The organism is Mesorhizobium sp. M0208 (assembly GCF_040322015.1).
Taxonomy (GTDB): domain Bacteria; phylum Pseudomonadota; class Alphaproteobacteria; order Rhizobiales; family Rhizobiaceae; genus Mesorhizobium.
In genome coordinates, this window is the sequence record NZ_JAMYSP010000038.1 from 1 (window position 1) to 56,591 (window position 56,591).

The following is a 56,591-nucleotide window of genomic DNA, read 5'->3' on the forward strand; positions in this document are numbered from 1 at the left end:
GATACGACCGATGTGCTCACACCTTCCTGTCGGCGATCGCCTTCGCTGCAGCCTTCATCTTCTGGATCAATGAGTCCTGACCCTAGCTGGACTATTGCTCGACCGGAAGCGGCTCGTGCTGGGACTCAGCGTGGTGGAAGACCTGTCCAAGATCGCGCGCGTCGAACGTTTGGCCGCAGACTGGGCAGTAGACCAAGTGCTTCGACTCGTCCTCTACCGGCCCGTCATGCGGCCTGCCCTCATAGCCCGTCGCGATGTTGTCGGTTCTAATCCGGGGCAACGACAAGTGCCTTTCGTCGGTTTGGCGGCCTATATTCTCCACCAACCGGACCTTGTCACGGTCGACCGTGACCAGCGGCCCGAGTTCGATCGTCACGGTGTCCTCGTCGATGCGCGTGACCTCGCCTTTCAGGTCGATTTGCTGGCCTCGGTTCACCTTGGTGTGTTCGATGATGGAATGTGGGAAGTCGTAACCTGGGAAAGAGACGGTTACGCGGTCCTCTATTATCCGCCTTCGAACCGTGGCAGTAATCGCCACCTGGTCACCAATGCCTATTCCCCGAGCCATGCCATGGATTCTGGTGCGGGCAGCGTCTTCTTCAAGAGGCTTCTAATATACGCCGGCCATCCTAAGGCTGACCTACGACCAGAGTTACAAAAGTTGAACTTCATCGGGGAACACTCCTTCTGTCTGCCTGTTCAATTTCCCAGGCGCATCCGGCGCATTCAGACAGGAGAAAGAAGATGAAACGCATCCTTTTGGCTTCGGCCGTGCTGGCGGTGTCGGCCGGGCTTTCCTTTGCCCAGACGACCAGCGGAACTTCGAGCGGAACCTCGACGAGCGGAACCTCGACCACGACAACCATGCCCAGTACGACGGATCAGGGCACCGGCACGACGAGCAGCGGGACCAACATGTCCGGCGATCAGGGCACCGACACGACCACCACCAGCGGCACCACAAATCCGAACTCGGCCAGAGACTGCGCGCCCGGCCAGCAGACTGGCAGCGCCCAGCAGGCTGCGCCAGGTCAGCAGGACACGACAGCCAACACCGCCGCGCCAGGCCAGGTGAAAAAGACCGACGAAGGTTGCTGATTGGCACATCGGCACAGGTTGGAATCACCAGCGTGTGGCTGGCCAGTCTCCCCCGACCATCGCCTGAACTCAACTCGGCTGGCGAGCAAGTTCCCGCCAGCTCAACGCTCTGATGCTGAAAATACTGGACCAGATCTATGCGGTCTCACCGTTAGCGCCAGCGAAGCGATGACACCGGGGCGGGACAGGCGAGGCCGCTACAGCTCCAGGCTTGCGCACGGCGTCGACGACTTCGCGCATCGAGTCGAGGACGAGCTGCCGACGATCCGCATGCGGATCAGCAACTCAGGGTCGATCGAGGGACGGCCGATCGGGCAGGCCGCACCATAATACCCAAGCGGAAAGGCCACGCCCACGCCTGGACACTGCCAGTGTATATCGGCGGGCTGCTTGCCAATGAGCTCTAGTGATGTCGAGCGCCCGCTGCGCCGATATGAGCGTGGAGGCCATGAACAGGCGTATCAAAGGCGGGGGTCCGTCGCCTCTCCTTGCTGACGGCGGGCTCCGCAAAGCGCGGTGTTGGTCGGAGACAATAGAACCTTATACCGCAATCCAACTTAGCTAGTTGTAATGTCCCCTCCTCTTTTGCAGCAGCCAGGAATGCCCTGCAGGCCTCCTCCGGCTCCATCTGACGCTGCCCCCAGTTTCTATCCATTTTTGAGTTCCTCAGCCCTCCAGGAATGCCAGAAGCGCCGCATTCACCGCGTTGCTCTCTTCGCGTTGAACCCAATGCGTCCCTTTCTCGAAAGTCTGCACGCGGCCATCGTCGCAAAGGGCGAGACTGCGCTTGGCCAGCCCGGATTCCAGAGCCTGGTCCTGCATCCCCCACATAACAAGAGTGGGCGTCGTGATCCGCTCCTTCAAGCTCGGGCGAAAGGGCAAGGCGCGATACCAGTTGAGCATGTTGGTCAGCGCCCCCGGCCGCTCCCAAGCCTGCCGATATTCTGCAATCTCCTCTTCTTCGAAGGCGCCTTCCCGGCTGGATGTCCTAAGTGCTCGTGCGAGCAAGGCGGAGCGCCGCGCACCCAAAACGGCTTCGGGCAGCAATGGGATCTGGAAGAAAACCACGTAACTGCTCCGCAGAAACTGCGTCGGAGATCGCAGGGCATGGGTCAACAGCACCTCGGGATGGGGCGCATTCAGGATGACGAGCTTGTCCAGGCGATGAGGCAACTTTGCCCCGGCGGCCCAAGCGACGATGCCGCCCCAGTCATGTCCGACGAGGTGAAACCTTCCGATGCCGAGCGCGTCGGCCAGGGCGAATACATCGCCGAGCAGCTTGGGGAGCGTGTACTCGCTGATACCCTCTGGCTTGTCGCTGGTGTTGTAGCCCCTCTGGTCGGGAACGATGACCCGATATCCGGCGGAAGCGAGCGTACCGATCTGCCGTCTCCAGCCGATCCAGAAGTCCGGGAAGCCGTGCAGGAGCATGACCGGCTTACCCAGAGCAGGCCCGGCCTGAACGACGTGAAGCCGAATGCTTCCGGCGTTGACGAACTGATGTTCAGGCGCCAGCGAGATCATGGCTGGTAACGTGGGTGTCGTTAAAGTGATCCAGCGCAATGAGGATTTAGATCAGGCTGCGTCGTCCCGACAAGATGCACGCTCAGCCGTCGCATCCCCCGCCAGATGAGCATGGGAGCCGAAGGGCCAAGTGGGGATGGCGCAGGTGTTGCTGCAGGCGGCGGATGTTTATTTGTAAGCGCAGGTCTGCACCTGCATCCTTTGGCGCTATTATACGTTTGCCCCGCGAAGAAGATGCTCCGGACCGGCGGCCATGTCGAAGAAAACAACCGAGGACGCTTACGAAGGTCAAGTGCAACTTGAGCGGCGGGCCGAACGGGAGAGCCGCGGACGCAATGCCGAATGGCCGTCAGAGATTCCCAGCCGCGGCTGGAAGGACGTGCTGTGGCGGGTCTTTGCTGAGGTAACCGAGGACCGTGTTATGCTGATCGCGGCGGGGGCTGCATTCTATCTGCTTCTTGCCCTCTTTCCAGCGCTTGCCGCGTTCGTGTCCATCTATGGTTTCGTCGCCGATCCTCAGACCATCGCTGAGCACATTGCGTTCCTTGGCGGCGTACTGCCTTCGGGAGGTCTGGATATTATCAGATCTCAGCTTGCGTCCTTGGCCGCTCAGAAGGCTGGCGCGCTCAGCTTCGGCTTCATCTTCGGCCTTGCCGTCGCACTGTGGAGCGCCAGTAACGGCATAAAGACGCTATTCGAAGCCATGAACATCGCCTACGAGGAGAGTGAAAAGCGCGGCTTCATCCACCTGAATCTCCTGGCCTTGGGCTTCACACTTGGCGCCATCCTCATTGGTATCGGCTTTATCATCTCGGTGGGGATTGTGCCGGCCGTGCTTGCGCTGCTGAACCTCGGCGGCTGGACCGAAGCCCTTGTGCGGATCTTTCGGTGGCCGATGATGCTGATCATGGTGGGCGTCGGGATCACGCTGATTTACCGCTACGGACCCAGCCGGGAAAGGGCAAAGTGGCAATGGGCGACATGGGGCGCCTTCCTCGCCGCTGTGGTCTGGATCGCAGTCTCGATAGGCTTCTCCTATTATCTTGAAAACTTCGCCAACTACAACGCCACGTATGGAGCTCTTGGGGCAGTCATCGGCTTGATGATGTGGACTTGGATTTCTGTGATTATCCTGGTTGTAGGTGCGGAGCTGAATTCCGAGATGGAGCATCAGACAGCGATGGACACCACCACAGGTGCGCAGCAGCCGATGGGTGCGCGAGGTGCCACGGTTGCCGACACGCTGGGCGGATCGGCCGATGCCGCCGACCAGCAGTCGCGTTTTGACGAGCGCAACGAGTAGCGCGCAGATCACTTTGGACGCCATGGTCAAGCGGCTGTAACCAACGCCGCGGCGCGTAGCCCAGAACGGCTCAAGGCGCTGGTCGCCCGGCTTGCCCAAGTGACTGGCGATCTCACCATCCAGAAGCAACGCAAAAGCGCCGTCGCCGATGCCGAACCCCTCGCCAGCCTCGACGAGGTCATGTTCTGCTCAAGCGTCAGAGCCGCCGACTTGAAGGTCGAGATCGCCTCGCTAGCGACGACGACCCGCTGTGGGCCTGTCTCGATTAGGTCTTCCGTTCGGTCAACGGTGTCGCCCGCGTACTCCTGATGGCCGAGTTGCCCGAGATTGGCACCCTTTCCAATAAGGCCATCGCCAAACTCGTAGGGTTGGCGCCGATCGCCAGTGACAGCGGCAGGCGCAGCGGTCGAAGACCGGTGCGCGGCGGCCGTGAAGGTCCGCGCTCCAGCCTCTCCTCGTCGCGCTCACCGTCGCCAGATATGATCCCCTCGCGCCTTCAGACAGGAAAGGAAAAGATGACCATTCGCATTGCGCCCGCCCGCAAGCTACCCATCATTCCCAATGCAAAAGCACGCGATGCGCGCCTCGAGTTCGCAAACGCAACTTGAAACCCCAGATAGTCACTCATTGGGAACCAACGGGCCTTACCTCCGTTTGCTCCTCGAATGGAGGAAACCATGAACAACCGCGAATTCTGAACGGCGTCCCCCGACTGCGGTAAGAGTTGGTGACGGTACCTCGGAAGACATAGGAGCGACCGTAAGCGGCACGTTATCCAAAGCGTCCGACATAGCGCAAGGGGCAGCGGAAACCGCCAAACGGGCGGCCGTTGGTGGCGCGTCCACCGTGACCAATCAGGTGAAGGAGATGTTGGACCGTCAGGTCGGCAGCGGCGCCGAGGTGATGGGCCAACTGGCGAGTTCGACCAAGCGTGCGGCCGAGGACCTCGACGCAAACGCACCGATAGTCGCTGGGGTCGTGCGCACCTTCGCGAATAGGCTTGATGGATACGCAGACGACCTGCGAGACAGGTCCGTCGATCAGCTGGTTCTTGCAGCGTCCGATTTCGCGAGGCGCAAGCCGGGTTTGGTGTTTGGGCTGGCCGCCGTAGCGGGCTTTTTGACGTTCCGCACACTGAAGAGCGCGCCTCCCGCACCAGAGTCCATCAAGGGAAGGCGGCAGGGAGCGAACTGATCTGATGGCACCGGAACAACTGAAGAATTCGCCTCTCCCTCAAGCACTGTCGGCAGTGTTGGCGGACGTCGCGGACCTCTTTCAAAAAGAGTTGCGCCTGGCGCATGCGGAGCTGTCCGCCAACGTCTCAACGAAGCTCCAAGCAGGTGTGTGGATGTCTGCTGCTGGCGTGCTGGGAGTGGTCGCCGCTCTGCTTCTAGTGCAAGCCCTCGTACTTGGAATAGCCAGCTTAGGGATGGCCCTGCACTGGTCGTGTCTGATCGTCGCGGCCGCAACGGCCCTCGCCGCTGCTTTCGCCTACTATCGGGGCCGCGCTGATGCGCAAAAAGAACTTCTGCCGACACACTCCATAAGCCAAATAAAGCAGGATGTTGCGACAACCAAGGAGCAATTAACATGAGCCGCAATTCACAGGTCCAGGATTTTGGAACGAAAGAATGGCTTCTCAGCTCCGCTAGGAACAATCCCGAAGGCCTTCTGCTCGTCGCAGCAGGGTGCGCGCTGCTAATGCGCAGCCGCAGTTCAAGTGCCGGGCATCGCGAGCAATCCGGTGCAACCGACGGGCGCCAAAATGCTCCGCACGTACGCACCGCCAGCGGCGGGGCGTCCAAAGCGCAGGAAGAGGCTAGCGAGACAGCAGAGGCCATGCGCGACAATTTAGCCGGCATTGGGGAGAAGGTGAGTGAAACCGCAAGTCAGTACGCATCATCCGCCGCGTTATACGCAGAACGGGCCGGTCGCTCCGTATCCGAGAAGTCAGGGCGCGTGGTGCAGCAAGCCCAATCATCGTTCCAAGACACGATTGGCCGCATGGTGGAAGAACAGCCATTGGCTTTTGTCCTGGCCGGCTTCGCAGCCGGTGCCGCTATAGCTGCTGCTTTGCCGGCCAGCGATGTCGAGAGGCGCACGCTCGGCCCAGCAGGAGAGCGATTGACGGATGCTGCTGAAAAAGCTGGGGACCGCTTGAAGTCCTCGACAGCAAAGGCGGGCGAACGGCTCAAAAGCGCCGCCGAGGAACATGGGCTGAATTCGGACGGACTCAAGGAGGTCGCAAGGGACGTTGCGGGCGCCTTTGGAAGCGCCTTGTCAAAAGAGCAATCAAGTGAACCCGTGCAGCCGCCTTCGCCAAGCCCAAGTGGATCGAGCGGTTCATCCACTCCGGCCGCCAAGCTGCAACCGGGCAGCGCCACCCCTTCGGAAGGAATAACGGCCAAATCGCAGCGGTCGGGCAACGCTCGGTCGAGCAAACCTGCCCGCCCCGGTGGCAAGAGAGATTTATGATGGCCGATCCGCAACTTGAGCATCTTGAATACGAAGTTGAGGCTGCCCGGGCTAAGCTCGCCGAGGACTTGTCGACACTTCGGTCGCCAAACACGCTCTCCGAATTTACCGATGATTTGAAACACGAAGCGCTTGAGGCAAAGGATGCCCTGGTGGAGAAAGCAAGAGCCTCAATGCAATCGGTGGCTCAGGCGATTATTGACGATCTCAAGGCCAAGGCGGCTGCCAATCCGAGCGCTGCTTTGGCGATTGGGGCCGGTTTGGGGTGGCGTTTCCTCCGCCATCCGCCGATCGCAACCGCACTCGTCGGAGCGGGATTGATCAGCTTGTTGCGGACCAATTCAGCCCGGCCACCCGGCGAGCAGCAGGTTGATCACCTATCGTACGCCAAGGAGCGCCTGAAGGAGCAATCTAGCGATTTGGCGGAAAGCGTCAGTGATTTCGCTCTTGAAACGGCTGGCAAAATAAAACGGGAAGCTGCCGAGTTGACCGGCGTGGCCAAGGAAACTGTTAAAGAGAAGACAGAACGTCTGGCTGCGGGTATCCGCCATAGCGGCGTTGGGCCGCACCAGGGCGAGACTGTCGCAAAAGCATCCGCACCCTTCGATGAAGCTTCGTTAGCTGTTCAAGACGCATCGGGCAATGAGCATACCGAGGACAAACTCCTTCTGGCGGCGGCGGGTTTGGCAGTCGCCGCGGCTGTCGGCTTTGCCTATCAACGACGTCTGAATGAGCAGATGGACACCGACCGAACTGGATGAGCGTAGACAGAGGTCATTGCAGAGAAACAGTCGTCCTGAAGGCAAAGTATGATGCCGCGCTGACATTTATCGAGTCCCGACGAGTTCAGCCACCGGATTGCATATTCTGGAACCACGGACGGCGCGATGACGATGCGCACGGCGGAGAAGATCGGACAAAGCGGTCAACCCCTTCGAGCATGATCGGTCACGGCCTTCAGCGAAACCGCCAGCGACCGGCTGAAGCAGAATTCACCCCGAAAACCGTGCAAGTGCTGCCGACCCCATAACGTGAGCGCAACGGCGCGCTCTGTCCGCTGTCAGGACGAACTTTCTCCGATCCGGCTTGGCGCTGCCGGTGCCCGCGCACGCAACTGCTCAGTCATCTGGGGCGTTCTCGGGCATTCCGCTATCGCGACCTCGTTTCGAACGTTTTAACACGCCCACTCGATCTCGCCGAGCGCTGCGCTAGCCCTTCCGATCTGGCTATTGCCAATGCGTATTTGACCAGGCTTGCGCAGGCGAACGCTTCGACTCGACCAGGCTTGCGCAGGCGAACGCTCTGACTCTCTAAGTGACGACGCCGCAATATTAGCATCACTCGTCGTAGCAATTTCTCGAAATGCGCAACTCGACGACCGCCTGCTAGGCGTGTTCGTTGCCCAGCGTTCACAAAGGGGGACGCGCTAGCGGACGAATCCCGATCACCCAGTTCACGGTTACTGCGTTCCTACCCGATCACCGCTTGGCGCTGTCGCTGTCCGCTTCGGCCCGCGCAAGGAACTGCTCGGTCGTGGAGGGAAGACGGGATTTCAGCCAATCCGCCATCGCGACTTCCTCTTGCAGATTCTCTTCGCAAGCCCGAAGAACCTCGGTTTCGCCGAGCGATCGAGCGGCGGCAATCAGGATCGTGTAGGAGGCGATTTCCATGTGCTCGAACGTGTAGCTCGCGAGCGATCCTTTCATCACCTCGTCTCCAGCGAAGACGCCGCTCAGCGATTGCGCCATCGCCGTCAGCTTACCGCCAGCATCCTTCATCATGGATGAACCCTCGTCCATCTGATCGAGACAAGTCTTCAGCCGGGCAGCCTGCTGCTTGGTCTCGTCGAGGTGCTGTCGGATCCGGTCGCTCAGTTCGGGATAATTCTCGATACGGCTCAACTGCCCGTTCAACATCGTTTCTGCCTGCTCTTCCATGGCATGAGCGTCTCTAAGCCATTGGACAAACCATTCCCGGCTTTCTGACATTTCGAATCTCCTTTGCTATCTAAGGAAACTTTCAGAAGAGGACATTGTTCCGGAGTAGAGCCCGCCGAACGGGCCTTGACCGTCGCCGAGGACCAGTGTCGTGGCGGGTCTCAATTCACCTCGCGAAAAATCCTGCAGCGATGCGTGGAAAAGGCCAAGATCGCGGAAGACCGGCGCAAGGAAAACGGCCCGTGGACGCTCGCCGCTGCGCCGCTCCATCACAAAGTCCAACTGGCACTGGCCGCTTCCTGGCCATCCGACGCGGCGACATACGGCGACATATTGAAGGTCCCGCATGGCATACTGCGACCGCTGCATGTCGTTCCTGGCAAGTAAGAACGGCAAGCAGATGAAGCTACCAGCGCTCGGCGAAGCTGAAGTGGATTCTCGACGAGGCGCTGATCGCGGCCGCTGGCGCTCCGCATTGAGCCTTGTGCCTCACCGCGCCACCGCAGTCACAAGGAACGCGACGGCCTCTCCGCTCGTTGATTGCTTTTCGACTCGAGCCGCCGTCAAGAGGTTTCTAATATACGCCGGCCATCCTAAGGCTGACCTACGGCCAGAGTTACAAAAGTTGAACTTCATCGGGGAACACTCCTTCTGTCTGCCTGTTCAATTTGCCAGGCGCATCCCGCGCATTCAGACAGGAGAAAGAAGATGAAACGCATCCTTTTGGCTTCGGCCGTGCTGGCGGTGTCGGCCGGGCTTTCCTTTGCCCAGGCGACCAGCGGAACTTCGAGCGGAACTTCGAGCGGAACCTCGACGAGCGGAACCTCGACCACGACAACCATGCCCAGCACGACGGATCAGGGCACCGGCACGACGAGCAGCGGCACCAACATGTCCGGCGATCAGGGCACCGACACGACCACCACCAGCGGCACCACGAATCCGAACTCGGCCAGGGACTGTGCGCCCGGCCAGCAGACTGGCAGCGCTCAGCAGGCGGCGCCTGGTCAGCAGGACACGACAGCCAACACCGCCGCGCCGGGCCAGGTGAAAAAGACCGACGAAGGTTGCTGATTGGCACCTCGGCTCAGGTTGGAATCACCAGCGTGTGGCTGGCTGATCTCCCCCGACCACCGCCTGAACTCAACTCGGCTGGCGAGCAAGTTCCCGCCAGCCGAGCATCAGTTCAGGAACCTTTGCGCTTGCTTGTGCTTTCAGTGGGGCACGCGTGGTTTCTTTTGCTTTCATCTAAACCGAAGAGGACACCAAAAACCACGAAAGCCTAGCAGTCACTTGCACCACACGGGAGCTTGCATTCAACCCCACGGTGCTCAAGATCCAAGTAGGCTCTGCAGCTCTCTAGGCTCACAACCTCGTGCACCCAAGTTTGATCCTGCTGCAGCAATCAGGACTACCCCAGAACGAATATGGCCAGCAGGGCAACAAAGAGAACAAGGGCGATCGCGGCGCCCCAGATGAGGACCTTTCCGGTGCCGCGTTGCTCTTCCTCGCGAGAAACGTCTTTCGCCATTCCATGCATCCTTTGCGAAGGTCCAAACTGAGCAACGTGCCGTGCAAGGCTGTTCCCAACGCTCTCGGAGCCAACTTGGTGTCAGTCCAACTGCCGGTTGCCGTAGGGCTTCGAATCGCTCTAGCGCGCTATCGGCAATACAGCGCGGCTCTCCTCTGAGCGCGACCGCAGCTCGCTTTGTCGATCGCCCAGAGTAGCCAAGCACCCCTTCTTTATCCCATAGTATTCGTCTTCGCCTATTGCTCCGGAACGGCAGAGGTTTGCGGACGATTTCGTGCTGCTTCGGCAATTTCCGGGATGTATTTCGTCGCGGTGCAGCTTCGGTTCACATTGGCGCGTGCGTCGAATACCTCTTTCTCGCAGACCCGCTTGGCGAGCTCGATAGGCACATGAACTGCCAGAGGCACTTCCACCTCGGAGATTCCAAGCTCCCGTGCGATCTGCTGTTTCACTTCGTGCCTGCCAAGCGAAACGTCGACGCCGACATCCTGGGCATCTTCGGTTGTCGATGATGCGCCTTGCCCCGGCAGATCTTGCTGCTCGGTCTGAGCAAATGACTGCACGGCAAAAAGCTGCAAGGCGAACACGGCGAGCGGCAAAATTCGTTGGAATACTCTCATGCCTGGCTCCTGCAGGTGCCTTTAACAACGGCAAAGTATTTGAAGCGTTCCAGAGGCGGGGATGCGCGCGCTCAGCGGCAGTCGAGGCGGGTTTTTTCTGTTGGAATACGGCAAAGACCGCGGCTTCGGGAGCAGCGCCTGAAGGCCGTACTTGCTGTGACGTCGGCCGCGGCCGTCTCGTGCCGCACGCTCAATGTCGGTCAATCCTCGTGCAGCATCCGAGGTGCGCTCGTCTCTGGCTTGTCTTTCTTTCTGGTAGGCAAATTCCTACACTCCGATGTGCCAGCACAGTCGGCTGTCGGCACCCAACCACGGTCGCCGTATCGCTTGATGATCGCCAAACTGACGAGCTTCTCTGGTCAGCATAGTAGCTTTTTGAGACTCCCGGCCCTTTTAGGTATACTTTCCCCTGACTGTCGACAATTGTTAGGGCGTCGTCAGCTGTGAGCGACCATCGCGCTTCCGCCCCGATCGGGAGACAGCGCAGATGGAAACCTCGTTCAAGAACGAACTGTTGCGGCGGCGCTTGCGCGTAAGTTTTCAGGCAGCGTCGATACCGCTTGGCTTCCCCAGAGGATGAATCAGTTTGGGGCCGTATGCTTCGACAAAAGACGCACACCAGATTGCGAAGGCAACCTTCGACCGGTAGAGGTGGACACTGCTTGTTAGCAGCATCTCGCCTGAGCGCGCCGGATCTCACATTGCTGCAGCCTCACCTCGAAGGCCGTCACTTGGGACCGACGACGCACCTGGAGCAGGCCTCGGTCCCGATTGACACCTCGATTTCTTCGAGAGCGGTCTCGGGTCAATGGTGGCGAAGCTTCGGGCTGAGGTCGAGGCCGAGGTTGGCATTATTGGCTTTGACGGTATGACCGGATCAGCCCTGGTCATGGGTGAGGACCGCACGATTGCTTGTTCAATTGAAGGCTGAAGCTATTGCTATAGACGCGCGTTGGCGGATCGTTCTTATGGCCAGCCCGAGGCGGAATACATCCGACTGATCGGGACGCCCCGTTGCTCATGATGTCACCCGTGCTGCCCTCTCTCCCGTCGCTGACCACATTCGGGAGGTGGCGATTGGCACCTGTCAGGACGTTCTGGCAAGGGTTGTCCAACGGTATGAAACCGCAGTGTCGATTCAGGACAGGATCGTTGAACATTGCAAGGAGGTCGGATTAACACCGCAAGCAGATGAAGCTTTTTTGCAGGCCTTGTGGTTGTCGCTGGCGAAGGCCAAGACGGCCTTGGAGCGTGAGGTCCCCCCGGCACCGCTGCAAGCGCACCTGGCCGGCCGCTCTAGTCCTGGACAATTGCCGACCTCGTCGCTGGTCAGCATGCCAGAATGTCGATGGCGGAAGCCATGAGGACCCCGATTGAATGTTCTCATTCGTTTGTGATCGGGGGTGCAAGGCAATCCGGCTCCAGCGCATGTTGGCCTCAGGAACAAACCGCGGTCGCATCCGTTCAGCATCGCGAAGGACGAGACGGCTGTCCACGGCCTTTCCGGTACTGCAAAGGAGACATGACGTACTCGGCCGCAGAGGGGGTTTTCGAAGACCATCTGAGGCTTCGCGCCGCTGGCGACATCGAGGAGGATCTTAGGCGCAACTATGCTGTGGACGTGGTCCTCTTGACCGCGAATTCGAATTTAGAGGCCATGATGCCGTCCGCCTGTCGTCCAAACGCCTGCGCGAGCAGCTGCCTCAAGGTGAGTTCAACTACATTGCAAAACAGGTCCGCGGCCCCTATGCACTGCTGATCTGGTCGGCAACTTCGTCCAGGTCCGACGCCATTGAGGGCGCCGACAGTTCCGTCATTCAGGACGGCAAGATTGTCTTCCAGTCCATTCACTACAGGTTGCACCCCAAGGGGGCTGGGGAAGCCGGCGGGCTCTTCCACTCACCGCATCCGACTGGTCACAAGCTTTGTTCAGTACCGGCGCCATCCACCAGAAACGTCCTGATCACACATGCGGCGGGATTTCCTCGAAGCGGCCGAAAAGCAGGACTGCGGCGCAATTCACCCACACGTCGATCCTGCCGAAACGCGACACGGCAAAGCTGCGCATTCTCCACGGGCCGCATCGTCCGCCATATCGGTGGCAAAGGTCAGCGCCTCACCGCCCAAGCCGGCGCACTCCTTGGCCACCTTGTCGAGTGCGTCCACGTTTCTTGAGACCAGCACTAGCCGTGCGCCTTTGCGCGCCAAACCCAGAGCAGTCGCTCTGCCGATGCCACTCGAGGCGCCGGCGACCACGACGACGGCTCCCCGCAGTTCGGCCATTCGTCAACCTATCGGGATAATTCCGGGCGGGAGTTGAGATCCTCACCCTCTTCGGGATGGACGCCTACCCTGTGTTCGTAGACAAGCGTTCCGCCTTTCCAGCCGGTGTAGACGAGCAGCAGAACGACAATCGTTGATAGCGCCAGGCCCCAGGGCAAGGCGCCCTCGGCGGCACCGGCGCTTAGGCGCAGCATGAAGCTGGCCAGCGCCAGCACCATGGCCACGACATTGCCGACCATATGGTGCCACGCTGGATTGATGGACCGCACCCTTGAATTTCCAAGAAAATCGGTAAAGCCGGCCAGCGCCGCGGCAGCGCTCATCAACAGGACAAAGCTGAGCAACCAGAAGGATGCTTCGGCCCAGAATGCATTTCCGGTGGACCAGATGCCGCCGACGCCGTGCAAAACCGCCGGCCCTACTTGTTCTTTTTGAGGAGACGAGCTTCCCTCAGGATTGAGCCGCGATCGAAGCCGACCAGCGACATTATCTCGCGTATGTGGTGTTCGGATACGCCTGACTCTCGCGCGAGCTCGCTGACGATTTCAGATTTCGGGCCGAGCCGCCCTTGTTCTTCCGCCATTACACCAATGCCTCGTATTGGGCCAAGAGTGCGACAGTCGCTCCCAAGCGTCAGCGGCCATGTTGTATTGCTGACGATTTGCTATTGTACGGTTCCGGACCAATTCTAGCCAGGGGATTCGCTCAGGTCTGCACTTGCCGTCCAAGCGCCTGCCGGGAAGCCGACAGTAGTTCTTCCTCGTCCACTAGTCCGGCCATGTAATTTGCAATGATCCGGGACGCCAACGCCTTAAGCGCTTCTCCAACCCTCTCGAACTCCGAGAAGAGATCGGGAACCTTGATCAGGTGCGGGCAAAGGTCCGTTGCGAAAAATGCGGCCGCAAGGACTCGATGACAGCGGAAACCCTTCAGGCAGACGATCCTCATTCCGGAACTTCCGCAATGGAGCGCAGCCGAGATGCTCAAGCCGCTGCTGGCGCGGCGGACTGAAATCAGCGGTCAACCCGACCGTCGCTCGCTGTTGGCTGCCGGTGTGCCGTCGCCGAAGGAACAACAAGAGACTGGTCCAGTTAGAGCCATGCATGCGTCGATAGAAATGAAAGAGGAGATGACAATGGCGACGAAAAAAAGCTCTCAGGGCAGCTCCAAGGGCTTGGAAGACCTTTTCTATGATGGTCTGAAAGACATCTACTACGCCGAACGCAAGATTCTGACGGCGCTCCGGAAAATGGCAAAGGGCGCGGAGTCCGAAGAGTTGAAGGCGGCGTTCGAAAAACATCGTGACGAGACGGAAGGGCAGATCGAGCGTCTGCAGCAAGTTTTCGACGCCTTTGGCAAGAGAGCCCAAGGGAAAACGTGCCCGGCGATCGACGGCATCATCGAAGAAGGACAGGAGATTTTGGAGGAATTCGAGGAGGCTCCGGCATTGGACGCGGGTCTCGTGGCTGCAGCCCAGTCCGTCGAACATTATGAAATAGCGCGCTACGGGACTCTTGTCACATGGGCCGGGTTACTTGGCTTGAAAGACGCCGTCCCGCTACTCGAACAGACGCTCAAGGAAGAAAAAGCAACCGATGAGGCGCTCACCCGACTAGGCGAAACAGGCGTCAACGAACGGGCGATGCAACAGGCCGCATAACTTCGGATCGAATCGACGCGACCGCGGCCCCCGGCAGACGGGATTGGAGCTTGGTTGTATTCGCCAATCCAGGCACACGTGTACACCGCAGCCGCCGAGCCGTCGACGTGGTGGTGGCCGACCGGTTTCGACTAGGCCACCGGAACTGACCAATGGGGGACTGCGAATGCGATTACTTGCCCACGCCTTGGGCGACAGGATGTTGGTATGAACGAGGATACCGCTCGTCGGCCCACGGCAGGCTCTTCCGGGTTCGACAGCTTTTTCATGGCTGGTTTCGAGTGTTCCTCCCACAGGCGCGCCGACGGGGCCCGTCTTGATCTGATCCGCGCGACCTCACATGACATCCATGCACATGCCGACTATCGCCGTTGTGCCGAGCTTGGGCTTCGGACGATCCGCGACGGCTTGCGCTGGCACCTGATTGAAACAGCGCCCGGAGTCTTCGACTGGTCGAGTTGGACGTCGGCGATCGAAGCAGCCCAGGCGGCCGGGGTGCAGATTATCTGGGATATCTTCCACTATGGCTCGCCAGACCATATCGACCAAGGTGGCCCGGGGTTTATCAAGGCCTACGTCCGTTTCGCCGCGGAAGCTGTTCGGGTTCATCGCTCCGCTACCGGGGTGGCTCCCCTGGTGTGCCCGATCAACGAGATTTCGTTTTTTGCATGGGCTGTGGAGGTCGGCTATTTCCCCCGCGTCGGGCCGAACAAGCGTGGATGGTTCAAACGACACCTTGTCAGGGCAGCGGTCGCCGGCGTGAGGGCCATGCGGGAGGCCGAACCCGGCTGCAGGTTCATCTGGGCTGAACCGCTGATCCATATTGCTCCTCGTGACCGTACTCACCCCGAGCGGCGGCGCGCCGAAAATGCTCGCCAGGGCCAATTCGAGGCGTATGACATGCTGATCGGGCGCGTGGAACCGGAGTTGGGCGGCAGCGAGGACGTTGTGGACGTCATCGGCCTCAACTTTTATCCGCACAACCAATGGTACTTGAATGGCCCAACGATACCGATGGGGCACCACGAATACCGTGCACTTTCGGAAATGCTGGTCGAGGTCGCCGAACGATACAAGAAGCCGATGTTCATCGCCGAGACCGGCGCCGAAGGTTCAGGCCGGCCAGCCTGGCTTCACTACGTTTGCGACGAAGTGCGCGATGCGACGAGCCTCGGTGCACCTGTTCAGGGTATATGCCTGTACCCGGTGACGGCCTACCCAGGTTGGGACAATTCGCGCCACGCCGAAGTCGGCTTGTTCTCCACCATTCATGCGGACGGCTCGCGCACTGTTCGCAAGCCACTTGCGGACGAGTTGGAGCGCCAGCGCCAATCGTTCTTGGCGTTTGAGGAACAACAAGCAAGCGCGCTATAGCCTCGCTGATACGAACAGTGCGCGCTTTTCAGCTGCATCAACAGCACAGCATATCTAGAGCTGTTCGCCGAGAAGCCGAGAAACATCGTTGGTCTCTTTGGCCGTGGGTCGCCCGACGCCGGTCAGGCCGGCGCATCATTCACTCGGCCGCCTCGCGCTGCGTCGGCGTGACGAGCATCCCGTTTGCTGGCAGGCGTGTCTGAATGCGCCCGAACGTAGCCAATGCCTGGCCGACCACCTGATCCATATTGTAATAGCGATATGTTGCAAGACGTCCGACGAACCAGACCTCCGGGCACGCCGCGGCCAAAGCTTCGTATCGTTTGTACAAAGCCTCGTTTTCGGCCCGCGGCACCGGGTAATAAGGATCTCCGACGTCGGTGGGGTATTCGTAGGTGAGGCTGGTCTTCGGACTCTGCTGACCGGTCAGATGCTTGTACTCGGTGATCCGTGTGTATTTTTCCGTCTGCGGATAGTTGACGACGGCGACCGGTTGAAACTGCTCGCAATCAAGCGTCGTGTGCTCAAAGCGCAGCGAACGGTAGGGCAAGCGACCAAGCTTCCAGTCGAAATACTCGTCGATCGGACCGGTATAGATCATCTGCTGGAAGGGGATCTTGTCGCGAATTTCGCGGTAGTCGGTCTGCAGCATGATCTTGATCTTGGGACTATCCAGCATGCGCTGAAACATGCGCGTATACCCGCCTGCCGGCATGTTCTGGAAGCTGTCGCCAAAATACCGATCGTCGCGATCGGTCCGGGTCGGGACTCGCGCCGTCACTGACTTGCTCAACTGGGAAGGGTCGACACCCCACTGCTTCCTCGTGTAGCCGCGGAAGAATTTCTCGTAGAGCTCTCTGCCTACTGTGCTCACCACGACGTCCTCGGCGGTGCGGACTTCTTTGACCGTTTCGCGTCGGAAAGCGAAGAAGTCCTGCAGCTGCTCGGACGTCAATTCAAGGCCGTAGAGGCGGTTTATGGTGTCGAGATTAATCGGTATCGGCAGCAGCTTTCCATCGACAAGCGACAGCACACGATGTTCGTAAGGCCGCCATTGCGTGAATTGCGACAGATAGTCGACGATCGATTGGGCGTTGGTGTGAAAGATGTGAGGCCCGTAACGGTGAATTAGTATTCCCGCCTCGTCGTAGCAGTCATAGGCATTTCCGCCGACGTGATTTCGTCGGTCTATGATCAGGACGCTTTCCTGCCGTTGCGATGCGATACGCTCGGCCAGCACACTGCCGGCGAAACCGGCCCCTACGATCAACCAGTCGAACACGCTCACGCCCTCCTCAGGAATGGGACGACGCTCTTCATCGCATGGGCGCGCTCGATGTGGGCAGCCATCGCGCTCCAGGTCTTCTCCCAGGACATGTCGGCGAGGTAGGCGTCGGCTTTCTTCACCAGGAAATCGCGGGGGTGGGCCAGGATCGAGCGAAGCTTGGCCTCGATGTCCTCCGCCTCGACAATCTCGACAAGGCCTTCGACGCCGTAGGTACGCACAACGTCGACGATCGCCGTGGACAACACCGGCAGTCCTGCCGCAAGAAACTCGGGAGTCTTGGTCGGGCTGATGTAGCGGGTCGCTTCGTTGAGCGCGAACGGCATCCAGCCGGCACTCCAATGCCTGAGATAGTTCGGCAGGTCTGCATAGGACTTGCCGCCCAGCCAATGCAGGTTGCCTGCCGTGGGAAGGCTCGCCCGATCGATCTTGACGACAGGGCCGAGCATGACAAAATGCACGTCTGGCATTGCCGCAGCCGCATGCGCGATAAGTTCAAGGTCGAGCCGTTCGTCGATGACCCCGAAGTACCCCACCCTCGGGTGAGGTATGTCGGCCTGATCGAACGGGTCTTCACCTGGCGCCCTAGCCTGATGGAAATGGGTAACGTCGATGCTGCTCGGGAAGGGAAAGATCGCCCGATGCAAGCTGCGCTTGGCCTCGTAGAGGCTCTGCCCGCCCGTGAAGACGACATCGGCACGTTGCAACAGCGCCTTTTCCAACTGCGTCAACTCTGCGGGAGCGTCTTTGAACGCGGAGAGTTCATCCATGCAGTCGTAGACGCAGACGTCACAGGCGAGATGATCGCTGAAGCGTAGCGCCATGGGCGTGTAATACCAGGTCGTCAATCGGTCATGCGGCGTGGAGGCGAGAATCTGATCGACGAACCTGCGCTGGATTGCGTCCGCCCTGGTCGCGGAAGTACCAACTGGGATCAGCGGCGTCACTATTCTGATCTTGGGGGTAATATTGTGCACCCGCATCGAAGGGTGGCGCCTCTCATCGAAGATCGGCTCTTCGAAGTAAATTAGCTGTTGCTGTTTTGACGCCAGGGTCAGAATGTGTTGTGGTCTCTGATATACGAAGTTCCATCGGAGGTGTGAAAAGCAAATTAAAATAGACGGTTGTACAGGGTTTTTTGGTGTTTTGGCCCGGCCCGCCGCCATTTCCATGTAGATTATCCTTCGATATAGTTACAAAATGCCTCGACTAACAAAAGTCAATCGAGGCAGCTTTGACATGAAGTTCGCAGCCTTCTATATAACTTCCATCCCGATAAGTTGTTCCATAGCTCCAAACTGTCTCGGGCGAGACCAGCCGTCCGCTCCACTTGCGACGGCTCGACAGAGAAGGAGCGAGCCGGCCGCCCCCATTCGATCCACATGATGAAGCCCCTCGCGTCAGGTCGGGCTCCCCAAATGTGGCCCTTTGCCACAGAGCGGTTCAAATCCTTCAATCGTTCAACAACCGTTCATCAGCGGAGCTATAAATACGCTTGGAATCGATTCATCTGAGCCGCGCCGGTGGTTCATTTGAATGGAGACCGAGACGAATCGAGGGATGGCTGGCGAATGAAGATCGACTTTGAAACCAACGTCTTTCCATTGTTTCACCCGCAGGTTGTGGATGATCTGAAGGACCCTTGTCCGGTGTTCGACGGCACGCTCTGGCACGTCTTCGGCTCCAGCGGCACCGTCACAACAGAGAGCTGGAAAATCCTCCACGCCACAGCGCCGGATCTTTATGGGCCCTGGACAGAGCACGAGGCGATCGTTTTGCCGGTAACCGGATCTGGCATTGCGGCGCCCGGCGTCATTCATGAGTGCGGCGTCTTCCACATGTTTATCCAGACCGAATTCATGAAGTCCGGCGGACGTTGCGAGCACGCGGTGTCCAATGACGGCTTTCATTGGGTGGTGCTCAATCCGGCGATATTGTCGCTGCCCGACACCGATGAGGACGGCATCTACGATCCCCACCCCGCAATCGTCGGAGGCAAGCGCTATATCGTCTATTCAGGCATGCCCAAATTCACCAGGGTGCCCCAGCCTGATGTCTATCTGGCGCGCAGCCAATCCGATTCCTGGTTCGGGCCATGGAAACGTCTCGGCAAGATACTCGATCATCTCGACGTGCCACATCACAATGCGCGCGAGCACCCCGATTACGAATGGGGGATCGAAGGCGCGCAGCTCGTCGAGCTGCCGGACGGGCGTGTGCTTCTCAACGCCACCTGCTTCCTCCCCGAAGGTCCGCGCGGCAGCCGGCAGCGCGTCTTCTTCGCCATCGCCGATGACGTCAAGGGTCCCTACGTTTCCGTTGGCCCCGTTCTCGACCCTGGTGAGCCCGGCGAGAATGGCCATTCGACCGTAATGATCGAAGGCCGGCAATTGACTTTGTTCTACCAGAGCAGACGCGAGACGACGAACCACCGCTGGCGATACGGCTTGGCCAAGTGCGACTTGGATCGGCACATACTTTCGAGAGTTGCCTAGATGGTAAGTTCCGGCATTTGCCGGAACGGAGGATGCTCTGGCTGTTGGTTGGTGGGACGGATCCCTTTGTACTGGTGATTGAGGGTAGCAGGGGATTCGCAGCCAGTGGGCAAAGCTTGCGACGAGGGATCTATACACGTCAGGCAAGCCGGTCGCCTCATGGACGGCGGTGCCAGCTGCAAGCCTAGCCTAGCAATGAACTGTAACTGAGCGCAGCAACGCGGCCAGTCGATTCACGCGGTTTTGATCCTGAGCAGGATGTCCTGATCGTAATTTCCAAAGCCCTTGCCGAAAATATTGATCCCGCCGGGGCGCTTGGCGTCGTCCTTGACGCCGATACGGACGCGGATTGAATGATGGCTCTTCAGATCGAGTGCGGCGAGGCCGGTTTCGGAAATCCTGAGGCCGTCGACATAGGTGCCGTCATTGGCAATTCGCCAGTTCTTCAGCTTACCGTATTGCGAGCCCTTGAGCTTCCACCAGGAGGGCGTGAAGACGCCGCGCTTGTCGCCGAAATCCCCCGGCGACGTCCAGGTGCCGACATCGACGCCATTGATCGTCAGCGTGATGTCCGAGGGCCAATCGGCGCTGGTGCCCGGCACTTCCGAAGACAGCTCTATCGCAACTTCGAGTCCGGTGATCTCGGCATTGGCGAGCTTGGCATTGTTGGGGAACTGGTATTCGACAAAACCGCGCGTGAACCATAGCAGACCGGCCTTCATGCGGTCCGGATCGAGGAAAGTGTTCGGCACATCGAGCAGACCGATGATGCCGTCCGGCGAACAAAGGCCGCAGGGCGCGGTAACCTCGAAGCCGGTATAAAGCCCGATCGGCATCGACACTTCGATCGCGTCGTTCTTGACCGCACGATATTCGCTCTTGAACACGACGAGCACTTTTTCGGCGGTCGGATAGCAGATTTTCCGGTTGCCTTTCTTCGCTCTCTCGGTGCGGATCAGCCCCGCATCCTCCAGCACCTGGATGTTGGTCGAGACGGTCGACTGCGGAAGCGACAGCACGGCGGCGATTTCGTTGACATTCATCGGCCCCTTCTCATGCAGCAGTTTCAGCATCGAGATCCGCGCCGAGGAGGCAAGCCCCTTGAGCACGGCAATGCCTTCCTCAGGTTCGATCACCAGAAAATTGCGACTCATGAAATTGCCAGTCTATGCTCGTGACAGAGGTTATGGCTTCGCTCATTGCAACGGCGCTGACCGAAACGCCGAGCCGTTGATTTGGTTACATTAAGCCCTCGACCGTCAGTATGCATCGCAAGCCGTACCCGCAAGGATGGTGCGACATGTCTACATTTGTTCTCCGACCGCCAGCTCCTTGTAGTGCGGGGGTGCTTGTCAGTCCGTGGCCTCGATTTGCAGACGACCAGATGCTGGCAGCCACAAAGAGAGGCAGAAGCCGAACACGGAATTGGGGCCGTTCCCCTGGCCAGATCCCCACGATACGGGACCTCGACGTCGATGTTAGCTGAACCGGCGCGGATGGATGCACAGGATGCGGTTCGCTGAAGTGCGTGCCGCCGTGAAGTAGATCATCGGATTCGCCACCCGATAGAGTCGGGACGGGGTTCTACCTATTGCTTTTGAGCATGATCTTTTCCGAAAATCGCGATTCCACTTCTTCGGGATCGCGCCAGTGCCGGCCTACTTCATGCTGGCCGCGGCAGCGACCCTGTCCACCATGGCGAGAACAGCTAGCGGTGCGGTGTGGTGGACCATGTGGCCGGCCTGCGGGATGATATCGACAAAGGAACCAGGAATCTCCGATTGTAGTCTAAGAGCCTCGGCTTTCGCATCGAACAACCGGTCGCCGGCCCCGGCAATAATGCCGGCAGGCATCAACAGATCATTGTAGCGGGTGAAGCGGCCGCCGGCCAGCGCGTCGGCCAGCATCAATCCCGATTCGGCCGCGATCGACCGCAGCTGTGAGGCCAGCTGGCGATGTCCTTTGCCGACGAAGCAAACCCCGCAGAGACGATGCCGGGGCGAAATACTTGCCCATGGCGAGCGGCCAGGTGAGCAGCACAAGCAGCGGAAGCAAAATGTGGGGGAAAACACCACCGGCGACAGGCAAGGCCGGCAGCCCGCCAGTGCAAGGCCCAGGCGCGGCGGCAAGAACGGACCGATGAAGACTCCCGATCGAATCGTCGTCCGATCGAGCTCATCGACTCGCCCGCCTGCCATCGAACCCAAATCTCAGGCGCTGAGCGGCCGAGTAGTAGATGCGACTTCGCTGCTTCATGGCTCACACTCCATCTTTCAGAAAAGAGCGTGTGTTGCTGCGATCAGTTGAATCCGCCACCCAAACCGAACGCGGCTGCTAGGCAGGCCGAAGCTTGTGCAAGTACAGCTGTGCGTCACAAGGCAAGTGAACTAAGAAGCTGCACGAACCGCGGGTGATCGCGAATGGCGTCGAAATGACTTCGTGACGGATTCGTTCCAATACGTTCTGACTCACGCTTCCTCCGACGGCTCTTTCCAGGTACCGCACCGCTTCCTCCACTTCCCCGAGCACGGAATACATGCAAGCGGCGTTGTACTGCGTCACGAAGTCGTCCGGATCGATCGCCAGCGCTCTGGCCAGCCAGGAACGCGCCTTCTTCCGCTCACCGATATACGCGAGCGAGGGCGCCGCGATGCAGCGGTGCCGCATTTTCAGGATGGCGGCCAGTTGAGCGTTCGGCGCGCTCGAAACAGACCCTTGGTTCGCGAGCGGATGAAGGCGATCGCGCAGGAGCGTCCGCCCGTGTAGAGTTGCCACCCTGGATCTCGCCTTGGCCGGCTGCATTCCTGGCTGTGTCCCCTAGGATACATTGTCGAGCAGGGTCGACTTATCCAAACCATGTGTCGGCTCAGGCGGCCATTCACCATTCGGCGTCATCTCGTTGACTGTCTCGGGTAGATCCCGCGCAATCCTTCTGATTAGCTCCTCGCGCGAAAGACCCGTCTGCATCGAAATGGACGTGAGTGTACCTTCATCCATTGCCGCTTGGACGTCCCTTGGCTCAATCGGTTGGTTTGGCCCGCTGCCAACCCACGAGTCGACCTTCGATCCTGCCCCCACCTCCCTGAACCGGTCGAGGATCTCACCAAGGTCAGCCCTCGACACGCCATTCGTTATCTGAGCCAGAATTCTGCGTTGCGGGTCGTTTGGGTTAAGATGCCCCGCTCCCGGAATCAATTCACAGAGCTTGTCGCGGTTTTGGTATGCCAGAACGCCAAGCATCGCGATCGCCAATCTTCCCAGATTTGCCATTTGGTCTCCTCCACGGTTTTGGCCGATGAGCGAATCAAAGCCAAGTCTTGGCGGATGCCGACGCGTGTGGACTCGAACAACTTCTTGCCGGTCGGCTCGCGGGCGGACTGGACGCGTCCTTCGGGTACTCGTTTTCCATCTGACGTCTTCTCCTGACGCAGAACTTCGGGGCGCTTGGCCGCAGTCGCCCTGCGCCGATCGAACGCCCTAACCCGGCGCCTCCCGGGTTTGTTCCGCTTGTCAGAGTTTGTCGGCGACGATGGGGCGCGCGACCCGACGGGTAACTCTACCGGCTCGAGAGACAGAGTCTGCCCAACTTGACCATACTTCAGAACGACGACGGCTCGGTTAGCCTCAGCTACCTTGGACTGCCGCCGGCTCGCGCACGAATTTCAATTTCGGCGGGACGGCGAACACCCTGAACCGCTCAGCCAGGCTGTCAAGAGCTTGACGCATGCCCACTCCCGCAGCAGCCGCACCGTGTCCACTGATGACCATCCGCGGGTTCAGGGCAGCCAGGTGCTTCACGGATCTTTCCGCCGCATCCCAGTCCGGCGTGAAGTAGCGCGGCGGACCGTGCATCTCAAGATCCTGAACGGCGACCTCATAGACTGACTCCTGACCGGTGGTGATGAAAGCGTCCCCTACGATCAGCGAGCGGTCCTCCTCGCGCCAGAGCGAGATATGCCCAGGAGCGTGCCCGGGTGTGTGTAGCCATCGCCATCCGGGCATTCCGGGGATCGATCCGTCGGCAGGTAGGAGTTCCAAACGGTTGCCAAGATCAATTGGCCCCCGTGGAAAAAGCGGCGAAAGCAGCGCCATCAGTCCACCCCCGACCCAGGGATCCGGTGGCGGATAGGACGCGGTTCCGTCCAGATAGGGGCGCTCGAGTGCATGCGCGAAGACAGGCACGTCCCACCTATTCGCGAGGTCTAGAACCGTTCCCACATGGTCGAAATGGCCGTGGGTCAGGATGATCGCGGCCGGCCGTGCGTTCGTGCCAAACCGCTTTTCCGCGACCGCAAGAATGCTGCCGCGGGACGTCGGCAACCCGGTATCGATCAGCATCCAGTTCCGATCTCCGCTGCCCGGTGCGCCGAAGAACACGACATTGACGATTGCTAGGCGCAAATAGCCCAAGTCCGGTGCGATGCTCCAAGCGCCGTCGCCACGATCCTCGCGCCTGGCGTGGTCGATCTCGGAAAGTCGAATCTGAACGGTCATGTGATCCCGTGCCTCTCTTGTTGCTGAGCAGCCGCTCGAGTCGATCGGCGGTGGTATATCGCCCCGAACTTGGCACGGCCCTCCTTGTTCCTCCTTCGCCACCCAGCTCCGGACAGTCCACCACAGGAACAAAGGCTCGACCCAATCGGTTCGGCATTACCCGGTCGCGCCAGGACGAGCTGGACTGAGCAACGAAGATGGCGCGCGCCCCATTGGATGCGGTATTTCGCCAACGCGGTTCCCGGTCCTAACAAGGCGGCCGAGTTCGAAGCCGACTGCTGAAAGAAGACTTCGAATGAGCGAAGTGGGGCGTATGGACGAGCACCAGGTGGAGGCTCCGGTTCCGCAAGCTTCGCCTATGACTGGTCAAGTTGGGCGCCAATGGTCGAGGCGGCCCGATCGGCAGGTGTCCAGGTTATCTGGGACATCTTCCATTACGGATCTCCAGACCATGTCGATCAGCGATCGCTGCATTTCATCGATGCCTATGCCTCGTTCGCGGCAGAAGCCGTGAGCGTACAGCGTTCGATCGCCGGAACACCGCCTCTGTTGTGTCCCATCAACTAGATCTCCTTTTTCGCATGGGCTGTTGAGGTCGGCTATTTCCCGCGTGGGGCCGAACAAACGTGCTGGTTCAAGCGGCATCTCGTGAAGGCTGCCATCGCGGGTGTTCGTGCAATGCGGGAGATCGACCCCGCCTGCAGATTTGTCTGGGCCGAGCCCCTTATCCAAATCGCTCCTCGTGACCGGACCCGCAGCGAACGGGGTCGGGCCGAAAACGCCCGTCAGGGGCAGTTCGAAGCTTACGACATGTTGCTGGGCCGCGTCGAACCTGAGTTGGGCGGGAGCGAAGATGTTGTCGATGTCGTGGGCCTGAATTTCTAGCCGCACAATCAATGGTAAATAAACGGGCCGACGATATCGATGGGACACCATGAGTACCGCGCTTTGTCGGAAATGTTGCTCGAGGTTGCTCATCGGTACGGTAAGCCGATGTTCATTGCCGAGACCGGCTCAGAGGGATCCGGCGGGCCGGCTTGGCTCCACTGTGTATGCCGCGACGAGGTGCGTGCCGCTATGGGTGTCGGAGCATCGATTCGAGGGTATTTGCCTGTACCCGATAACGGCCTACCCGGGCTGGGACAATTCGCGTCATGCAGAGGTGGGGTTATTTTCGGCCATCCACCCGAATGGCACACGCCGCCTCCGTCAGCCCGTCGCGGACGAACTGGTGCATCAGCAAGATCTGTTCACGGCAAACCGGACGCGCTGATTGTGTTGCGACACACCGCAAGGGCGAGCACCGAAGACCAGGGCAAATTACGGTGTATTCCTCAGCCAAAATCGGCGCCACGCGATGCCAAGTGGCATGGGTGCGAGGATGACCGTGCAGCATCAGGAAGCGGTGGCCCCTTCCACCAACCCGCACTCTGAGCGTCGCTTCCGGAAGTTTGATCTGCTCCAGCGAGAAACCTTCGAACATGCAACTCCCTCCATTCGCAACATTTGCCAAACGTGTAAACGGAGAGGCAGTTCGATGTCGGCTTCCGCGGGATCTGAACTTGCCTTGTATTCCGCGAAGAGGTCGTGAGCCGAACGGCGGCTTTAACTGGTCCCTCGGCAATAACCGGACGGACAGCAAACGGCCCCCAAAAAGCCGCCAGGCGGCGACGCGCCTGATATCGCACTTCGAGATCAACTCTGCCGTTTCCTGTTAGCCGAAGTTGCAAACGGCCCCGCTCACAATCGTGGTTGCGCCTTTGGGCATCGTGGTTCAGACCGCTGGCGGATTAGAACTCATATTGGCTTTGCGATCGGCTCATCGCTGCCGACAATCGGTGACCTATATAAAGGGGCATGTCCACGCGCCGAAAAATCAATGCAACAGCGAAGCTGATTGGAGAGTGGCCTTTGACCCCGGCTGCAACGCTTGGATCGTCCGTCAGAGCGAGGGGTATTTTTCTCGAAATACGCGCCCGCCTTCCAACGGACTTCAGGAAACTGCTCCATATCGAGTCCCGCGTGCTTACCCTGCGCCTGTCTCAGGGCGCCGAGAATGATGTGCAGGTGGTATTCGGGATCGTATCCAAAGCACTGCAGAATATCGAAGACCTGCCCGTAATCCCCCGTGAAATCGAGGACATTCTGACGATCTCGACGGCCGAACGGCACCGCTGGCTGAAAGATGGTCGCTTGCAGAGCGCCGGGACGAAAACGGTGAAACTCCGCGGGCGGGCAAGGAACATCACCTTTCACGTGTTCGACCCGCAGCACGTGGAGGATGTGCTTGACCGCGACCTGGTTACGGTCTGGCGCGAACAGGACGCAGCGACAGCTGCAGAGAATAGGCGGCGTGGCGCGGGGAAGGCGGCTCTGAAACGTGCGCAAAGAAGCGGGCGCGGAGCTGCAGCTTCAACTGGCCATTGCCCCGCTGAAATTTCGCACTCCAGTTTGCGCGGCTGGGACGATTTTCGAGAAGGACGGTCTCCTGCGCTGATAGGTCGGGCGCACAGCCAGGTTAGGACATTTGCCTGCGCCGTGCGAGATGCGCAAGGAGGGCCGTCAAACGCATCGCGTTCAGGACCCGCTTCGCAGGGACGCCGCCCTTGCGCGCCATCTCGACACCCCAATGCATGTGGTCGAGCTCGCGGATCGAATGAGCGTCCGGGTTGATGCTGAAGATGCAGCCATGATCGAGTGCCTTTTGATGCCAGCGCCAGTCGAGGTCGAGTCGCCACGGATGTGCGTTGATTTCGACGGCAACGCCGTGTTTCGCACATGCTTTGAGGACTTTGTCGACGTCGAGATCATAACCGGGCCGGCGCAACAGCTGGCGACCGGTCATGTGCCCGATGATTGTCGTCCGAGGATTTCCGATCGCCTCAATGATACGCTCCGTCTGCTCCTTCTTTGGCAACTTGAAGCGGCTGTGCACGCTCGCGACGACGAAATCGAACTGCTCCAAGATATCATTCGGGTAATCGAGCGAGCCATCGGCCAGGATGTCCGCCTCGATGCCCTTCAGTATGCGAAATTTTCCATTGTATGCCTTGTTCAGCCGGTCGGCTTCGCGGTGCTGTTCAGCAATCTCCTGCAACGAAAGGCCGCCTGCATAATGAGCGGACTGCGAATGATCGGCTACACCATAGTATTCGAAACCGCGCCTGCGCGTGGCTTCAGCCATTGCCTCAAGCGTTTCGGTGCCATCGGATGCGGTCGTGTGAGAATGCAGGATGCCATGCAGATCTTCATCCCGGATGAGGGCGGGGAGCCTCTGCTTTGCAGCTCGCTTAATCTCGTCCCTGCCTTCGCGCAATTCAGGCTCGATAAACTGCAAGTCTAGAGCTTGGTAGATTTCTTCTTCTGTCGCTGACGCGATCAGCTTTCTCCCGCGATGAAGCCCGTCGGCGTTTAGGGTGAATCCCTTGTCGGCCGCGAACGTCTTCAGTTGCTCAAGATGATCTGCCGAACCGGTCGCTTCGAGCAGGCTCGCGCCAAAGTACTTCCTGTCCGTAACAACAAGCCGGAGGGTCGTATCCTCGATACCAGTCGACTTTCTGCCCTGCGCTACCAGGGCGAAGTCGGAAACGAGCTCGCAACCGCGCCGGAAGTCACCTGCAATTTCGACGCGCGAAAACTCTGGATGCTCTTGCTTCAGCGATATGACCGCATGTTCGAGAAGAGCGGCGGCCTTGTGCAGGTGAAGTTGCGTTTCGCCGCTTCGCACGATGGCCAGGTTCTGCAGGAGCTTTGTCTGAAGCGCAGCGCCGAGGCCTTTGACTGGGCGTATGCGGTCTTCTCTTGCTGCGGCCTCGAGCTCCGCCAGCGAGTTCACGCCGAGCGCCTGATGAAGCTTCAGTATCTTATCGGGACGAAGCCCAGGTATGGCAAACAGCTCCATCACGCCCGCTGGAACATCCTCGCGCAGCTTCTCAAGGCTTGGGTGCGTGCCGGTTTGGTAAAGCTTGGTCACGATGTCTGCGATCGCGTCACCGATCCCCGGGATCTTGGTGAGGGCGCCGGCAGCGATGATCCGATCAAGCGGCTGCGACAGCGCCGTCAGACTGTCTGCCGCGCGCAAGTATGCCTTTGTGCGATAGGGATTGTCGCCGCGCATAGACGCCCGTTGCGCGTATTCCCTCAAAAGACTGGCGGCGGTCCTCGGATCGATTTTTGCCATGGCTTCAGCCAAACGAGGCCGATCTCCGCAGGTTCCAATCAGGCAAGGCCATGAGCGCCGCGTTGCCGTTTAAATCCCGGCTTTACTGCCTTCTTCCCGCGTCGGACGCTACAGATTGGGCAAGGATTGGTCAGCGCGACCCCATCCCGCCAGAGCTTTGGAGGCTGCGCGTTTCTTTAATTCAGGAGCATCGCCCACGTGGAAATGAGAGGGCGCATCTATTGTCTTCATCTCTGCCCACGTGATCGGTGCCGCGACAGGGGCGCCCGGACGTGATCTTGCGCTGTAGGGCATGATCGCGGTCGCCCCGCGCTGATTGCGTAGATAGTCCACAAAGATGCGACCCTTGCGGCGCGCCTTTAACAACACGGCCGTGAAATGGGCCGGATCGCTCTGGGCGACCGCTTGCGCCAGGCGAGACGCGAAGTCCTTCACCTCTGGCCACTCGGCGCCAGGGGTGAGCGGCGCGATGACGTGCACTCCTTTGCCTCCCGTCAGCATCGGGAAAGTCGTAAGCCCCAGCGATTTAAGGATAGCGCGGAACTGAAAGGCAGCGGCGCGCACGGCCTCAAAATCGAGGCCTTCATCGGGGTCGAGGTCGAACACGAGGCGGTCGGCCTTTTCGACGTCCTCGATCCGAGCCCCCCATCCATGCAGCTCGATCGTTCCCATCTGGACGCAAGTCATCAGTCCGTCGGCATCGTCGACATAGAGATATGGTTCCTCGTGCCCGTCCTTCTCCGTGATGCCGACGTGGTGGACTTTGTCGCCAAAGCTGCCGGCGTCGTGTTTTTGGAAGAAGCACTTCTTCGCGCGGCCCTGTGGGCATCGAACCAGACTGATCGGCCGGCTGCCAACCCAAGGAAGCATGATCGCCGCGACCGCTGCGTAATGGTCCGCGAGTTGTCCCTTGGTGATGTTGGACTCCGGATAGATGACGCGGTCGCGGTTACTTATCGCGAGGGCGGTTGTCGCAGACGCGGCGAGATCGGCTGCATGACGTTCCGTCTCGAGCACGACCGCCTCCGGCTTCTTGTCTTCGCGGAGACCAAGATAGCTCGGATGTCGTAACGTCCCTTCATTTGTCATTTCGGTGAAGGCAATCTCAGCGACCAGTTTCGGACGGAGCCAGTGTGCGCCGCGCACTTCGGCGCGTGGTGCGTCGACGGTCGCGGCCTTCTGCTCAAGCGGCGCCATGATCTTCAGGAGACGAAGAAGTTCAGCGGTATCGAAGCCGGTGCCGACTTTGCCGGCGTAACGCAGCTTGCCGCGGTCATGAACGCCAAGGATCAAGGACCGAAACGCGCGGACCTTGTCGGACGGCGTCCAGCCGACAATCACAAATTCCTGCCGCCTGATGCATTTGATCTTCAGCCAGCTTGCGCCGCGGGCCGCCACATAACTCGAATCCGCGAGCTTTGAGATGACGCCCTCAAGGCCGGCTGCGCAGAAGCGATCGAGCAGCTCTTCTCCGCGGCCGAGGATATGGTCGGAGTAACGAAGGACCGGATTTTTCGCAGGCAAGATCGCCTCCAGCTTCGCCTTGCGCTCAACAAGAGGAAGCCTTGTCAGATCTTCGCCGCCGAGCTGCAGCAGATCGAACGCATAAAAGTCGATAATCGCCGGGGCACCCTTCAATGCATTCTGAAGCGCCTGGAAGTTAGATCTTCCTTCCGCATCGACAACCACGGCCTCGCCGTCAATCAGGGCGGAGCGCACCTTGAGCTTGCGAGCCTCGGAGAGGATCGAGGGAAAACGGCTAGACCAGTCCAGACCAGATCGTGTGTAGGCTCGCGCCTCGCCACCGCCGACGGCAACGAGAATACGATAACCGTCGTATTTCATCTCATGGATCCAACGATCGCCGGCAGGGACCGTGTCCACGAGCGTTGCGAGCTGGACCGGCCGGAAAGCGGGCGGCGCTAAAGTGACCTCGCCACGAGCGGGCGACTTCGCTTGACTAGCGCTCGACCCATTGATTGCCTTATGCGACGTTGGCTTGACCACTCTGACCTAAACCATACTCAGAGACGAAATAGCGTAATCCGCCTCCAACGCGCGACTACTTCTTTAGTTTCGCTGCCGGCCGTGTTGAGCTTTTCGATCATTGCCGACCCGCTTGATTAGCGCCTCGGCCCGAGGCCCTGCTTCCTGCCTCCGGCCCTCCCAACTTCCCGATTTGTGCGCACAGGTCACTGGCAATAATCAAGAGCAGGAACGTGCCCTCAAATGCCGCCGCAGCGTATCCGCTTTCTGCCATCGGCTTTAGAAGCCTGACATTCCGGTTCCGGTCCCCTGTGCGTACGGTTTTGATCTTCTCGTCGAACCCCATGTTTCGATTGATGATTACTCGACGTGCCCCATTGACGCCAACTACCTCGCCCAGAGCAGCTCCGATGCCAGTTTCAAGAAGTGCAAAATGGCCATAAATGCGCCGACCAGAGTGAATGCTCTCGTATCCGGGTCTATTTCGAGCAGCGCGGACTTGGTCAGCATTAGACAGCCTAACGGGTCCTTCCCAACATAGCCATGGGCACCGGCCTGCTACTCACGCAGCACCCTCTCCTCCTTGGCAGCAGCCTCGAAAGCCTGACGGACCTCTTCCGGAGTCACACGGTCCTGAAGGGCGTCGGCGCACAGTTGCACAGCCTTCCTCCACTTAGGTCGCATCTTGGTCCACTTCATGAGTTCCTCGGCGGCACCCTCGACGTTGTTGCACCGGTAGGTGACCCCAGGTCGGTCAGTCTTGACGTACACCGGAGGGGAGAACCAGTGGGTTGCCACAACACCTCCTACTCAGGGGAGAGATACACGTTGGCCTCCTTAGCGGCAGCCTCAAAGGCCTTTCGTATTATGTGGGGGTCAATCGAATCGCCCTCCAAGGCTGACAGGCAGAGGGTCACCGCCTTATGCCAGCGAGGCCCTCGCCGGGTCCACATCTTGAGCTGCTCAAGGGCTTCCTTCGCATTGTTGCAGCCATGCCTGACACCGGTTTCAGTCTTCACGAACACCGGAGGGACGAACCAATGGGTTGCCATGATACCTCCTAGTCAGGGGAGAGATACACGTTGGCCTCCTTGGCAGCCGCCTCGAAGGCTTCACGCACCTCATGGGGGACATCCTGCCCTCGAACGCGTCGACGCAGGATTGGACCGCCTTCGTCCACCTCGGGCCCTTTGTGTCCCATGCCAGGAGTTCCTCGGCGGCTCCCTCGACGTGGCTGACCCCATTGCGAATGCCCGGACGTTTCGTCTTCACGTAGACCGGGGGAGCGAACCAGAGGGGACCCATAAGAGGGAACTTAGAGCGGGAAGAGCCCGCCGACCAACCCCGCTTTAGCTGCAGCTAAGGGAACGATGTAGGCCCTCGCGGGTTTAGAGGCGGCAGCGGGATTACTTCGTGGATGTGCAGCCGCTGTGGGGGGGTCCGTCGCCTCTCATCTCCATGCTTGGCGGCGGGCTCCTTTCGCGAAGGCGGTGTTGGTCTGAGACACCTAGAACCTTATACCGCAATCCAATTTAGCTGGTTGTCATTGGGGGCAGTAACGTCCCTTCCTCTTTTGCAGCAGCCAGGAATGCCTTGCGGGCCTCCTCAGGTTCCATCTCGTCGAAAATTACTGCGATGCAAACGCGCACCGCGAGGTCCCAGCAAGGGCCACGCTTGGTCCACTTCATCAGCTCCTCGCCGGCTGCCTCGGCGTTGTTGACGTTGCGGATGATCCCGAGACGCTCGGTCTTGACGGGGACCGGAGGGTTGAACCAGTGGGGGGCCATGAAGGGACCTCAGGGCGGCTAGCGGGTTTCGTCTTTACTAACCGGCTCAGCGATGAGGACGATTACCGTTTGTTAGGCATGTCTGAGTCCGTGACGGGCTGTTTCCAAACGTTTATCGACGGTTGTCCGAGCGGTCGGTACGAAGCCGGTATGCATCATCTTCCGGTGGGTGTCGCCCTGGTCATTTCGCTTGTTGTCGGTCTACTCGTTGCGACGATCGCGTAAAAGGACCAGTCGGAAATCTGCGGCATCCGATGGTTATTTGTCCTCGGCGAGAGCGTTAATGTGAGGACTGTCACGCCAAGGCCGGAATATTGAGAATGAATGACAGCATACGGGCGCGCGCCCATTGCGAGGTCACCGAAGTCGGCCGACAGCTACTCCCGGGCGTCGAAAGCCACGCAGAGGCCCATGGCAGTTGCTGCCTCGACGATTGCCTCGGTTAGTTCTTCGTCGGAGGCCACCAAATAAGGCGCAGTCTCCCGAGCTTCGCGTAATGCCGCTTTGATCGAGACCGTGTCGCGACGGTCCGCCCTGTTGAGGAGGCGGTTATTCGCGAAGATCGAACCCGACGAACAGGCCAAAGGCTGGGGCAACATTGACAATAAGCTCCACCAGCTCGCAGTCAGTTTCCGCCAGATGTGGCCGGTCTCGGCGCACCGCTGCAATAGTCTCTTTGACGGAGATGATTTGGCCGCGACGGGCTTGTAGGATCAGCTCGTGAACAAGGTGTTTGGCAGTCACTTTGTCGGGTCGGCAGTTCGTCCAAACGTTCATACAAGGCCTCCCACCTCAGCGAGAACCCAAGAGAACATTCATGATCCTCTGTCGAGAAAAATCAACAAGAATGTTTGATAAGTTCTGAGTGGGAATCAGGGGAACAAGCCACGAAGCGAGCCTCTATACTCTTTGAGCTGACGCTCAGCCAGCCGGCTAGGGACCTTCTTCCGTCGGGCCCTGTTTGGCCCGATCAATAGCCGCAAGTAATGACTGTAGGGTTGGCGGCAGTTCTGGTTCGACCTCCAGATTTGAGAACGTTTGTACGTGATGACGATAGCCTTCGGAACGGATCAGTTTCCGAAACGCTTCGGAGACAGACTGATGGTCTGCTTTGTTGCTGGTTGTCATGTTCGGGAAGTCCGTCCCAATCAGCCGCAACTCGCCCGCAACGAATGGATTCCATCAGGAGGTCGGAATATTTGGTAGAAATTTCTGAGCGGGAGATCGGATAACTGGCTCGCGCGAAGACCCCCCGTGCCCCCTTCGTTTGCCGCAGCATTAACCTCGCTCTTTGAACTGAAATTCGTGTCTATCTAGCGTCGGCGTTGCACATCGTGAACGTTGGAATGCTTCTGTCCAATGTTTGCTCACGCTGTGATGCCAATAGGGCAGGCGCTTGCGGCAGGGTGCCGCAAGGCGAATGAAACGCCGGCCCAGTTCAACCCGCGCGACGTCCTTCAAAGCTGGGGGGATCGATCTTCACCAAGCGGTCTGCGGCCTCGACCGCAGTTCGTATCCTGCTGCACAGCGCGAGATTTTCCGCCAGCATTTCTTCAGTGCGTTGAAGCGCGAGCTCGGTCCGGTGGATGCGCTGCCTGGCATTGGCAACTTCCGATGTCAAAAGATCGGCCGCCATCCCGTGGCCGTGGGGTTCCATAGTGTCCATGGGTTTCTAATACATGGGGGGCGATATCGTTCCCTGATGTCGGGCGAAACGGCGGGCCGCAGAAAAGCGCGATGGGCCGAATGACCAATGCGCGCCGTGTCAAAACAGCGCCGGCAACAGGCGAACGGCTTCGGCCGCTCTAGATCCCACGGGCAGAGGCGATCACGGTCCAGAGGGCCATTGATCTGTTCAGGTACGACTACAACGTAAGCGAAGACACACTCAGGCGGCTGGTGATCAAGCACCGTCTTCACAACCAGACAATGCCCGGTGCTCCGTGGAGAATAAGCGCTCCCGGTTTGGCTATGGCGCTCGCCGGCGATGATGACGCGCTTGCGCGGTTGAGGCGGGACGATCGCGAGCATCCGGACGTAACCCGGTATTTCAAGCGGCTCGGCATCCCGCGACCCTGACCTGTTGTCAAAAGTTATGGTCGCGGCGACTGTCTAAAATAGACATTAAGTAGATGTCGCGGCCCGACAGGGCTCCACACAAGAGCGAACCGTTGCTGCCTTGCGCATCGCCCTCTAGGCCGCCGGCGTCGAGTTCATCCCGGAGAACGGCAGCCGCGCCGGCGTGAGGCTCCGCAAACCTTAGGCCGTAGACTCGTTACTGCGCAGCCACACACCTGCTTTTCGCCATCGGACGAAGCGGTTGCAACAGGTGGTGCGCGGGCCATAGCGCTGAGGCAGGTCGCGCCATGGAGCACCGGAGCGCAGCACCCAGAAGATGCCGTTCAGCACGCGCCGATCATCAATACGTGGCACACCTCTTGGCTTGTTGGGTAGACGCTTTATTCCATTGCTGACCATTGTCCAAAAGCGCTGTTAACCAAATTTTCTCACCCGCCAATGCTTATTCGCGCGACTGAAGGGGTGAGGTGATCGATGTGTGATTCAAACATAAGCGCGTTTCCGCTGCATCGGCGGCGGAAGTTGGTCGAAGGGATCGCCCGGGTCCTGGAATCCAAGAACGGGAAGGACGCGAACGCCTTCTGGCGCAACACCGCCAAGGCAATTCTCGTTCAACTGTCCGAATCAGGAATTGCACCCGGGGTCGCCGAACAGGAAGTTGGAACGCTTCTTCATGCTGTCTTGGGCGATATCGCCACCCGCAGTGCTGCGAAACTTGCACAATAGCATCGGCTCACGATAAAGGATTGCCGGATAGAGACGCCCCGGGCTCCACAAGCGTAGCACCACTGCATCCGTCAAACGCAGGTTTCTCACTGCGGATGAAAAGATAGGCGCGTTCGTCGAAATCATGCGCGCGAATGTACTCTCGGGCGAGATACGGCTCCGCCTCGCCTGTCCGGCGGTCATCGACCAAATCGAGGTAGGCGATGCGGAAACCCGCATTCACGGAAGGCCGACGGACCTTTTCCACGAGCTGAACCCGCAAAACCAATGAGCCGCCGTTGAGTTCCACACTGCCATTTATGCGACTTTTGAGGCACGAAGCATGAACATCGGCGCATAAGAGTCTGGTTTCTCACCGCCTTGAGCTTCGCGCCAGAAGCGGTCATTCGGCCGTAGGGCGGGAGCTTTGCCTGGGCGAGTAAACCATTCCGGGCCGGGCTGTGCTGCAATGCTGCCAAGGAGATCAGCACCCCGACGCAGAAGTCGGCTGGAGAGCGCCGGATTACGAATCCAACGCCGACCGGAGATTTTAAGTACCAGGCGCGGCCTTGTCGCCATGGAAAAGGAAGCTGTCCACCACCCTCTTACGAGCAGGACCAAACAGTGGCGTCGAGAGCAAATCGTCCAGCTTGATGTTGACCGACCAGGGTTCGTCTATGAGGCACCAGTCGAGCAGGAAGTTATTGCCGTCCTTGGAGATCAGCAGACCAACGCCGATCCGAGTTTTCAGATCGTGCTTCGCCGCTCGCGTGAACAGCTCCACGGCGTTCGTTCTCATCCTACTACCGTCCTCGCCGGTCACCGGCCAGTCGGGGTCCATACTTGCGACCATGAAAGTGCAGTCGGTCTGCGGGAATGCGAATCTGAAAGGTCGACGAGGTATGCCAGCCTTGCTAGCCTCGAGAGAGACGACAAGCCGCCTTTTGAACTCGCGCCAGATGGACCGCGGGACGCGAGCGAACTCCTCCATGATCCGGTAGTAGTCCGTCCTCCTTTCAGGGTCGACGATGTGACTTTGGAGGTCCCGCATGATGTATGAAAGATCAAACCCGACAAGATCCTGCACGAAGGCGCGCAACTTCTCGATCGATCCAGGCTCCGGCAAGTTCATCTCCGACAGGAACGCGACCATGATGTCTGGCTCCTCCACGATCACGCCGGCCTCGCGCAGTTGCGGCAGGACCGACTCTCGATATTCGAAGTACAGCCGCACGTCGTCGGGGACGCGCAGTTTGTCCAATATTCCCAGATAGTCGTGCGCGGCCACGATATGAATGAAACCAACCGTGGCCGAGACGTGGAACTTGGTCTCCCAGCAGTCCGCAGGCAGCAGCCGGCCAGGAAGGAAGACGATGATCTTCTTGACGTCTAGGAGGTCGACCCCCTTCACCGCTATCTCGTGGCCCTGTGCATTCGTGAGTCGGATCTCCTCGTGCTCGGCCAGGTATCGCACCGTGTCCTTGATCTGATCCGTCGCTTTCCGGAGGACCTTCCTCCGGAACCACTGTCGCTCAGCCTCAGGGTCCGACGTCTCCTCAGCCCGTTCCTTGAGCTGGAACACCATAGCCAATGATCCGATCTTCACCATTCCGTCCGCCAGTTCGACCTGCTGTTTCGGACGAGGGAAGAATCTCGTTTCGGAGAAGGTGAACTCCTTCCAGAAAGTGGTGGCATTGAGCTGTGAGGTGAATTCTTCAAGCGTCATGTCGTACAGATAGGCTATTGCCGGTACACGTTGAAGTGCGGCTAGGGATCGTCAGTAATCAGATAGCCGCGCGTCGGTTACCGGGATTGAAAGAGAGATTCTCCTCGCAACCGCCGAGCTAGATAGGAATGAAAGCAGTCTTCACCTCGCCCCGGCCGATCAGCTTGGAGAAACGGCGATAGTCCGAATGCTGGAACCGCCATCGGCCGGCGGCAATCGCGGGATGCACGCCAGCTTTCTGCGCCGCCCCCAATATCTGCTCTGTTCTGCTCTCCTTGTTGATCCCCTTCCATATAGCGGGAGGGATAAGAGCGTTCAGAGCAAACGAGTCTGCCTCCGCTTCGATGACTTCCGAACTCGCCACGTCCAGATCGTCCAGAATAACCTGTCGATTGGGACTTAAGTGGCAAACCACGTGTGCAAACTCATGCAGTAGGGTAAACCAGAAATTGTCCAATCGATCATGGCGCAGGGTTAGCGCAATCACCGGAACCCCATCACTGCGGCACATGGCTGCCCCGTCGAGGAATGTTCCCGGTAGACGCTCCAATATGACCAATATTATTCCCATACGATATAGCACGGCAACGAGTTGATCCTTCCAGTCGGGCAATAAGCTCAACTGTGCCAATTGTCGCGCGGCCTTCTCCGGATCGGTGATCCTGGTCTTTTTGATCGCTATCTTTTCTGCACGCGCCAATGCGGCCGCACACCATGCTTCGAGTGCCGCCATGTCCGTCTTGGCGTTGGTGCGCTCGGTCCTGGTCTTGCGCAACATGGCGATTGCCGGAGTGGCGGCCTTCGAACGCGATAAGAAGCCGGCGAGATTCTCCTTCGTTTTCATCACGCCAAGCCTACGGAGCTTTCCTTCGGCCGCTATGGAGGTGCTCGACGGGCCGGCCGCAGGCTCGTGCTTGGACGAACCGATCAGCGAAGTGACGGGAATGCCTAGATGCTGATGTAGTGCCCTGATCTGATCGACCGTGGGCTGTCGCTGACCGTTGAGTATCTCGGATACGCGCGATTTACTTCCAAGGTATGGGATCAGATTGCGTTGTGACAATCCCTCCTGCGCCATGCGAAACTTGATCGCTTGGACAGGCGTCGGTGCCTCAATGGGATGCCGGGATCGCTCCCAGCGTTCGATGACGGCCTGCAGCACTTCGAGCTCGTCGCGGTCCTTCGGACTTTTGTGCCCGAACAGCGCAGTGGCACGCTTGAGTGCCGATTGGTAGTCTTCTTCAGTGCGTATAGGTCGAACTGTCATATCACCTTGCTCCCTGCCTTGGTCGTGGCGCGTGCCCCAGTAGTCGCGCCCGCATATTCGATGAGAACTATCTGCGCCTCGCAGTCAGCGACGAGATCGACCCGATAGTCACCGTTGAGTGGGATTCGGACCTTGATGCCTTTGATCAGGGCTGACGGATAGAATTCCGCGATTTCAGCCATCGAACGCCATGACCCGGCCTCAAGTTCGGCAACGAGCGCCGGTACGGCTCCATCAAGGTTGCCACGGGCACGACGCGCAAGTTCGCGCAATCTCGATATCCCTATCAGCTTCATGGCAAACCGCGGCTCCAACACAAAATGGTTCCCAAATGTGGGACGACTATTGCACTTGACCTCACGCTATGCCATATCGGAATCAGTGTTCCCGGAAGTGGGACTAACATGCAATGACGCTGGGGCCAAGGGGTTTGCTCCGCCCTCCCCTGCGCAGATTCGGGGCGACAACATGGAGTTGGCGAATGTCTCAGGACAACAAAAGCCTCGGCGAGAATTCGGGGAAAGGTCATAACGACGACGATGTCGTGCTCGAGATCGCGACGCCGAACGGCGTATTCCGCGGCACGTTCGACAAGAACGAAAAAGTGGAGAAAGTGATCAAGGAAGTGGTGAACGACCGCGACCTCGCCGAAGGCGACGCCTTCGAGCTCTACTACGGGGACCTCCACCTCGAGCCTGTCAACCGTCCGCTGGTGAGCTTCGGGCTCAAGAAGGGCAAGTACAAGTTGACGCTGGTCGCCACTGGTTCCGGGGTCTGATCATCATGAGCACCCCCGCTGCCCTGCTGGTGAAGGTTGAACTCGACGCACTTAAGGAGAATGCCAGCCTTATGGGCTGGTCGATCGAGCAGATCGATGACTTGACCTTCGTCCTCGGGCTCCCTGCTAAGGACGGCTTGACCTACCACCTGCGCGTGAGGTGTGACGGCTATCCTGCCACACCTCCTGCCTGGCACTGGTTCAACCCGGCGACCGGCAGGATCGACAATCGGCCGGATACGCCGCGGGGCGGCAATTTCCTGCACGGTAACGGCGTGATCTGCGCGCCATGGAATCGCCTCGCCTATAAAACTGTCGATTCCCGCGGACCGCATTCGGATTGGCAGATCGGCGCCTGGCAGAACAACGCATACACGAGGGCGTGCCGCACCTTGGGTGCCATGGCCCTGCGTATCGCCTGCGAACTGATGAAGAGCTACGAAGGCAGGCTGGCAGCATGATCCCCGGTTGGCTCAAGCGTGTTCTCGGCCGAAAGCCAAAGAGCATTGCAATTTCGCCACAGCCGGCCAGGTTGCTGGTGACCACGGATGCGCTCCAAGACTTGATGGCCGCGCTGGTCCGGTCTCAACAGCAGCGGCATGAGGGGATCGCCTATCTGCTCGGCCGGACCGACGGTGCCGTCACTCTTGCCGTAGCGGTCTTCGCGCCCCAGGCGCGGACGACGGCGGGCAGTTTTCATGTTCCGCCTCGCGCCATGGTGTCCTGCATGCAGGCGGCGGCGCGGTTCGAGTTGCAGGTGGTAGCCCAGGTCCACACCCATCCGGGCCAAGCCTATCATAGCGATGGCGACGTCGAGGGGGCCAAGATCCGTTACCCGGGATATGGCTCACTCGTGCTGCCTGATTATGGACGGTTTCTACCCTCACTGGCTGGCGCCGCCGCTTATCTGTGGCAGAAGCCGCACGGCTGGATCGAGCTTTCGGACGACGACATCATTATCATTCCGGCAGGCGGGCCATGGACCAGCAACAGTTTTACGACCGATTGAACGATCGAATGCTTCGCTATGGCGCGTCGCCACTCGACCAAACTCAGGTCGTCACGATCACCGCGTCGCCCGATTACCTTGCCAGTTACGATGGGCAAGTGGCAGCAATCGTCGCCTGCAACCTGTTGGGACGGCTGTCACCCTCGGTGCAGGTAGGCTTCCCGGACATACCTATCCACCCGCGCCTTCCATGGGCCGGCCGTTCGCTTGTCGAGCATGCCCTTGATGGAATGAGAGCCGCCGACCCGTTCGGCAGCTACGGCACACGCCAAATGACCGCAGGCGATTTTCGCTTCCATCTCGGACCCGACGGCCACAACACTGTCATCCACGGCTCTGGGTGGAACGCCTACATTGGTCGGGGGCCGTCGCCGCTATCCCCGATCGAATCGGATGTCGGAATAGGCGCGGCGCTGGCCGTGGTATTGGGTGCCGCGCATCTGTTCCGCACCCGCTTCGGCGCCATGACCGAGGCCTTCGCCTGCAACGCTTGGGATTGGACCGATGTCCCCAAGCCGGTGGAATTCTCCCCAGTCGAGATCTCGCTAGGCCACGTCATGACTGCAGGGCTCGGCTCGGTGGGGTCCGCCGCCAACTACTTTCTGGCGCTTGCGACGAGGGACTTCCGCGCAAGCCTCATCGATCACGACGGGGTCGGAATCCATAACATCACCCGCTCACCCATCTTCACAGATGCCCATTCTAAGGTAGACATGGCCAAAGTCGACGCCGTCGCCGCCTTTCTGCGCCGAGCCGGTGTCGAGGACGTAGCGGTCGACGCGGTCGCCTTGCATGAGTCCGCGCTCTGGAGTCTCCGTGAGGCCGGTTCGACGGACATTCTGATCTCGGCCGCCAACGAGTTCAACGTGCGCTACCATATCGAGATGGGGTTCCCGCCGATCCAGTTCTACGCCACCACGGGTCGGAATTGGCAGGCGACCTTGATGCGGCATGTACCCGGAGCGAAAGCGTGTTCGCTCTGCGTGTTCCCGCCCGACGAGAAGTACGCTCCAACTACGTGCGCCACAGACGGGTCCATCGCGTCCCAGACGACGGTCGAGGAAAAGCGCACCGACGCGGCTCTGCCCTTCCTCTCCTTCGCCGCGGGTCTAATGACCGCAGCAGAGGTTCTCAAGCTAAACGCTCCCGGTTACCCGTTCTCGGCCGAACGAGTAATGCTTGGCCTCAAGGGCCAGCCGCTGTTGATCGGCACGCCGATTCCGCATCGTACTGGCTGCCTATGCGAGGGTCGTGACAAAAACGTGCACAAAGCCGCAGTCGCGGGCTCGCGCTATGTAGAGTTCGTAGGCCGGGCGGAAGTCGGGCGATAGCCTAGGAGCTCGAGGTCCAACCCGTCAGAAATGAGCTGGGCCGATGGACGGCAACGGGATCTTGTGAAAAGCGGGTTTTTTGGTCCGGGAGCGGTGTCCACCGAACCTCTCGGTAGTCTTTCCAGAACGTGACAGGCTGCAAGTTTCCATGAGTTCTCGTTGATCCGTTCACAGAGTTCCGCCTTGCGGTTGCAACGCACCGACAAGAACGATACTGCAGTCTTCGGGGGACATGCAGTGCTACCAAAAATTAGGCTTCTGCAGATCGGCGACATCCACCTAGTTTCCAACGCTGGCAATAAGGCCTTCGTGGACGACAAGGACACAACGTTTCCGCTGAACCTGAAGAACATCATATCGCGCAGCCCGATAAAGACCGTGTTCCGGCGCATTTTTGAGATCATCAAGGAACAAGGTATCGATGCCGTCCTTTTCATGGGCGACCTGACCGACTATGGCAAGCTTGACGGCTACGCGGCCTGCGCAAACTACATCGCCAGTGCGCTGCAGATCGGGTCAAAGGGCCTTTTTCGCGATATCCCGGTCGGGATTGTTCCCGGAAACCACGACATCAACCGCACTCTTGCCCTTAAACCAGGCATTAGCACCAAATTCACTCCACTGGTGGAGGCCCTAATCGCGGCGGGGCTGCCCGCCTTGCCGATCAACAAGGCTATGCATCGATCGCTCGAAAAAGAGAATGCTCGCATAGAGCTTTTTCTTCTCAACAGTTGCTGGGGCTGCGGCGAAGAAAGCTACATTCCGCCCGAGTTTCGCTTCCAGATTGCCGAGGCAATCAAAACAGCCATGAGCGGGCCGGATTCGGACGCCGCCATGCGGGCTTACTACGATCGCCAGTTGGACACTCCTGCGATCTCCGAGGAAACGATCGAGAGTGTTGTAACGAAAATGGAAGCCCTATCCGGGGGCGCGATTCCGGTGCTCGTCGCACACCACAATTTGCTTCCGCAAAGGCGGCCGCGTCTTGCGCCCTATACCGAACTCGTCAACGGCGGGGCGCTGCGTGGCGCTCTCGGAGAACTCGGGCGGCCGGCGATATATTTGCACGGCCATATCCATGAGGACCCTGTCGAGGTTTTGCAACTTCCCGGCGGCTTCCCCGTTGTCTCGATCAGTGCCCCTGACATTCCGAAGGGCTTTAATTTGGTCGATATTCTTTTCGGCGAGAACACGGCTCCGCTTGCCTGTCACATCACTCCCTACAGGGTCGACAAATCAGGGATCTTGAAACGGGAAACCGCCATATCGATCGCCCTTGGGCGTAGACGCAGCTCCGATCGCAACACCGGTATTATCTATGGAAAGGTGCTGGAAGTGGGGCAGATATATTGGCCAGAGCTGACAAAACACTTTCTGAACGAGGCGAACGGATTGGATGAACGCCGACTGACGATCATTGTCGAGGAGTTGCAGGCTGAAAGTAGTATTACGATCGACAACTACGATCTTTCGCCGACGCATTGGATTTTAAGAGCGGAGAAGTAGGTGGCAGCCGTCGTGAACCCTTTCCGACCGACGCGGTGGGAGCACGAGAGCTCCGGCTCTCCACTAATATGGTTTACGCCGACCGCGGCACATTTGGCTGCCGACAAATCGGTGTTCGTTTATGGAAGCCGGGGAAGCGGCAAGACTACGCTTCTTCGGAGCATTTGCTGGGAGGATCTGTTCTCCAATCCTTCACTGCGAATCCAGAAGACCATTTCGGACTTCAACCACATTGGCGTCTACATACGCCTGCCGGATCATGTTTCGGGCTCGATGGGCTATATGCGCTGGTCCGAGATCTTTCCGGACTCGCCGCGTCCTGATTACGAGTTCTTCCGCTTCTATTCCCTCGCACTCGAATTAATTGCCGTCGAGAAGGCACTTTGTGCAGCCCATACCTTACGCGTCGAGGACGTCTTGACGCTGTCGGCTGGCAGCGAGCTTTCAATTGTCGCAGACACGACGGCGGAGTTTCCAGAAATCTCGTCCTTCACAGAACAGCCCCCAAAGACGTTTGTCGATCTTTCGCGAGCGCTTCGCAGTATGGTCAGGCGAATGAACGAAGCCTGTGGCCGCGGTTATGTAAAGAGTTTGGTCGACAAGCTTCCGGCCTGTGAGCCGAATGAATTCCTTTCCTTCGTGATCGAGCGTCTCTCGCAATCAATGGCCCACAGCAAGCTTGCAAGCGGCCAGAGGCTTGGCTTCAAGTTTTGTCTGGACGATTGCGAGGTGATGAGCCCGCTCCAGAGAAAATCGGTCAATACGCTTGTGCGCAAAAGCAGGTTTCCGATCTCTTGGGTCATTTGCTCTGTCGGCGAGGCCGTCGAGGCAGGCGAGACCTTCATCGATGAACAGCCTTTGACCGACGCCGATCGCCGTGTCGTATCGCTCGACGACAGAGACCGGCCAGAATTCCAGGCACTCTGCGAGGCAGTCGCCAGCCTGCGGGTATATTTCTCTCTGGAGCAAGATCGACGTCCAGAGGTGACCGGCCCTGAGGTCGAGCGCTATTTCTCGCTCAAAGGCCGGCTCGGGACGGTTGTGGTGAACGACATCATCGACACGATGATATCGCGCTCGACTAGCCCGCTTGCTCGGCAGCTTCGCGAAGCTGCCGAGTTCCTTCATGGCCTGGATCTCGGTCAATATGGGCTTGATCGTACTCCAGCCGGAGCTCTCCCCTACTATCAGACCTATGTGCTTTTGCACTGGACTGGTCAAAAGGAGAATTTCTCGCCGATCTCGCGTCCTGAGGATTTCAGTAGGATCGCAAAGAACGCAACGGCGATGAAAGCCAAAAGCCAGCAGGCCTGGATGCGGCGTAAGAGCGTCGGTGCAATGCTCCATATTGCAAACCGGCTCGGCTTCCGCAGATTGCCGATGTCTGGGGTGAGTGTGGTCACGTCGCTGGCCGACGGCTCGATCCGCGACTTCTTGGAAATCATGGCCGAGATTTTCGACCGCTTTTCGAAGGACCGGGGCTCGCTTTCGGCCGAAGAAGTCCTGGAGAAGTTTGCTCGCTCGAGGACGAAGATTGCAGCCAAGACTCAGACCGATGGCATTTACGCCTCTAGCGAGGCCTTCTATGACGGCATCGGAATTCTTACCGACTCCAATGCCGAAGCAGTGATGCGATTCATCACGGTTCTCGGGCGCCTAACGCACCATCTCCAAGCGAATTTCGAAGATCCTTCGTCGCTGGCAACGACCGAGCGCGGCCTTTTCTTCATTGGCCCAGCTCGTAGCTACCCGGCAAACGCCACCCAGATTGAGCTTATTAACCAGATCATCCATCGCGCCGAATTGTCAGGGTATTTACGCGCTACGACATCAAAGCGGGGGGCGAAGTCGGGAGAGGACGATGAGGCTCCGAAGATCTCTGGTTTCCGGCTGCATCGACGCTTCGCGCCTCGCTTTATGTTCTCATACCGGGGTGCCTACGAACCTGTGAAACTGACCGAGGACATCCTCTACCAGATCTGCATCGGCTCACCTGAGGTCGACGCGGATGATTGGGCAAAGCAGTTCGCGAGGCGACCGAATTCGAGCTCACAGCTGACGCTCCCCCTGGCTCACGAGGTTCCGAGTTTCGATGATTGACGAGATAGCGATCGGGACGCTCAGCATATCGCAGACGATCCTCCAAGATCACAGCATCCTTCGCGAGCAATACGATCTCGTTATCGCGGCTGTCAGCTGGGAGAGCCGCTGCCACGCCTGTAGCCCGCTTCTCTCGGGGCGCAGCGACGAGAGTTTAATTATCCATTTCGCTTCGTCTGATACCGAAATGGAGAGCCGCAAGAGCGGCAATCGCGCGGCGATTGAGGGCGCGATTGCCGACTGCCGGATTCTAGATCTGGAACGGTCTGCGCAATTTACAGATAACGCTGAGAAGCTAGAGCAGGAGATTTTCGGGGTCGCGCGCAAGAAGGGCCACGCTCTCCGGGTGTTGATGGACATGACGTGCATTCCAAAACGCTATTTGCTTTTTTTGCTCGGATTGGGGTTCCGTCGCGAACTGTTCACCTCTATCGACCTTGTCTATGCGGAGGCTGAGAAGTACGAAATGCGGGCCGCACAGATCGATGTCGCTGGCAAACCGCTGGGGCTGATATCAGAAGGCGAATGGACAACGTCGCAAATTCCCTATCTGGAGTCAGAAGACTACGTACCGGATCGGAGAAATCTCTATATTTCCGTTGGTGCCGAGCTCACGCAGGCGAGTCCCATCGTCGACCGTTTTGAGCCCAACGGCTTGGTCCTTTATCACATTACCGAAGGGCATCGCAGATTGCCTTCGTCGGTGATCGACCGGGAGCGGCCGGCGCTTCAGCAACTGGCGGCTTTTCCTGGCGTCAGGCAGGAGCAATTTGAGCTCCACGAAATTGCCGCTGTCGCCCTCAGCGTCCTTCAAAACCGTTCAGCCAGCACCACTTGTTTTGCGATCGGTCCCAAGACCCATGCTGTCGCATTCGCGATTGCGGCGCTCGCCGATGACCAGATTCAGGTCGTCTGCCGGACTCCAACCACTTATGTCGTGAATGAGGTGAAGGCTTCTGGGAAAATCTATTTCTATCGCATCAACGACCGCTTCGATCCCGCCTCGTTCTGGAGCCAATGAAAGCGGCGAGCGTCTCGATTTTTCTTATGACCCGAAGTGTAAGACTCGAGCGCAGACTAGCCCAAACTTGGAGACACGATGACCAATTTGACGGAAGAACAGTCCCTCGAGATTAAGGAGGCGCGCGCTGCCTCGAGGGTGACACGCCGCGTTGTATCCGAGGGGCTTGAGGAAGTTCTCTATCAAGCCGTTCCGGTTCTCGACCACGGGTTTGTACGTGTCATCGACTATATGGGCGACGACGGTGCCGTCGTGCAAGCAGCCCGTGTATCCTATGGCCGGGGCACAAAAAAAATCTCTGAAGATCGGGGTTTAATCCACTATCTGCTCCGCCACTGGCACACCACGCCGTTCGAAATGGCGGAAATCAAGTTCCACGTAAAGTTGCCGATCTTCGTCGCACGCCAGTGGATCCGGCATCGGATGGCGAACGTTAACGAATATTCGGCCCGCTATTCAACTCTCGATCGCGAATTCTACATTCCCGCCGCGGAACATCTGTCAGCACAATCGGTGCAAAATCGCCAAGGTCGCGGAGAGGTCGTGGGAGCTGCTGAGGCGGAGCGAGTACTGCGAATTCTCACAGACGATGCGCAACGCAACTACGATCACTATCTCGATCTGCTAAACCATGACGAAGGCGGCCAGCAGCTTCGCGATGACCAACGAGGGCTAGCACGAGAGCTTGCTCGCATGAACCTGTCGCTCAACTTCTATACCCAGTGGTACTGGAAGACAGACCTGCATAACCTCATGAATTTTCTTCGGCTTCGCGCCGATCCCCACGCACAGTATGAGATCAGGGTGTATGCGGAGGTAATTTTGGACATCCTGAAAAAATGGGTCCCATTGACCTACGAAGCGTTTCGCGAGCATCGACTGGAAGCGGCGACATTTTCTGGGGAGGCCCTTAAGGCACTGCGCCGTATGCTTGCGGGCGAACACGTCGAGCAACTTGACACCTCAATGTCTAAGCGTGAGTGGGACGAATTCTTAGCGAAGCTGGAACTAAGTTGATACGCATCTCCACGGTAGAATTTTCATCATGCTGGCGAACGCCGGCATTCAGCTGACTACGCTGGGGCGTTCGATGGGCGGCGGCGGCACAACGTTCATCGTCATCGGCGACAATTAACTCTCCTATTCTAGTAAAGTGTCACGACTGACCGTCGCCTGCCTCAAAGCGTCTTCCCGGCTAGCTTTGGTCGACGTGCTCCTCTTCATCGCCGTGATGACGAAGCATGTGTTGAGCAGTGAGAGGCTTGGTCGCAGATCGACTTCATGAGGGGCGTCAAAACTGGACGTCTATCCTCCCATCTAGGGGTCACAAATTGCACGCCGATTCACGGCTGGGCGCAGTCAGGGGGATCGGGCCTATCAAACCCGAAGGTCTTTGTGACGTCGTCATGTTGGTCTGTTGCATAACGCTATCCTCGATCCCGTCGAAATCTGGAAAACGCCCGCAAACATGCTGGTGCGCGAGGCCCTAGCAGACCGGGCCAACCCGGGAATGAACCCACTTATCGGTATGGAGGCCATCTATGCCCTGGCCAAGGCAACGCTACCGGAGTTTCGGCGGCGAGTTGCATCAAGCGCGCCGGAACCACTGTAGCCGCTCTTCTTCCGACAGCACGCCGGGCCAGCGGTCACAGAAGATTCCCGCGCGCGGTCACCTCTCATAGTCAAGACACCGAAACGGCCTGTACAAATCAGATCCGCAGGCGGATCCCCCGAGGGGTGGCTACTCGCCTTGAAAGTCGACAATGAGTTCACTTTCGGACTGCGGTTTGCGCAAAACATTCAGGGTCGGAAGCACCTTTCGGAGCTTCGAATGCGCTTGATAGACATCCACATCACGTTGCAGATTCAGCCAGAACTGCGCGGTGGTGCTGGTTACCTGGGCCAGACGCAACGCCATCTCAGCCGTTATCGCCCTGCGTCCGTTGATGATCTGGTTCACTGAAAACCGCGAGACCTGGAGTGCCGACGCCAGTTTGTCTTGGGTAATGCCAAGCGGACCAAGAAGTTGGTCACGAAGAACCTCGCCCGGTGCTACCGGAGGCGCTGGCACGTAGCGACTCTGTTGGATCGTCATGCACCGACCCTCCATTCGGTCAGTGCCTCTCGAATTTGATTTCGAATGGCCCCTCCCCCTCGACCCAAACAAAAGTAAGATGCCATTTGCCTTCGACCTCGACACCCAGCCGCCCGGGCGCATTCTTGAAGCGCAGGATAGGTCCGAAGATTCCAACGTCCTGCAAGCCGCGTGCGGCCACGAGCGGCCGCAGAATCTTGTGCGCCTTCACTGAAAGATGCTGATCGAGATGCGGTGCGAACCGCGTCCAATAGATTTCTTCCGTAACTTCGTCTGCGAAGCGTTCCATGTTCCAACCTCCGGGGGGCCGTGACAAAAGCCGCGGCCACCCGATCGGCGCCCGGGCGTCGATCGATGGAGGCTGGAGGAGGTGTGCCGGTACGCAGCTGAAAGGTCAGCACCCATTCGCGAGTTTGAGGCGATGCCAAGAGGAGCACACCGGCCGGTCTGTACTTCCATTTGATCCGGATCCGGCTCGCAATTTCCTGTGTCAGGGAACAGCGTATGTCGGTGAGCAGGGAAGTGCTCGGATACTCAGGGAACTCATCGATTCTCGTGAGCAGCGTTTGAAAGATCTCGCGAATGGCACGTTGGGAAAGCGCTTCTTCCACCAGCCCGATGGATGTGCGCGACTGGTGTTGTCCATCGATTACAAACAGCCTGTCGATGTCGATCGCAGCGATGCGTGTCAGGATTTCCGCGGCGCTCGGGAACGAGTCCTCGGGCTTGGCGCTATCGATGGACGACTGGACGAATTGTGTGAAACAGAACGACGGTCCGGCCGACCTGAGGTCGTCCGTTTGTCGAATGATGTCGAAGAGCTTCCAGAACTGTCGCTGCGACGGTGCTGGGGCGTCCCGATCAAGCCAGGACGTTAGATTGCCCCGGAGTGACGAGACGATATCGGTGCCAATCCAGTCGATCTGGGCACGGCGAGCAGAAGCGTCCAGGATGAGCGCAGACGTGGCCGGCTCGTCCGGTTGGAGGCCTGAACGAACGCGATGCTCCACTGAAAGCGGTCCCGACTTCGGAAGGCCGGGGTAGATGTGGGGGGCTAGCTGGTCGGCCCACTGTCTGATCGCTCTATCCATTGGCATGGTGTAATGCACCTCATTACACAATGCAAGCCACCCGTTTGCCAAAGCTCTGAGGGACGGTTGGCCATCACCGCGCTGGCGGCAATGGTGACAATCCGACGTCCGCGGGCAATCTTCACCTTTTGGAGACACCGGCGTCCATCGCGGAACAGGCGTCCGACTACACAGCGGCCTGGGCGACGTTGGAAGCTTCTATCGCAGCCTGTACCTCGGCATAAAGTTCGGCGTTGCTCTCGCTCGCATCGATTTCGACGATCAAAGCGAATCGAACCGACCTCTCATTGGGATCCGGGATAGCTCGCGTCTTCCACCATCCCGCCACTGGGTGAACGGCTAGCAAGTTGCGACGGGCGAGATCGGAAGCCGGACAGGTCAGCTCGTCGATCTGCAGGGAGCCGACGTCGCGGCGATTGCGACCGAACGTCCAGCCATCATTTTCGTCGATGGCCGGCCCCTCGGGTTCCTCTTCGACCTTGCTGATACGAGCAATGAACGCGGCCCTGTCCTCATTGGGCCGGTTCAGCTTGAAACGCAGATTGTGAGATGCGTAGCGAAACTTGGAGCCTCGGGCCGGCTCGGATGGGTTCGGCGCGATGAAGGTGCTGAGGGCGACTCTCAAGGTAACGGGATGAGCGATCAACGCGCGCAAGGCCTCGACCGGCCACGGCAGCTCGAACAACCGCATCTCGTTGTGCACGTGATCCGCGCCGCCTGAATCGCTCTCACGATAGGGCGTGATCCAGTCTTGGACGATCAACGTCAGGGCGTTGGAGGCGCTGCGCCGGGCGCGCTCCATGTCCGGCACGCCGTAGCCATAGCGTTTGAAGAGCGGACCGTAGTGGCCTTTCCCGGGATTTACAGGCAGATGCGACCGCATCTGGGCATTCCATCTTGCCGAGGAAACGAAGAGGGCACGGATCGCCTCCGGCCAGAGCTCTGGATAGTCCGACCACAATTCGGTAATTGCCCTGGCAGCAAGTGCAGTCGCGGCGCTCGTCTCGCCCACAGTCGTGAAGGCCCGCAGCGGGTATCGATGATCGGTTGTGAGCAATGAAAGAGCGGAATGCTTCATCGGGGGCGGCGGACCGTTGACGACCCAGTTGCCGCCTTCCATCACCACGTCCGGCTTTATCGGCCAGTGCGAGGACCAGCTTGCGGTTCTCGAAGATGGCGCAAGGTCACCCACCACCGCAAGGGGAGTACCGGGCTCACCACCCGGGAGGACGTCCTTTTCCGTGTAGGCGCCGATGCAGATCGGATTCCATGCCTGCGCCGGCGACTCGACCTCATTGTCGGGATGATCGGAGGCAGCGAGATAGTCGTTGTTACCAAATCTGTTCTGGTCGCTGTTTCCCGCCGACACGAGAAGCAGACGAGGCGTCGCGACGTTTCCCGACACGCCAGCCGTAAGCTGGTCCAGTTCGCTCGACCACGATGTCGGGGCACCGTCATGCGGGGAGTCGTCCTCGGTCGTGCTGGCAAGAGCAAATGTCCGGCGTCGAACGCCTGCCGTCTCAGCAGCGTTAACGCCGGCCCGCGTCATTGCCCCGAGAAGGTGATGAGGATTGTGACCTGCATCGGGGATGATCTTTGCCGATTCCAGGCGATGGCGAAGCTGGATTGGCAGCATGGACTGAAGCGCCGGCGTCAGATCGCCGAACAGGGATAGCCCGCCCAGCTGTGTGCCATGGCCGATTATATCCTCGATCCCCCAAGCGGGATTTGCGGCGTGCCTATCCGCTGCGGCAAGGGCTGGCTCGATCAGCGGATGTGAGCGGCTGACACCTCGATCGAGCAGGGTCACATAATTCGGGTCATCGATTGCCTCATAGGTCGTCCGGCCCAGCAGACTGTCGACCCACTCGGCCTGCTCGTCAGGGTCCATCGCATCAAAATAGTCGGCCGTGACGGTGGGCGCGGCCAGAGCGCGTACGCCGGCAAGACGCCGCACCGCCAACGCGAGCGCGTCACGTGTGGCTGTGGCTATGACCACCAGGTCTTCTGGAAATTCGAGCCGATCGCCGCCGATCGCAACACCGAGCTCCGGCGCGTCGGCGATGAACGATTCCGCCTGCGTCTTGTCGAGCCAGACCTCCCACGGCACAGCTCCATTCTGATCTGGAAATCGTTGAGGCGGACTGCGCCACAAGGCTCGCAAGCCGGCCTCGACGATGGCGCCGATGCTTTGAATCAGGTCGGCATTGTATGGCCGGCCGGATTTCCTGTCCTTCGCAGCGAAATCCTCGACCTTCCGCCGTAGTTTTGCGACGCCGTCTTCTGTTGCGAAGACGGTCGCGCGCCCGGGTTGATTTGCTGCGGGCCGCGGCGGCTCGCTGCGGAGAAGCGTCAGATCGCTGGCGTTGAGGCCTGTCGTGACCATCGGTTCGCCCGCCCTGCCCTCGACCTCCAGATAGACGCCTGGAAGCGAAGCGGCGCTCACGTCGGGCAGATGATCCAGAGCATTGAGAAGCGACTGGGCGTGCGCTGCCCTGTTGGCGACGTTACTTGGATGCTTTGCCGACCCGCCGCCCTTTGGCCTGAACGGGTTTGCGGCGGAGATTTCGTTGAGTATGAAGTGCCTTCGGTCCCTGGGCATGCGTTCCCGCCCCTATGCTGTGCAGCGACCGGCGGCGCTCTAGGGACGCGACGATGGCAGCCGTCCTGATCTCGTTCGAATTTCCCAGGACCGCCCGTCTTGCGGCATCCTCCCCTGCAGCCACCACATCGGCCGTCGACAGTCCGTCCGCATGTTGCACTACATCGTTCCAGTTTACAGCTTCGACGCCGAACCCGCGCAGCCGCCTGCGCATCGCCTTTCCGATCGCTTCGCCATCTGGCAATTGGTAAGGGAGCACCAGGTCGAAGCGGCGCAGGATCGCTCGGTCCAGGATTTCCGGCAGGTTTGTCGTTGCCACGACGATCGATGGCCCCGTGTTTTCGTCCAGGAATTGCAGGAACGAGTTCAGGATTCGCCGAGCTTCCCCAATGTCGTTGTCAGATCCGCGTGATGCGGCCAGTGCGTCGATTTCGTCGAACAGATAAACGCCACGATTGGTACGGATCGCGTCGAAAATCAACCGCAGCTTCTGAGCGGTCTCACCCATAAACTTCGTGATCAGGCCGTGAAGGAGGACCGTGAACAGCGGAAACTTCAGTTCCCCGGCGAGCGCCTCGGCAGTCAGGGTCTTTCCCGTTCCGGGTGGACCGGCGAGGAGCAGCCGACGGCGTGGTTGCAGGCCCTTTTCCTCAAGCCTCTCGGTCATGCGGGTTTCGGTAACGATGTGGGTCAGCTCATCGGCGATGTGGACCGGCAAAATCAGGTCGTTGAGCCGTGTCGTCGGATAGCTGGCGCTAAGAAATCCGGCCAGGTCGCCGCGCGGTGCAACGATCGGGGTGGGTACAACGCGCGTTGGCTTTTCCGGCTGCTGACCCGCCTCGGCCCATTGCCGCAATTGCTCAGCCAATCGCCCATGCCCTTTCTGTTCCTCGGCGACCGCTAGCTGCATCGCAAGGTCGAAGAAGCGCTTCTCGTCGCCCTCGGCGTGGCTCTTCACAAGCCCTATCAATTGTTGTGCCGATGCCATCGCAATTACCTTCCCGTACCCCCACCGACACGACCATGGCAAATCAGCGCCCGCGGCCAGTTTATAGGCAGATTTCCTTAACAGACCAGCATGCCGAGCCTCATCGACAAATGGTCCACTTATAATTTGCACATTATGCTGCCGGTTCCCGACAGTATCGCAATCGCGCTCTGGACAATCAATGCGCTGAGATTGAGTCCAATTATGCGATCCCTCAGCCCTTATATCGTCCCCTGCCCGTCATTTCGCGCAGCCCAAACGCGCCGATCAGGTCGAGCGCGCCCTGCCTACGGGGCGCGCCATTCGGTTCCGCTGCGGCCGCCAATTGCGGTGACACTGGTACAGTATGCTCATCATCTCGTCCCCTATCAGATCATATTCAACGTACCGAGGGCGCTTGTGCTGCTTGATCACATAGTCGATCGCCGAATTGACCGATGCCTCGTCGGCGACGCCCATTTCAAGGACCTGCAGCGCGTGCCCTTCAGCCTTCGCAGCTTCGATGAGCTCTCCTTTGACTCCGCTATTTCTGGGACGTCGCGCATGGTCGCAACCACCGAGTGATCCAGCCTTGCCAGCTTCCAATACCGTCAGTTTTCCAAAAACTGCAATCTTGCGTGACCTTCATCGACATGCGGACGCGTGCCGCCCCTCCTTTCCGTCTCGCGAAGGGCCCCAGGCGGCGAGACCGGACGCCGTGCGTGGCGCAATCTGTTATCCGACGAGCGGCGAGATCGCGTGGATTGTCCCGCCGTGATGGGATCATCTATTCGTCGAGCGCGGCGCTGGCGCCATCATCGTCGATATCTGCAAACCCTGGGATGATGTTACCGGCGAGCAGCTTCTCCTTCGACAGCAGCCCGGCGTCCTCGAGCGCCTCGAAATCCGGCAGCTGGCGAAGCGTGTCGAGCCCGAACTGCGACAGGAAGTTTTTTGTCGTGACATAGGTGTAGGGCGCCCCTGGCTGCGGGCTTCGCGGCCCCGAGGCGATCAGCTCCTGGCCCCGTAGCACGCCGATCAGATCGCGCGACACCTCCTTGCCGAAGAAGGTCGACAGCTCTGCGCGGGTGATCGGCTGGAAATAGGCAATGCACATCAAAACCAGCGCCTCGGATTGCGACAATTCCTTCGCACTCTGCCCCGCAGGCGTACCGAATGCGGCGTGAATGATGTCTCCGAAGGCCTTCTTGGTCCGGTGCTGCCAGCCGCCCGCGACCGCGACCAGCTCGTAGGGGCGGCCGGCGAGCTCGGCGCGGATGTCGTCGATGATCAGCTCGAGATTGCAGTTCTTCCCCACCACCTGCGCGAGGACACTACGTGTCACCGGTTCGCTAGCGGAAAAAATCACCGCTTCGACGCGGCCCATCCACTCGCGCCAGCGCAGTTCCGGCGGCAGATGTTCGAGCTCCGTGTCGAGCAAGGCCGGCTGTTGGTTCGGCTTGCGGCGGGTGGACGCTTCGCTCATCCCTACAGCCCAAACAGCCGAAAGGTGGTGCGGCCGGAAAGCTCGCGCACGGCCTCGAGCTGTTGCAGCCGGTCGAACAGGCGCCGCGCCGCAAAACGCGACAGGCTTTTGGTCGTCAGCGATCCGGAGAGGGCGTCGTCGTCGAGCAGTCTTTGGATCACATCGCCCGCCCCCTTTGCCCTGAGCTTCGGTGCGACGGCGATGAGCCGCTCCGCGCGCCGCGACAGCTCGGCGGCCAACCGGCAGGCGTCAGCCGCCGCTTGCGCCAGCGCCAGGCACACTGCCCGCTCAAACCCTTTTTCGCCTGGCCGGATCCGCTTGCCGCCGCCAGACTTGGACCGAAACGCCGGGCCAAAAGCGTGTGCCATCAGCAGCGGCAGCGGTCGCGGCCAGCGCAGGTTTTGCGCTAGCACCAGGTCGGCGAGCCACCAGGCAAAAAGCTCGGAGTCGGACTGCATGGCGACGACGTGGGCGGCGATTGCCGCCGCGGCGAACGGCGCCGGCCGCCCCGAGCGCGCCAGGTCGTCGATGTGTTCACAAACCGCGGCCAGCGCCTCAACGTCCCAATGGAGACCCATCTGGTCGACGATCTTTTCGAGCTGATCGGCGCTGGCGGCGGGCGGCTGCCCGGCCAACTGCCGCCAGGCGCCAAAGGTGGCGCCGGCGGGGCCCGGATCGGCTCCGGCCTCGCGCAGATGCCATGCGTCGCGCAAGGCGGCCTCGTCCTCCGAGCGCCCGGCCAGCCGCATGCTGGCGGCAGCGCATTTCAGCGCCAGCCGCTGGCGCCAGGCGCCGGCCCAGCCGGCTTGCGTGCGCGCGAGCGTCTCGAGCGCGCTCAAGGCGGCGCCGGCACAGAAGGCGGCGCCGGCGTCGGTGACGACAGCGCCGTTGGCCAGCGCCCAGGCCGGGACGACCGGCTCGAGAACGGGAACGGCGGCGGCGGGGTCGAGGCGAATCATGATTCTGGAGGGTAAAGCAGCCGTGCGCTTTTTGCGACAAACTTTGCACCAAAACGCACAGGCTGTCGTGCGCGCATAACGAACGATAATGTTGCATTATCATTCGTTGTTTACAAGGCTAGGGGACCATGGTAGAATACGCCAGAAAGGTAGACTTTTGGAGTCTTTCGTGTCCCTGAACATCAAAAATCCGGCCACCGTTGCTCTCGCCGATGAACTCGCACGCCGCCAGGGTATCAGTAAGACAGCAGCCATTCATCAGGCCCTGAGCGAGCGCTTGCATCGCTTGGGCTTTGGAGAGACCGCTCACGAGCGTCTGCTGGCAGAATTGCGCGCCATCCGAGAAAGAGTGGCACGATTGCCTGAACTGGATAGTCGCAGCGACGAGGAGATCATCGGGTATGACGAGCATGGAATCCCTACCTGATGGTGATCGACACCTCAGCTGTTGTAGCGATCCTTCGGAGCGAGCCTGAGGCAGCAAGGCTGGAACGAGCGCTGGTCTTGGACCCAATCCGTCTGGTCCCGGCAACCTGCGTGCTCGAGGCACGCATGGTGCTGGTCAGCAGGCGCGGCGAACACGCATTGGCCGAGATCGATCTTTGGCTGCGCAAAATCGAGGCCGACATCATTCCTGTCGACTCCGAATTGGTTGATCTGGCGACCCAGGGTTGGCTGACCTACGGCAAGGGCCACCACCCGGCGGCGCTGAATTTTGCCGATTGCCTGTCCTATGCTTTGGCAAAGCGTGCGGATGAACCGCTGCTTTTCATCGGCAAAGACTTCTCCCAAACGGATATCGAAGCGGCATGAGCATGGCTGGCGACGCGCAACGATCATCCGCTGCTTCCGGCGATGACGACATGCCCGACATCATCGATATCGTCATGCAGATGGGCGATGCCGACCTAGCCTCGTCCCCTCCCCTTCCAGCCATTGCCAATCCCAGCCTGCCTGCGCATCTTGAGGCGCTCGCCGGCCGGGCGCGCGATTATATCGAGGCGGCGAGTTCGGCCAACACGCGCCGCGCCTACGCAGCCGACTGGAAGCATTTTTCGAGCTGGTGCCGGCGCCAAGGCATCGAGATGTTTCCGCCCGATCCTCAGGTCGTCGGGCTCTATATCGCCGCCTGCGCGTCAGGTACGGCCACTGGCGACAAAAAGCCCAACACCGTTTCAACCATCGAGCGCCGGCTTTCGTCGCTCTCCTGGAATTTTGCCCAGCGCGGTCAGCCGCTGGACCGCAAGGACCGCCACATCGCAACGGTCGTGGCCGGCATTCGCAACACCCACGCATCCCCTCCCCGGCAGAAGGAAGCGATCCTGCCAGAGGATCTGATCGCCATGCTCGAGACCCTCGACCGCGGCACGCTGCGCGGGCTGCGCGACCGCGCCATGCTGCTTCTGGGTTTTGCCGGTGGGCTGCGGCGCTCGGAAATCGTCGGGCTCGACATTGGTCGCGACCAGACCGAGGATTCTTCTGGCTGGATTGAGTTTTTTCCTGACAAGGGCGTGCTGGTGACCCTGCGCGGCAAAACCGGTTGGCGCGAGGTCGAGGTCGGCCGCGGCTCCTCCGACGCCACCTGCCCGGTGGTCGCGCTGCAAACCTGGCTGAAGCTGGCGCGGATCGGCCATGGCCCTTTGTTCCGAAGGGTAATAGGGCAAGGCAAAAGAGTCGGCGCCGATCGGCTTAACGACCAGGAAGTTGCGCGGCTGGTCAAGCGCACGGCGCTCGCAGCCGGCGTGCGTGGCGATCTGTCGGAGGGCGAACGCGGTCAAAAGTTTGCTGGCCATTCGCTGCGCGCCGGCCTCGCGTCCTCGGCCGAGGTCGACGAGCG

58 protein-coding genes and 2 pseudogenes (1 of these 60 running past the window's edge) are annotated in these 56,591 nt (G+C 59.5%); 28 read left to right on the top strand and 32 right to left on the bottom strand.

Features of this window, described 5'->3' with window-relative positions; translation table 11 throughout:
- The first annotated feature begins 115 nt into the window (after positions 1–115).
- Positions 116–748 (top strand): hypothetical protein, encoded by a 633-nt coding sequence (locus NKJ17_RS27420; RefSeq protein WP_352690958.1) that lies wholly within the window; start codon positions 116–118, stop codon positions 746–748.
- Positions 745–1,098 (top strand): hypothetical protein, encoded by a 354-nt coding sequence (locus tag NKJ17_RS27425; RefSeq protein ID WP_352456137.1) that lies wholly within the window; start codon positions 745–747, stop codon positions 1,096–1,098. Before NKJ17_RS27420 ends, NKJ17_RS27425 begins: the two co-directional genes overlap by 4 nt.
- A gap of 666 nt (positions 1,099–1,764) precedes the next feature.
- Here the strand turns inward: NKJ17_RS27425 and NKJ17_RS27430 are convergent.
- The gene (locus tag NKJ17_RS27430) at positions 1,765–2,622 is read right to left on the bottom strand and encodes an alpha/beta fold hydrolase (RefSeq protein WP_352690959.1); all 858 of its coding nucleotides are present in this window, start codon (positions 2,620–2,622) and stop codon (positions 1,765–1,767) included.
- Positions 2,623–2,875: 253 nt separating this feature from the next.
- On the opposite strand from NKJ17_RS27430, the gene NKJ17_RS27435 reads away from it, so the two are divergent.
- The 6 genes from NKJ17_RS27435 (at position 2,876) to NKJ17_RS27460 (ending at position 7,161) form a co-directional block, all read left to right on the top strand.
- Entirely contained in the window at positions 2,876–3,925 is a 1,050-nt protein-coding gene (locus NKJ17_RS27435) for a YihY/virulence factor BrkB family protein (protein ID WP_352467848.1), read from the top strand.
- A 308-nt stretch (positions 3,926–4,233) separates the two neighbouring features.
- Positions 4,234–4,533 (top strand): transposase, encoded by a 300-nt coding sequence (locus NKJ17_RS27440; RefSeq protein ID WP_352637597.1) that lies wholly within the window; start codon positions 4,234–4,236, stop codon positions 4,531–4,533.
- A 238-nt stretch (positions 4,534–4,771) separates the two neighbouring features.
- Positions 4,772–5,119 (top strand): hypothetical protein, encoded by a 348-nt coding sequence (locus NKJ17_RS27445; protein WP_352467850.1) that lies wholly within the window; start codon positions 4,772–4,774, stop codon positions 5,117–5,119.
- A gap of 4 nt (positions 5,120–5,123) precedes the next feature.
- On the top strand, positions 5,124–5,519 hold the full coding sequence (locus NKJ17_RS27450; RefSeq protein ID WP_352690960.1) for a phage holin family protein: 396 nt from the start codon (positions 5,124–5,126) through the stop codon (positions 5,517–5,519).
- The gene (locus tag NKJ17_RS27455; protein WP_352690962.1) at positions 5,516–6,400 is read left to right on the top strand and encodes a hypothetical protein; all 885 of its coding nucleotides are present in this window, start codon (positions 5,516–5,518) and stop codon (positions 6,398–6,400) included. Before NKJ17_RS27450 ends, NKJ17_RS27455 begins: the two co-directional genes overlap by 4 nt.
- Positions 6,397–7,161, top strand: coding sequence for a hypothetical protein (locus NKJ17_RS27460; RefSeq protein ID WP_352467852.1), 765 nt, complete (start codon positions 6,397–6,399; stop codon positions 7,159–7,161). The genes NKJ17_RS27455 and NKJ17_RS27460 overlap by 4 nt, the downstream gene beginning before the upstream one ends.
- Positions 7,162–7,878: 717 nt before the next feature.
- Here NKJ17_RS27460 and NKJ17_RS27465 read toward each other — a convergent pair.
- On the bottom strand, positions 7,879–8,388 hold the full coding sequence (locus tag NKJ17_RS27465; RefSeq protein ID WP_352690964.1) for a ferritin-like domain-containing protein: 510 nt from the start codon (positions 8,386–8,388) through the stop codon (positions 7,879–7,881).
- A gap of 144 nt (positions 8,389–8,532) precedes the next feature.
- Here NKJ17_RS27465 and NKJ17_RS27470 point away from each other — a divergent pair, with 144 nt between their 5' ends.
- Both NKJ17_RS27470 and NKJ17_RS27475 read left to right on the top strand, forming a co-directional pair.
- Entirely contained in the window at positions 8,533–8,724 is a 192-nt protein-coding gene (locus NKJ17_RS27470; protein WP_023680339.1) for a hypothetical protein, read from the top strand.
- 321 nt (positions 8,725–9,045) lie between these two features.
- Entirely contained in the window at positions 9,046–9,411 is a 366-nt protein-coding gene (locus tag NKJ17_RS27475) for a hypothetical protein (RefSeq protein WP_352492307.1), read from the top strand.
- A gap of 693 nt (positions 9,412–10,104) precedes the next feature.
- On the opposite strand, the gene NKJ17_RS27480 is transcribed toward NKJ17_RS27475, so the two are convergent.
- The 3 genes from NKJ17_RS27480 to NKJ17_RS27490 form a co-directional block, all read right to left on the bottom strand.
- Positions 10,105–10,467 (bottom strand): hypothetical protein, encoded by a 363-nt coding sequence (locus tag NKJ17_RS27480; RefSeq protein WP_023677854.1) that lies wholly within the window; start codon positions 10,465–10,467, stop codon positions 10,105–10,107.
- A gap of 2,040 nt (positions 10,468–12,507) precedes the next feature.
- Complete coding sequence (locus tag NKJ17_RS27485; protein ID WP_352690966.1) at positions 12,508–12,771, bottom strand: SDR family NAD(P)-dependent oxidoreductase; 264 nt, start codon at positions 12,769–12,771, stop codon at positions 12,508–12,510.
- Between the two features lie 8 nt (positions 12,772–12,779).
- Positions 12,780–13,178 carry a DUF2231 domain-containing protein gene (locus NKJ17_RS27490; RefSeq protein ID WP_352690968.1) on the bottom strand — a complete coding sequence of 133 codons (399 nt, stop codon included), beginning with the start codon at positions 13,176–13,178 and terminating at the stop codon, positions 12,780–12,782.
- 728 nt (positions 13,179–13,906) lie between these two features.
- Here NKJ17_RS27490 and NKJ17_RS27495 point away from each other — a divergent pair.
- Positions 13,907–14,431: a YciE/YciF ferroxidase family protein gene (locus NKJ17_RS27495; protein ID WP_023677856.1), complete on the top strand. Its 525-nt coding sequence runs from the start codon at positions 13,907–13,909 to the stop codon at positions 14,429–14,431.
- 207 nt (positions 14,432–14,638) lie between these two features.
- Positions 14,639–15,805: a glycoside hydrolase family 1 protein gene (locus NKJ17_RS27500; protein WP_352690969.1), complete on the top strand. Its 1,167-nt coding sequence runs from the start codon at positions 14,639–14,641 to the stop codon at positions 15,803–15,805.
- 139 nt (positions 15,806–15,944) lie between these two features.
- Here the strand turns inward: NKJ17_RS27500 and glf are convergent, their stop codons facing one another.
- A complete protein-coding gene (gene glf, locus NKJ17_RS27505; protein ID WP_352492345.1) occupies positions 15,945–17,087 on the bottom strand; it encodes a UDP-galactopyranose mutase in 1,143 nt (380 codons plus the stop codon).
- A 2-nt stretch (positions 17,088–17,089) separates the two neighbouring features.
- Positions 17,090–18,262, bottom strand: coding sequence for a glycosyltransferase family protein (locus NKJ17_RS27510; RefSeq protein WP_352467856.1), 1,173 nt, complete (start codon positions 18,260–18,262; stop codon positions 17,090–17,092).
- Between the two features lie 399 nt (positions 18,263–18,661).
- Between NKJ17_RS27510 and NKJ17_RS27515 the strand changes: the two genes are divergently transcribed.
- Entirely contained in the window at positions 18,662–19,585 is a 924-nt protein-coding gene (locus tag NKJ17_RS27515) for a glycoside hydrolase family protein (protein WP_352467857.1), read from the top strand.
- Between the two features lie 233 nt (positions 19,586–19,818).
- Here NKJ17_RS27515 and NKJ17_RS27520 read toward each other — a convergent pair whose 3' ends face one another.
- The 7 genes from NKJ17_RS27520 to NKJ17_RS27550 all read right to left on the bottom strand — a co-directional run bounded on the left by NKJ17_RS27520 (position 19,819) and on the right by NKJ17_RS27550 (position 25,562).
- Positions 19,819–20,739: an ArsR/SmtB family transcription factor gene (locus NKJ17_RS27520; protein WP_352690970.1), complete on the bottom strand. Its 921-nt coding sequence runs from the start codon at positions 20,737–20,739 to the stop codon at positions 19,819–19,821.
- A 504-nt stretch (positions 20,740–21,243) separates the two neighbouring features.
- Positions 21,244–21,495: an alpha/beta fold hydrolase gene (locus NKJ17_RS27525; protein ID WP_352690972.1), complete on the bottom strand. Its 252-nt coding sequence runs from the start codon at positions 21,493–21,495 to the stop codon at positions 21,244–21,246.
- 424 nt (positions 21,496–21,919) lie between these two features.
- Positions 21,920–22,387 (bottom strand): TPR end-of-group domain-containing protein, encoded by a 468-nt coding sequence (locus tag NKJ17_RS27530; protein ID WP_352690974.1) that lies wholly within the window; start codon positions 22,385–22,387, stop codon positions 21,920–21,922.
- A 15-nt stretch (positions 22,388–22,402) separates the two neighbouring features.
- A complete protein-coding gene (locus tag NKJ17_RS27535) occupies positions 22,403–22,855 on the bottom strand; it encodes a YidB family protein (protein ID WP_502906574.1) in 453 nt (150 codons plus the stop codon).
- A 354-nt stretch (positions 22,856–23,209) separates the two neighbouring features.
- Complete coding sequence (locus tag NKJ17_RS27540; RefSeq protein ID WP_352690976.1) at positions 23,210–24,079, bottom strand: MBL fold metallo-hydrolase; 870 nt, start codon at positions 24,077–24,079, stop codon at positions 23,210–23,212.
- Positions 24,080–24,445: 366 nt separating this feature from the next.
- Positions 24,446–25,057 carry a hypothetical protein gene (locus tag NKJ17_RS27545; RefSeq protein ID WP_352690978.1) on the bottom strand — a complete coding sequence of 204 codons (612 nt, stop codon included), beginning with the start codon at positions 25,055–25,057 and terminating at the stop codon, positions 24,446–24,448.
- Positions 25,058–25,247: 190 nt separating this feature from the next.
- Positions 25,248–25,562, bottom strand: a complete 315-nt coding sequence (locus NKJ17_RS27550; protein WP_352467863.1) for an alpha/beta fold hydrolase — start codon at positions 25,560–25,562, stop codon at positions 25,248–25,250.
- Between the two features lie 374 nt (positions 25,563–25,936).
- On the opposite strand from NKJ17_RS27550, the pseudogene NKJ17_RS27555 reads away from it, so the two are divergent.
- A pseudogene (locus tag NKJ17_RS27555) lies at positions 25,937–26,576 on the top strand (hypothetical protein).
- 21 nt (positions 26,577–26,597) lie between these two features.
- Here NKJ17_RS27555 and NKJ17_RS27560 read toward each other — a convergent pair.
- The 8 genes and pseudogenes from NKJ17_RS27560 to NKJ17_RS27595 form a co-directional block, all read right to left on the bottom strand.
- Positions 26,598–28,259, bottom strand: coding sequence for a DNA polymerase/3'-5' exonuclease PolX (locus NKJ17_RS27560; RefSeq protein WP_352691000.1), 1,662 nt, complete (start codon positions 28,257–28,259; stop codon positions 26,598–26,600).
- A gap of 108 nt (positions 28,260–28,367) precedes the next feature.
- Positions 28,368–30,266, bottom strand: a complete 1,899-nt coding sequence (ligD, locus tag NKJ17_RS27565) for a DNA ligase D (RefSeq protein ID WP_352690979.1) — start codon at positions 30,264–30,266, stop codon at positions 28,368–28,370.
- Between the two features lie 537 nt (positions 30,267–30,803).
- Positions 30,804–31,043, bottom strand: a complete 240-nt coding sequence (locus NKJ17_RS27570) for a DUF982 domain-containing protein (RefSeq protein ID WP_352467866.1) — start codon at positions 31,041–31,043, stop codon at positions 30,804–30,806.
- Positions 31,044–31,051: 8 nt separating this feature from the next.
- Positions 31,052–31,297, bottom strand: a complete 246-nt coding sequence (locus tag NKJ17_RS27575) for a DUF982 domain-containing protein (protein WP_352503355.1) — start codon at positions 31,295–31,297, stop codon at positions 31,052–31,054.
- Between the two features lie 480 nt (positions 31,298–31,777).
- Positions 31,778–32,032 carry a DUF982 domain-containing protein gene (locus NKJ17_RS27580; RefSeq protein WP_352690980.1) on the bottom strand — a complete coding sequence of 85 codons (255 nt, stop codon included), beginning with the start codon at positions 32,030–32,032 and terminating at the stop codon, positions 31,778–31,780.
- A gap of 549 nt (positions 32,033–32,581) precedes the next feature.
- Entirely contained in the window at positions 32,582–32,809 is a 228-nt protein-coding gene (locus tag NKJ17_RS27585; protein WP_352467869.1) for a hypothetical protein, read from the bottom strand.
- Positions 32,810–33,470: 661 nt separating this feature from the next.
- The gene (locus tag NKJ17_RS27590; protein WP_023722969.1) at positions 33,471–33,668 is read right to left on the bottom strand and encodes a hypothetical protein; all 198 of its coding nucleotides are present in this window, start codon (positions 33,666–33,668) and stop codon (positions 33,471–33,473) included.
- Between the two features lie 644 nt (positions 33,669–34,312).
- A pseudogene (locus NKJ17_RS27595) lies at positions 34,313–34,510 on the bottom strand (transposase); the annotation flags it as partial.
- A gap of 75 nt (positions 34,511–34,585) precedes the next feature.
- Between NKJ17_RS27595 and NKJ17_RS27600 the strand changes: the two are divergent.
- Entirely contained in the window at positions 34,586–34,837 is a 252-nt protein-coding gene (locus NKJ17_RS27600; RefSeq protein WP_352457909.1) for a DUF6074 family protein, read from the top strand.
- A gap of 7 nt (positions 34,838–34,844) precedes the next feature.
- Here NKJ17_RS27600 and NKJ17_RS27605 read toward each other — a convergent pair whose 3' ends face one another.
- The 4 genes from NKJ17_RS27605 to NKJ17_RS27620 form a co-directional block, all read right to left on the bottom strand.
- The gene (locus NKJ17_RS27605) at positions 34,845–35,126 is read right to left on the bottom strand and encodes a hypothetical protein (RefSeq protein ID WP_352467871.1); all 282 of its coding nucleotides are present in this window, start codon (positions 35,124–35,126) and stop codon (positions 34,845–34,847) included.
- 240 nt (positions 35,127–35,366) lie between these two features.
- A complete protein-coding gene (locus tag NKJ17_RS27610) occupies positions 35,367–36,542 on the bottom strand; it encodes a hypothetical protein (protein ID WP_352690981.1) in 1,176 nt (391 codons plus the stop codon).
- Between the two features lie 118 nt (positions 36,543–36,660).
- Positions 36,661–37,809 carry an ImmA/IrrE family metallo-endopeptidase gene (locus NKJ17_RS27615; RefSeq protein WP_352690983.1) on the bottom strand — a complete coding sequence of 383 codons (1,149 nt, stop codon included), beginning with the start codon at positions 37,807–37,809 and terminating at the stop codon, positions 36,661–36,663.
- Positions 37,806–38,081 carry a type II toxin-antitoxin system HigB family toxin gene (locus NKJ17_RS27620; protein ID WP_352467875.1) on the bottom strand — a complete coding sequence of 92 codons (276 nt, stop codon included), beginning with the start codon at positions 38,079–38,081 and terminating at the stop codon, positions 37,806–37,808. The genes NKJ17_RS27615 and NKJ17_RS27620 overlap by 4 nt, the downstream gene beginning before the upstream one ends.
- A 209-nt stretch (positions 38,082–38,290) precedes the next feature.
- Here NKJ17_RS27620 and NKJ17_RS27625 point away from each other — a divergent pair, with 209 nt between their 5' ends.
- The 8 genes from NKJ17_RS27625 (at position 38,291) to thyX (ending at position 46,571) form a co-directional block, all read left to right on the top strand.
- Complete coding sequence (locus NKJ17_RS27625) at positions 38,291–38,587, top strand: hypothetical protein (protein WP_352467876.1); 297 nt, start codon at positions 38,291–38,293, stop codon at positions 38,585–38,587.
- 5 nt (positions 38,588–38,592) lie between these two features.
- A complete protein-coding gene (locus NKJ17_RS27630) occupies positions 38,593–39,048 on the top strand; it encodes a hypothetical protein (RefSeq protein WP_192250289.1) in 456 nt (151 codons plus the stop codon).
- 104 nt (positions 39,049–39,152) lie between these two features.
- The gene (locus NKJ17_RS27635; protein WP_352690985.1) at positions 39,153–39,596 is read left to right on the top strand and encodes a Mov34/MPN/PAD-1 family protein; all 444 of its coding nucleotides are present in this window, start codon (positions 39,153–39,155) and stop codon (positions 39,594–39,596) included.
- Positions 39,566–40,927: a ThiF family adenylyltransferase gene (locus tag NKJ17_RS27640; protein ID WP_352690987.1), complete on the top strand. Its 1,362-nt coding sequence runs from the start codon at positions 39,566–39,568 to the stop codon at positions 40,925–40,927. The genes NKJ17_RS27635 and NKJ17_RS27640 overlap by 31 nt, the downstream gene beginning before the upstream one ends.
- Positions 40,928–41,086: 159 nt before the next feature.
- Positions 41,087–42,433: a metallophosphoesterase family protein gene (locus NKJ17_RS27645; RefSeq protein WP_192250280.1), complete on the top strand. Its 1,347-nt coding sequence runs from the start codon at positions 41,087–41,089 to the stop codon at positions 42,431–42,433.
- Positions 42,434–44,533, top strand: coding sequence for an ORC-CDC6 family AAA ATPase (locus NKJ17_RS27650; RefSeq protein WP_352467879.1), 2,100 nt, complete (start codon positions 42,434–42,436; stop codon positions 44,531–44,533).
- Positions 44,526–45,554, top strand: a complete 1,029-nt coding sequence (locus NKJ17_RS27655; protein ID WP_352467880.1) for a hypothetical protein — start codon at positions 44,526–44,528, stop codon at positions 45,552–45,554. Before NKJ17_RS27650 ends, NKJ17_RS27655 begins: the two co-directional genes overlap by 8 nt.
- A 78-nt stretch (positions 45,555–45,632) precedes the next feature.
- Complete coding sequence (gene thyX / locus NKJ17_RS27660; protein WP_192250270.1) at positions 45,633–46,571, top strand: FAD-dependent thymidylate synthase; 939 nt, start codon at positions 45,633–45,635, stop codon at positions 46,569–46,571.
- A gap of 724 nt (positions 46,572–47,295) precedes the next feature.
- On the opposite strand, the gene NKJ17_RS27665 is transcribed toward thyX, so the two are convergent.
- Both NKJ17_RS27665 and NKJ17_RS27670 read right to left on the bottom strand, forming a co-directional pair.
- Entirely contained in the window at positions 47,296–47,649 is a 354-nt protein-coding gene (locus NKJ17_RS27665; RefSeq protein ID WP_192250267.1) for a HigA family addiction module antitoxin, read from the bottom strand.
- A gap of 19 nt (positions 47,650–47,668) precedes the next feature.
- Positions 47,669–47,938 (bottom strand): hypothetical protein, encoded by a 270-nt coding sequence (locus NKJ17_RS27670; protein ID WP_192250264.1) that lies wholly within the window; start codon positions 47,936–47,938, stop codon positions 47,669–47,671.
- A 277-nt stretch (positions 47,939–48,215) separates the two neighbouring features.
- Here NKJ17_RS27670 and NKJ17_RS27675 point away from each other — a divergent pair, with 277 nt between their 5' ends.
- Positions 48,216–48,527, top strand: coding sequence for a hypothetical protein (locus NKJ17_RS27675; RefSeq protein WP_352690988.1), 312 nt, complete (start codon positions 48,216–48,218; stop codon positions 48,525–48,527).
- A gap of 379 nt (positions 48,528–48,906) precedes the next feature.
- Here the strand turns inward: NKJ17_RS27675 and NKJ17_RS27680 are convergent, their stop codons facing one another.
- Together NKJ17_RS27680 and NKJ17_RS27685 are read right to left on the bottom strand one after the other, a co-directional pair.
- Positions 48,907–51,186, bottom strand: a complete 2,280-nt coding sequence (locus NKJ17_RS27680; RefSeq protein ID WP_352690989.1) for a S8 family peptidase — start codon at positions 51,184–51,186, stop codon at positions 48,907–48,909.
- A 61-nt stretch (positions 51,187–51,247) separates the two neighbouring features.
- Positions 51,248–52,330 (bottom strand): AAA family ATPase, encoded by a 1,083-nt coding sequence (locus NKJ17_RS27685; RefSeq protein WP_352467882.1) that lies wholly within the window; start codon positions 52,328–52,330, stop codon positions 51,248–51,250.
- Positions 52,331–52,420: 90 nt separating this feature from the next.
- Here NKJ17_RS27685 and NKJ17_RS34140 point away from each other — a divergent pair, with 90 nt between their 5' ends.
- Positions 52,421–52,894: a hypothetical protein gene (locus tag NKJ17_RS34140; protein ID WP_502903739.1), complete on the top strand. Its 474-nt coding sequence runs from the start codon at positions 52,421–52,423 to the stop codon at positions 52,892–52,894.
- A gap of 202 nt (positions 52,895–53,096) precedes the next feature.
- Here the strand turns inward: NKJ17_RS34140 and scpB are convergent, their stop codons facing one another.
- Positions 53,097–53,795, bottom strand: coding sequence for an SMC-Scp complex subunit ScpB (gene scpB, locus NKJ17_RS27695; RefSeq protein ID WP_352690990.1), 699 nt, complete (start codon positions 53,793–53,795; stop codon positions 53,097–53,099).
- A 2-nt stretch (positions 53,796–53,797) separates the two neighbouring features.
- Positions 53,798–54,754: a DUF1403 family protein gene (locus NKJ17_RS27700; RefSeq protein WP_352690991.1), complete on the bottom strand. Its 957-nt coding sequence runs from the start codon at positions 54,752–54,754 to the stop codon at positions 53,798–53,800.
- Between the two features lie 169 nt (positions 54,755–54,923).
- Between NKJ17_RS27700 and NKJ17_RS27705 the strand changes: the two genes are divergently transcribed.
- The 3 genes in view from NKJ17_RS27705 to NKJ17_RS27715 are tightly spaced (each overlapping or abutting the next) and all read left to right on the top strand, a layout consistent with a single transcriptional unit that may run on beyond the window.
- On the top strand, positions 54,924–55,181 hold the full coding sequence (locus NKJ17_RS27705; RefSeq protein WP_352690992.1) for a type II toxin-antitoxin system VapB family antitoxin: 258 nt from the start codon (positions 54,924–54,926) through the stop codon (positions 55,179–55,181).
- Positions 55,181–55,567, top strand: a complete 387-nt coding sequence (locus tag NKJ17_RS27710) for a type II toxin-antitoxin system VapC family toxin (RefSeq protein ID WP_352690994.1) — start codon at positions 55,181–55,183, stop codon at positions 55,565–55,567. Before NKJ17_RS27705 ends, NKJ17_RS27710 begins: the two co-directional genes overlap by 1 nt.
- Positions 55,564–56,591, top strand: partial view of a site-specific integrase gene (locus NKJ17_RS27715; RefSeq protein WP_352690995.1) — the 5' portion only. It continues 106 nt past the right edge of the window; only the first 1,028 of its 1,134 coding nucleotides appear in the window; its start codon is at positions 55,564–55,566; its stop codon lies beyond the right edge, outside the window. Before NKJ17_RS27710 ends, NKJ17_RS27715 begins: the two co-directional genes overlap by 4 nt.

Coding starts and splice junctions, on each gene's coding strand:
- NKJ17_RS27635 (WP_352690985.1), top strand. CDS start 39,153: ATGGCCGCGCTGGTCCGGTCTCAACAGCAGCGGCATGAGGGGATCGCC.
- NKJ17_RS27710 (WP_352690994.1), top strand. CDS start 55,181: ATGGTGATCGACACCTCAGCTGTTGTAGCGATCCTTCGGAGCGAGCCT.
- NKJ17_RS27460 (WP_352467852.1), top strand. CDS start 6,397: ATGATGGCCGATCCGCAACTTGAGCATCTTGAATACGAAGTTGAGGCT.
- NKJ17_RS27430 (WP_352690959.1), bottom strand. CDS start 2,622: ATGATCTCGCTGGCGCCTGAACATCAGTTCGTCAACGCCGGAAGCATT.
- NKJ17_RS27495 (WP_023677856.1), top strand. CDS start 13,907: ATGGCGACGAAAAAAAGCTCTCAGGGCAGCTCCAAGGGCTTGGAAGAC.
- NKJ17_RS27610 (WP_352690981.1), bottom strand. CDS start 36,542: ATGACGCTTGAAGAATTCACCTCACAGCTCAATGCCACCACTTTCTGG.
- NKJ17_RS27550 (WP_352467863.1), bottom strand. CDS start 25,562: ATGTTCGAAGGTTTCTCGCTGGAGCAGATCAAACTTCCGGAAGCGACG.
- NKJ17_RS27630 (WP_192250289.1), top strand. CDS start 38,593: ATGAGCACCCCCGCTGCCCTGCTGGTGAAGGTTGAACTCGACGCACTT.
- thyX (WP_192250270.1), top strand. CDS start 45,633: ATGACCAATTTGACGGAAGAACAGTCCCTCGAGATTAAGGAGGCGCGC.
- NKJ17_RS27670 (WP_192250264.1), bottom strand. CDS start 47,938: ATGGAACGCTTCGCAGACGAAGTTACGGAAGAAATCTATTGGACGCGG.
- NKJ17_RS27580 (WP_352690980.1), bottom strand. CDS start 32,032: ATGGCCCCCCACTGGTTCAACCCTCCGGTCCCCGTCAAGACCGAGCGT.
- scpB (WP_352690990.1), bottom strand. CDS start 53,795: ATGAGCGAAGCGTCCACCCGCCGCAAGCCGAACCAACAGCCGGCCTTG.
- NKJ17_RS27475 (WP_352492307.1), top strand. CDS start 9,046: ATGAAACGCATCCTTTTGGCTTCGGCCGTGCTGGCGGTGTCGGCCGGG.
- NKJ17_RS27455 (WP_352690962.1), top strand. CDS start 5,516: ATGAGCCGCAATTCACAGGTCCAGGATTTTGGAACGAAAGAATGGCTT.
- NKJ17_RS27510 (WP_352467856.1), bottom strand. CDS start 18,262: ATGGAAATGGCGGCGGGCCGGGCCAAAACACCAAAAAACCCTGTACAA.
- NKJ17_RS27450 (WP_352690960.1), top strand. CDS start 5,124: ATGGCACCGGAACAACTGAAGAATTCGCCTCTCCCTCAAGCACTGTCG.
- NKJ17_RS27640 (WP_352690987.1), top strand. CDS start 39,566: ATGGACCAGCAACAGTTTTACGACCGATTGAACGATCGAATGCTTCGC.
- NKJ17_RS27535 (WP_502906574.1), bottom strand. CDS start 22,855: ATGGCAAATCTGGGAAGATTGGCGATCGCGATGCTTGGCGTTCTGGCA.
- NKJ17_RS27540 (WP_352690976.1), bottom strand. CDS start 24,079: ATGACCGTTCAGATTCGACTTTCCGAGATCGACCACGCCAGGCGCGAG.
- NKJ17_RS27485 (WP_352690966.1), bottom strand. CDS start 12,771: ATGGCCGAACTGCGGGGAGCCGTCGTCGTGGTCGCCGGCGCCTCGAGT.
- NKJ17_RS27700 (WP_352690991.1), bottom strand. CDS start 54,754: ATGATTCGCCTCGACCCCGCCGCCGCCGTTCCCGTTCTCGAGCCGGTC.
- NKJ17_RS27515 (WP_352467857.1), top strand. CDS start 18,662: ATGAAGATCGACTTTGAAACCAACGTCTTTCCATTGTTTCACCCGCAG.
- NKJ17_RS27440 (WP_352637597.1), top strand. CDS start 4,234: ATGGCCGAGTTGCCCGAGATTGGCACCCTTTCCAATAAGGCCATCGCC.
- NKJ17_RS27585 (WP_352467869.1), bottom strand. CDS start 32,809: ATGAACGTTTGGACGAACTGCCGACCCGACAAAGTGACTGCCAAACAC.
- NKJ17_RS27600 (WP_352457909.1), top strand. CDS start 34,586: ATGTGTGATTCAAACATAAGCGCGTTTCCGCTGCATCGGCGGCGGAAG.
- NKJ17_RS27545 (WP_352690978.1), bottom strand. CDS start 25,057: ATGAGCAACCTCGAGCAACATTTCCGACAAAGCGCGGTACTCATGGTG.
- NKJ17_RS27615 (WP_352690983.1), bottom strand. CDS start 37,809: ATGACAGTTCGACCTATACGCACTGAAGAAGACTACCAATCGGCACTC.
- NKJ17_RS27520 (WP_352690970.1), bottom strand. CDS start 20,739: ATGAGTCGCAATTTTCTGGTGATCGAACCTGAGGAAGGCATTGCCGTG.
- NKJ17_RS27425 (WP_352456137.1), top strand. CDS start 745: ATGAAACGCATCCTTTTGGCTTCGGCCGTGCTGGCGGTGTCGGCCGGG.
- NKJ17_RS34140 (WP_502903739.1), top strand. CDS start 52,421: ATGCCGAGCCTCATCGACAAATGGTCCACTTATAATTTGCACATTATG.
- NKJ17_RS27530 (WP_352690974.1), bottom strand. CDS start 22,387: ATGCAGCCGGCCAAGGCGAGATCCAGGGTGGCAACTCTACACGGGCGG.
- NKJ17_RS27665 (WP_192250267.1), bottom strand. CDS start 47,649: ATGACGATCCAACAGAGTCGCTACGTGCCAGCGCCTCCGGTAGCACCG.
- NKJ17_RS27465 (WP_352690964.1), bottom strand. CDS start 8,388: ATGTCAGAAAGCCGGGAATGGTTTGTCCAATGGCTTAGAGACGCTCAT.
- NKJ17_RS27500 (WP_352690969.1), top strand. CDS start 14,639: ATGAACGAGGATACCGCTCGTCGGCCCACGGCAGGCTCTTCCGGGTTC.
- NKJ17_RS27575 (WP_352503355.1), bottom strand. CDS start 31,297: ATGGCAACCCATTGGTTCGTCCCTCCGGTGTTCGTGAAGACTGAAACC.
- NKJ17_RS27560 (WP_352691000.1), bottom strand. CDS start 28,259: ATGGCAAAAATCGATCCGAGGACCGCCGCCAGTCTTTTGAGGGAATAC.
- NKJ17_RS27685 (WP_352467882.1), bottom strand. CDS start 52,330: ATGGCATCGGCACAACAATTGATAGGGCTTGTGAAGAGCCACGCCGAG.
- NKJ17_RS27435 (WP_352467848.1), top strand. CDS start 2,876: ATGTCGAAGAAAACAACCGAGGACGCTTACGAAGGTCAAGTGCAACTT.
- NKJ17_RS27655 (WP_352467880.1), top strand. CDS start 44,526: ATGATTGACGAGATAGCGATCGGGACGCTCAGCATATCGCAGACGATC.
- NKJ17_RS27625 (WP_352467876.1), top strand. CDS start 38,291: ATGTCTCAGGACAACAAAAGCCTCGGCGAGAATTCGGGGAAAGGTCAT.
- NKJ17_RS27590 (WP_023722969.1), bottom strand. CDS start 33,668: ATGGCGGCCGATCTTTTGACATCGGAAGTTGCCAATGCCAGGCAGCGC.